Raw genomic sequence first — 46510 nt, 5'->3', positions numbered from 1 at the left:
GCGATTGGGGTGATGTTGTTTAGCGTGTACGGCGTGGGGGTGGTTTGGCGGGCCACTACCGCTAGAGCGCCAGCCGAGCATGGCTCGGCACTACCGCTAGAGCGCCAGCCGAGCATGGCTCGGCACCGCCGCTAGAGCGCCAGCCGAGCATGGCTCGGCACTACAGGTGTCGATTGCTTACTCGCGCCTTTCGGTGACTTAGCGCGGTGTGCGCACCATGCGTTCGAGCAGGTGCTCGACGATGCCGGCCGGGTTGGCGGTTCGACCTACATGAGTAACCGAAGTTTGCACCACCGAGCTGCGCTTGGCTGTCAGGAAGTGAAAGCGTGCGCGCGGCGGCAGCTGTGCAATCGGCCCTGCACCGGGCTCGCCACGACAGATTGCGACAATAGCATCCAGCCACGGCTGCACGCCGGCGAGGTCCAGCAGCGGCGCAAACGCCTGCAGACGCGCGACATCAATTTCGATGGCGGCCTGCAGGTGACCAGCGCTGGGGCAGGAGACGATCACGCCCACGTTGATGAATTCCTCGCGCTCCACCCGCGGTACCACGCGGATGATGGCGTAATCATAGGTATGCAGCGTGGGCACGGATGGCCTCCTGTACGAAGGCTTCGCGCAATTGCAGGCGGCGCTTCAAATAGTTTGCATAGGCCGAACGGTAAGCACTTGCATCGGCAAAACTGGGCTCGGTCTGCAGCCAGCTGTCCGGAATCTGCGAGACGATGCCGTCGATGACTGCGTCGGTCAGCAAGGGAGCCAGCGTCGCGTCGGCTTCGCCAATGCGGCTGGCGAACGGCAGCAATACATGATCCTTGATCAACACGAACGGCTTGCCACAGGCTTCGCCGGCGTTCTCCCAGTCGTGATGGAAGTACAACGCCGCGCCGTGATCAATCAGATAGAGCTTGCGGTGCCACACCATCAGGTTGGGATTGCGCGCGGTGCGATCGACGTTGCTGGTGTAGGCATCAAACCAGACGATGCGCGAGGCCAGTTCGGCATCGGGCTGCATCGCGGCAGGGTCGTAATTGATTGCGCCCGGCAGGTAATCACTGCCCAGATTGGTGCCCTCGCTGGCACGGATCAGGTCCTGTATTTCCGGGTCGGGCTCGGTGCGGGCGAACTCGCGGTCCAGTTCAACCAGGGCGATGTCCGGCATCGGCAGGCCCAGCACCTGCGCAAGCCGGCCAACAACCAGTTCGGCGATCAGGGCTTTGGGGCCTTGGCCGGCACCACGGAACTTGATGACGTACATGCCGTCGTCATCGGCTTCGATCACCGCTGGCAATGAGCCGCCTTCGCGCAACGGTGTGATGTAGCGGGTGGCGTGAACGGTTTTCACGGGAATGTGCTGTCTGGAAGAAGGGCAAGCCTAGCGCAAAGCTGGCGCACCCGGTGGTATGGCTGACGGCAGGCGCTCGCGCGTCCATGCGCTCAGATGCGTGCCACAGCCAAGGGAGCTTCAGCTTTAGCTCAGAGCGTCGCTTGCTGGCTCGCTCGCGTGAGGGCTGCCTATGTCGTCCTGAGATGGGCTGGCAATCACCCGGTTGCGCCCTTCGTGCTTGGCCCGGTACACAGCAAGATCTGCACGCTCCAGCGCGCTCTCCAGATCATCAGCAGCTGCCACCAAGGTGACGCCGAAGCTGGCGGTCATGGTCTGCTTCGCCGGTGAGCAGCGCATCTCGCTGAGACCGATGCGGATACGTTCAGCAATCCGGATGGCGGTGGCTAGATCAGCACAGCGCAACAGCAGCACGAATTCCTCGCCGCCAAAGCGCGCGACCAGATCGCCCGGGCGCGTCATCTGTTGCAGCAGTACACCGACCTGGCGCAGTACGTTGTCACCGGCTGCATGGCCCCAGGTGTCGTTGACCTGTTTGAAATGGTCGACGTCGCAGGCAAGCAGTGCCCAGTGGTTGCTGGGACTGTGTTGCAAGCGCTGGTTGGCGATCTCGAAGAAGGCGCGGCGATTGAGTAGCAGGGTAAGCGGGTCATGGTTGCGCTCGTGGCGCAGTTCGCCCATCAGTTGCTGGGCCAGCCCGCCCAGCAGCAGAAACAGCAGCCACAGATTGAGCAGAAGGTTGAAGGCCAGCATCCACAGCCACAGCCCTGAGCGCGGCAAGCCGCTGCTGGTGAACCAGCCGGCCAGCAACCAGGCCAGCAGGGGCCGCAGAATCGCGTACATCACCAGCAACAGGTAGGTCCGGCGCAGCAGGCGCTCGAACAGCGTGTCCGCTTGCTCGCGGCCAAACAGCGTCGGCAGTGCCAGCGCAAGCAGCAGCCCCATGCCAAGGTTGAGGGAGACGATGCGCGCGCCCAGTACATCACTGAGCTGCGAGAAGCAGAACAGCGCCAACAGCGTGCCGAGGCTGATGGCCAGTGCGGCTCGCGCGGATACCTTACCGCCGGATCTGGCCGCAAAGCCCTGCGCAGTGGCCCAGCTGCCCGCACAGTACAAGGCACCGGTCAGCAGCGACCAGATCGCCAGCTGAGTGTTGTCCATCAGGATCTGCGCGGCCAGCGGGATCGCGGTAAGTATGTAGCCGCCAGCCAACCACAGCAGGTAGCGGTGTTCGCGCAATGAACGCCAGCCGGCCAGCAGCGCCAACCCCAACAGCAGGGAGGTGGCGGGGACCACAAGCGGGAAGTACTGTTCAGCGGTGGCGCTCAAGGGTCAAGCCACGTTCGGCGATTTGGACAGGCGAGGGTGCAAAGTATATGGGTAGGCAGGCGACATACGATGGTCGGAGCAGCAGCTGCGTTGTTTTCCCTCGGCGGTGTGCCGGAGCGGCAGCGCAGGCGCTGCTGAGCCTGCTTGCGGCCTTGGCGCTGGCCTCCTGCAGCACGCTGCCATCGTCCCCGCCGGGGCCATCGGCGGCAGTGGTGCAGGATGAGATCGTGAGGCGCATTCCGGCGACCGTAGGCGATCGCGCTGGCTGGGCAGGCGATATCCGCGAGGCCTTCAACGCGCAGCACATCGAGCCTTCGGTCGAAAACATCTGCGCAACGTTGGCGGTGATCGAACAGGAGTCTGGCTATCGCGCCAATCCCGAGGTGCCCAATCTGCCGCGGATTGCGCGAGGCGAAATAGATCGCCGTGCTGCGGCCATGCATGTGCCGAAACTGCTGGTAGATGCAGGTCTGAAGGTCAAGGGCAGTGATGGCCGCAGCTACGGCGAGCAGTTGGCGCGGGTACGAAGCGAACGTGATTTGAGTGAGTTGTACGAGGAGATCATCGGTCGCGTGCCGATGGGGCAGCGTTTGTTTGCCGGCAAGAATCCCGTGCAGACCGGTGGTGCGATGCAGGTCAGCATTCCATTTGCGCAGGCCAATGCGCAGGACTACCCGTACCCTGTGGTGCGCAGCATCCGCGATGAAGTGTTCACCCGGCGCGGTGGTGTGTACTTCGGCATCGCCCATCTACTCGACTACCAGACGCCGTACACGCAGAAGGTGCATCGTTTCGCCGACTACAACGCGGGCCGCTACGCCAGTCGCAATGCCGCGTTCCAGAGCGCGGTGAGCAGTTTGACCGGCGTGTCGCTGGCGCTGGACGGCGATCTGCTGGTGCCGGATGCGCCCATCGACAAGCCGGGTCAGACCGAGCTGGCAGTGCGCAGGCTTGCGCCGCGACTGGGTATGGATGAGCGTGAGATACGCCGTGCGCTTGCGCAGTCGGATCGCTTGGAGTTCAGTAGCAGCGCGTTGCATTCGCAGGTGTTCGCGCTGGCCGATGCGCGCGCCGGGAAGACCTTGCCGCGCGCATTGATTCCCGGCATCCGCCTGGACAGCCCCAAGATCACCCGCGAACTGACCACCGAGTGGTTCGCCAACCGCGTAGCCGACCGTTACCGCCAATGCCTGCAAAGGTAGTGCCGAGCCATGCTCGGCAGCGGCGTCACCGACAAACCTTTGTGGGAGCGGCGTAAGCCGCGAAGCAGGTGCCAACGGAGTCGCAGGGATAACGGTGATTGGGCAGACCATCAGCTTCGCGGCTTACGCCGGTCCCACAATCCACAACCCCGCAAAGTCGGTTGGCTTGGATCAGGCCTTGACCGGATGCCGCGCCAGCGCGCGGGCGCCGGTGATGATCATGCGGATCATCTGCGACATCTCTTCGATCAACTCAGGGTCGCGCTGCTCGGGCAGATCAATCGCGCTGCCACCCATCGCGAACACCAGCCGGGTAATGGCTTTGGCAGCCAGTGCAGGCTCGTGCAGAGTTGCACCATCGAGTGCGGCCAGCCGCACAAGGTCGGCTTTCAGCTCTTCCTCGAAATACTCCAGCTCGCGGTCCACGGCGTGCTTGAACGCGTCCGAGCCGGCAGTGCCTTCGCGCAACAACACGTGCATGAGGCGGTCGTCGGCGCGCAACTGCTCCATGAAGGTTTCCACCGACAGGCGGATCACCCCACGATTGCTGTCGGCCGCGCGCAACCGCGCCTGGCCGATGATGGTGCGCAGTGAACGACCTGCCAGATCAATCAGTGCAACCGTCAATTCATCCATGTCGCGGAACTGGCGATAGAACGAATTCGGCGCGATGCCAGCCTCGCGCGCAACCTCGCGCAGACTCAGGGTGGATACGCTGCGGTGCGGGCCGATCAGGGATAAAGCGGCAGCCAACAGGTCGTCACGCGAGATGGAAGCCTTGCGCGCCGGGTGCAGGTCGTCTTGTGCGGGCAGGGGCTGTTCGCGTGCTGTCATGGGGCTCGGGCCGGTCAGGTGCGTGAATCATAGCCTGTACTGGGAATATACAACTGTATACACAGTCGTATGCTCGGCCGTATAGTGCGCGACATGAGTGCTGTCTACCGCAATACCTCGCCACCGCCGATCCCCTGGTTGAGTGAAGGCTTCTTTGATTTCTGGTCTTCCCGGGTGCATCCGCTGTGGACGCTGCGGCGGCCACTGGCCCGGCTGGTGGCGCGCCACCAGGCCAGCACCGATGCCGTCACCCTTGAATTGCATACCAATCGCCACTTCCGCGGCGTGCAGGCCGGCCAACACGTCAATCTGGGTGCCGAGCTGGACGGGCGCCTGACCACGCGCAGCTACAGTCCTGCCTTGCTTGAGAATGGCCGCCTTGCGATCACGGTGAAGCGCATTGCCGGTGGCAAGCTGAGCCAGTACCTGTCTGAACAGGCAGCCATCGGCGAGGTGTTTGCGTTGGGGCAGGCCTTCGGCGAGATGTTGTTGCCGGCAACCCCGGCGCCGAAGCTGGTGATGTTGGCTGCAGGCAGCGGCATCACCCCGATGCGCGCCTTGCTGCGCCAGCTGGACGCGCAGGGCATGCCGGGTTCGGTCGATCTGGTTTACTGGGCGCGTCAGCGCGAGCAGCTGTGCTTCGTTGACGAATTCAAAGCCATTGCCGCGCGTCACCCGTCGTTCCGTCTGCACCTGGCGGTGACCGGTGAGGCCGCAGCGCGCGTGGGTAGTTATGACCTCGATGGTCTCGGCGATCTGGGCGCAGCGCATGTGCTGGCATGCGGCCCCGGCGGCTTTGTCGATGCCGCGCGTGCTCGCCTGCAGGCGCAGGTGGCACAGTTCGACAGCGAGGCGTTCAGCGCGCCGCAGCTGGCTGAAGTTGAGCAGGGCAGTGTGCAGATACAGCTGCTCAAAACCGGCCGCACGCTCACCGTGCCGCGTGGCATTGCCTTGTTGCCAGCGCTTGAAGCAGCCGGCATCAAGCCGGCCAGCGGCTGCCGCATGGGTATCTGCAATACCTGTGTCTGCGGGAAAACCTCGGGCATCACTCGCCATACCTTGACCGGCGACTACGCCAGCGAGCCGTCTGTTCCGCTCAAACTGTGCGTCAACAGCGCCAGTACCGATTTGACCCTGGAGCTGTAAGTCATGTCTTCCGTGCACAACCGCGTGCTGTCTCCCGCCGAGCTGCAGACCTTTGGTGATGAACTGGACGGCGTACGCGCAAGGCATCAGGCCCTGCTCGGTGCCAGTGATGCGCGCTACATCCGTCGGATCGTGGCAGCTGTACGTTGGACCGGTGTAGCTGGGCGTGCGCTGTTGTTCCTGGGCGCATTCGTGCACAGCGTGCTGGTGCCGGCATGGATTGCCGGTGTGCTGCTGCTCGCGCTGTCCAAGATTCTGGAAAACATGGAGCTGGCGCACAACGTCATCCATGGCCAGTACGACTGGATGGGCGACCCGCAGCTGCAGGGCAAGACCTACGAATGGGATATCGCTGGCACCTCGGAAAACTGGCGCAAGACGCATAACTTCCGCCACCACACCTATACCAACGTACGCGGGCTGGACGATGACATCGGCTACGGCCTGCTGCGGATCTTCCCGGAGCAGCGCTGGCATCCGTTCTTCCTCGCCCAGCCGTTTGTGGCGGTGGTGTTCGCGCTGCTGTTCGAATGGGGCATCGCCATACAGGATCTGCGCATCGGCCGCGTGCTGGTTGGCAAGATGACCCTCAAGCAGCTGTGGAACCAGGCGCGCCCGGTCGGTCGCAAGGCGATGCTGCAGATCCTGAAGGACTACGTGCTGTTCCCGGCATTGGCTGGCCCGTTCTTCCTGCCGGTGTTGCTGGGTAATGTGGCGGCCAACATCATCCGCAACGTTTGGACATATGTGGTGATTTTCTGCGGTCACTTCACCGCCGATGCCGAAACCTTTCCCAAGGAATGCATCCGCAACGAAGGCCGCGGCCATTGGTATCTGCGCCAGCTGCGTGGCTCATCCAATCTGACCGGTGGCAAGTTGATGAACGTGATGACCGGCAATCTCAGCCATCAGATCGAACACCATTTCTATCCGGATATCCCGGCCAACCGCTATGCGGCGATGGCGGTGGAAGTGAAGGATATCTGCGCGCGCTACGGCCAGCACTACAACACCGGCTCGCTGCCGCGCCAGTTCGGCCAGGTGATGTGGCGGATCCTACGCCATGCCTTCCCGAGCAAGCCGGCGCCGGAACGGCCATTGGTGCGCGAACCACAGGCTGAAGCAAGCTAAGTCAGTTCAGTCTGCTGATGCCTGAAATGCGCGACGCTACCCGTAACGGGTGCGTCGCGCTCTGGTTTTGGCGTGTGCTGCACGCCTCAGTCCGCAGGCCCGCTCTTGGCTGCGAGTCCAGCGCACAGGCTCAGCGATCGGTCTGTTCCGATGTAGCCTCTTCCAGGCCGGGATTCACTCGTTTACCGATGTCCTTCAGCCGAGCCAGCTGGTCAACCATTGTTGGCCCGTCATCCAGACTGGTAACGAAGGTCCAGAGGTAGGTCATCACTGCATAGACATGCCCAGGCGTGACGTCCCTCGTGGTGGCCAATTGCATCATGGTCAGTGCGAACAAGGCCGCAGCGGCGGTCCCAACCACGAGGAAGGCGCTGGCTTCTCGATCAGACAGCCAGATGCGCAAGCGCGAAAGCACCGTGTAGTGGCGAAGAAGGGTCCCGGCATTGACCCGTTCCACCATCCGGATCTCATGCTCCAGCCGGTCATTCAGACGCCCATGCAGCTGTTCGTTGCGTCGGGCGTAGCGGGGAAGTACCGTCATTCCCAGCACCAGCACCGACAGGGCGGCGATGCCGACCCACGGCTCGATCACCAGCAGCATGATCGCCGCACCCACCATCGAGACCAACGCGGTGGTGATGATCGGCACGTGCTTCTCGAAGAAGTCGACGAATTCCCGGGCCAGTACGACCCGTGCGGCGACCGTGGAGGTTGTCTGCATCTGTTGTCTCTGCGCCAGCACTACGCCGACCGCTAGATCCGCGTAGATGCGGGTGAATACGCGGGTGTCCATCGCCCTGCGCGCCGCGCCTATCAGCCAGAACGACAACACCACCCCTGCGTACCAGATCGCCTTGTACACATCGCCTTTGATGATCGAGTCCACGGCGAATCCGGCGAATAGCGGGTAGGCAAGCAGAAGCGCATTTTCCGCGGCAACGAGGGAGAGCGTCAGGCTGATCTGGCCCGGATATGCCTTTGCGAGGGCAATCAGAGTGCTTGCCGCAGTCTGCTGCCCGATCTGGGTGGCGGGTGCTGAGAGCGGCCCTGAAGTTGGAAGGCGTTTCATGTGGAGATGTAGAATTGAGCGGTCGCTCAATTCTACTTGAGCGACCGCTCAAGCGCTTGAGTCGATATGCTTTCCATTCAGTTCTGCCCAATAGGTGTCGTTTGGCCATTCCTTCCCGTCGAGATCAGATCATTGAAGCGGCTTTGCATCTGTTTCGAGCGAATGGCCTGGCCAATGTCTCAACACGCGATATATCCGCCCACGCGGGCATTTCCCGCAGTCACATCTATCACTACTTCGCCGACTGGAATGAGCTCCGCCGCGAAGCATTCGCCCGCTTCGCTAACGAGCAGCTTGAGCAGGTAAAGGTAGCGGTCCAACCCCTGGCACCGGACGAAGCACTCGCTTTCTTTCTGAGCGACTGTTTGCCGGCAACCGACGATGACTCCTGGGTGTTGTGGCTCGATGCCTGGGATGAGGCCATGCATGACGCCAAACTGTCGGCGACCTATCTGGCGGTGAACCAGCAGTGGCAGGACCTTTTGGCCGGAATCGTGCAGCGCGGCGTGGATGCTGGTACCTACCGGTGCGCGTCGCCAACGCGTGCGGCCCGGCAGCTGTTCGCCCTGGCAATGGGCTATGCCAACGACCTGATGCTGCTGCGCTCGGACGATGAGCGCTCAGCGATGGAAAGTGAGCTGGCCGAGGTGGCCCGGTTGCTGCTCGGCACTGCAACGCCACGTGATTGATTGAGGCCCTCGGCTCAGTCCCTCACGGGCTTTGCCGATGATTGGATCAGCCTTGCCGCAGGCTGCGTGCGCAGGCCAAACAGCGGCCGCAGCGGTGCGCAGCGCCGGATCAGTTCATAGGCGCCAAGACAAGTAGCAAACGTGGCCACGATAAGGATGACGGCTTCGACGCCAGGATTCAGCTGCTGCGGCTTGAGGTTGTATGCCAGCACCACAATCACCGTCTGATGCAGGATGTACAGCGGGAATACCGCGAGGGTGAGATAGCGCAGGGCCGGGCTGTCGGCCTCGCGCCAACGGTAGGCAAAGCCCAGCAAGGCGGCGATCGCGCACCATTGGTCCACCGCCCAGACAACCCGAAGGGCGAGCCGCAATTCCAGCGGTGGCGGTTGCGCGTCGTTGTAGCCGGAGAAATACCAGGCGTGGATGAGCACGGCGTAGCTGATTCCAGCGGCAGCCAGTGATAGCCAGCGCAGGCGCTGCAGCGATTCCCAGAAGCGGGTGTTGAACGCGGCAAGGAAGCCGATCAGGAAGATGCTGGCGTACTGGGCATGGTTGTACCAGTCATCGGTCAGCGCGTGGGTCTGCTCGAAGCGGCTTACCAGCAGCAGACGCGCTGCTGCCAGGATGACTACCGGGACAAGCAGGGCGCCCCAGCCGTTCAAGGCTACTTCGGTCCATTGGCGCAAACGCGACAATGCGGATGCTGGCAGCAATCGCCACAACAGCCAGGCCAGGACCGTGTAGCTCCACAGATAGGGCAGGAACCAGAGATGGTTCCAGGTAGGAACCCGCAGGCAACCGTCGCTGTCGCAGAAGCCACGGTAGTCGCTGAGGTATTTTCCGTAGAACGCCCAATAGGACTCGTTGTATCCGCCGGGTAGCTGCTCGACCACCTGGTAATAGGCCTGCGGCGGCACGATCACCGCCATTCCGAACAGCAGCGGCAGCAACAGTTGCCAGGAACGCCGGCGCAGCAAGCCGGCAGGGCGGCGCTGAAACATGAAGGCGGTGGCGACGCCGGAGATCAGGAACAGCAGCGACATCCGCCATGGCGAAGTCAGCAGCATGAAAGGCTCCGGTGCGATGCTCGCTGCCGGGCTTTTGACGTGCCAGTCCCAGCTCACGTAGTACATGCCGACGTGGTAGATCACCAACAGGCCAAAGGCGATCACCCGCAGCCAATCCAGATCGTGGCGCCTATGCATTGCGTGTCCAGCGGATGGAGAAGGCCGTCATTACAGCCTGGGATGCGCATCCCTTAGGGCCGGAAGGGCCGACCTGCGGGCATCAAGGGACGAGTGGTGGCGATCCGGGGATGGCCAGCGACGGCTGCGACCGTCGCGCCGTCTAGAATGCGCGGATGAACCAAGCCGCATCGCCGACCCTGTTGAATCGTTCCATCCCCTGGCGGCAAAGCATGGAGCTGCTGTTCTGGCTGCTGCTGGTGTTGATCAACTGCAGCGGCAATGCGATCACCACCTGGATGGATGCCAACCGCTCCGGTGCGCCTTCCATGGAATGGTGGGAACCCTGGGTCTGGGAGTTCTCCAGTGGATTGGTTTGGCTGCTGTTGCTGGTACCGGCCATCGTCTGGTTCAGCAGGCGCTGGCCGCTGCATCTGGACAACTGGCGCCGACGCCTGCCTTGGTACCTGCTGGCCAGTGTGCCGATCTCGCTGCTGCACGTGCTGGCCATGTTCGGGATCAGGATGCTCACCTATGCCGTGGTGGGGGAGCGCTATCAGGTCGGCTCCTGGCTGGACGAGCTGCTATACGAATACCTCAAGGACGTGCGCACCTACGCCGCCATCCTGTTCTGCATCGACGGTTACCGCTTTCTGCTTCGACGTTTGCAAGGCGAGGCACAGTTGCTGGCCGAGCCAGATGAAGGGCCGCCGCTGGAGCCCATCGATCATCCGGAGCGGCTGCTGGTGCGCAAGCTGGGCCGTGACTTCCTGATCGCAACGGCCGATATCGAATGGGCGCAGGCCGCGGGCAACTACGTCAATCTGCACCTTCGCGGCCACGACTACCCGCTGCGGATCACCATGGCTGCGCTGGAACAGAAGCTGGATGCCGCGTGTTTCGTTCGTGTCCATCGCAGTTGGCTGATCAACCTGGCCCATCTGGTGTCGATCGAACCGCTGGAAGGCGGCGAGGCCCTGCTGCACATGGCCGATGGCAAAGAGGTCGCCTGCAGTAGGCGCTACCTGCCGGCGCTGAAGTCGAAGTTGAGCAGTGACAAGGACGAGCCTGCCTCGGCCTGAGCCCGGAAGGGGGCAGAGTTGGGCCGAAGGGAAAACACGGCACAATGCGAACAACAGGTGCCCGTCGAGCAAACAAGATGCAGAAGTCGGTTCTTGCAGGATCATTGGCAGCATTGGCTTCATTCGCTACGTGGGTTGCACACGGGCAGGAAAAGCAGCCATTGCTGGACGCAACGCAGGCGATGATGGAAGGCAACATCGCACTGGAAGCAAAATTTGGCCGGAGTGACTCGGCGATTGACGGACCGCATTTCGATCGCTCAGCCAACGAATGGCGGATGGTGGTCGAGCGTGGTGCACCCAGCGCGCTGCAGGCCGCACGTGACAAACGGCAAGGATTGGCCGAGGCAGCACTGAATCCACCGCCCGATCTGCAGGGCGTAATGAAAGCGGTCTTACGCCATCAAATGGCCTCTGGCGGTTATCTGGCGAGCAATCGCATGCCGGTATATGTGAGCATCAGTTCGCCCAAGGGTGACAGTGCGATCGACCTGTCACCGGAATCAATCCGCGATCTCGGGGAAATCGGGGTCCAGCTTATGCCCGGTTCGGCATGGCAGCCACCACCTGAGGGCACGCGCGTGGGGACAACGATGAGCATGGGCTTGGGCGCTCCCATCCGACGTGCGGATGGGGATTACGACCTTGGGTTCGGATTCTTTTGTGGTGGAGCATGTGGGTCCCAACATGAGGCTGTGCTGCGGCACGACGCATCAGGTTGGCGAGTGCTTTCCTCGGAGATGGGTGTGATTTTCTGAGGTTTATCAGCTGCCGTAGGCTTCGGGTGTCCGAGGTTGATCGCGACCGCAGGGCTGATCGCATACTGAGGACCTCAAGGACACATCTGGCGATCGTGCCAGCTATCGACGGAGTTACGAGATTTCCATCGGTTGGCTGGTTCTCACCGTTGCATCGATAGAAAATACACATGGATGAAGCGCATGCGCAAGGCTTTGATTTGGTCGATTGCCATGCTTTCGGTGGTGCTCGGTGCATGCGCCCCGGGCGCGCCGCGGGCGGCAGAGGCACCGAAGAACGCCCCTTGGCCGAGCACGGTTGATGAAGCTGTCGTTCGACTTCTTGGCAAGCTGCCCGCTGACGACATCGATTGGATGCGGCGAAACCCAAAGGACAGTGTCACCAATCAGCTCTACATGGGATACGGCACAGGCGTGCGCAACGAGTTTGGCTTGTGGGGCGGCAATGATGCACTCCGCAGGTCCTGCGGAACTGAAGATCCAGAAGGATGTTCGATCGTCATCCTCGAGGCTATGTGGGACCGAGTGCAGGCGCAAACAGATTCTGCTTTGCGGTCCTCCCTGCAATGCCAATTTGCAACGGTGCACAACATCCAGATCGATACGACGGGCTGGTATCTGCTCACTGTCGGCGAGATGCTTGAAGCCATGCAAGCGCAGATCGACCGCCAAGTGGCTGGCGCGACTGCGCCAGGCTGCCCTACAGAGTTGCGCATCGTGCCCGTGGGCGACTTGAACCGCCAATGCTTCGTTCGGGCCGAGTTCGAGAGCGAGGCGTCGCTCGATGCTGCGCTGATGTGGCTCGGCTTCCGAAATGAACTTACCCCGCGCCATGCGCCTCCCAACCTAGAGTTAAAGTTCAACAAAGCATGCGTATGGCCCGAACGCCCGAGCCACTTCGCGCCCACTTCGGAAGAGTCCACTTCCTGACACAGGTAGCGAAAAGCGTGCCAGTGTCGAGGTCTGGCCAATTGAAATGATTTATCCGCCAACCCCGTTGTGGCAGTTGGGGCGTTTGATCTTCCAACCTTTGGATGGAGTGCTGCGATGAGCATGGTTAGCTGGCGGCGTTGTTGGATGATTTGCCTGGTGTTGGGCGTGGCGGTGACGCCAGTTGCCGCGCAGCAGGGCAGGGGGCTGATCCAGCCTCCGGTACTGATTGCCATCTCCAAGGACGAGCAGCCAATCCAGCTGCAACGGGCGATCATCGATGGCGAAGTGCAGGCCGGTGTAGCGCAGACCAGGATCGAGTTGGTACTCCACAACCCCAATCGGCGGGTGATGGAGGGTGAGCTGCAGTTCCCATTGGCTGGAAATCAACAGATCAGTGGCTTCGCCCTGGATATCGACGGGCAGCTGCGCGATGCGGTTCCGGTGCCGAAGGAGCGTGGCCGACAGGTGTTCGAGGCTATCGTCCGGCAGGGTCAGGACCCGGCGTTGCTGGAGCAGACCGCCGGCAACCAGTTCCGTCTCCGGGTATACCCCTTGCCTGCTGGCGGTAGCCGGCGCGTGCAGTTGACCATCCGCGAAGCGATGCCGTTGTCCAGTGAGGGCTGGCAGTGGCGTTTGCCGCTGCAGTTCGCAGCGGCGGCAGGCGAGGTCAGTCTGCGCCTGCGTGCTAGCGGCGCGGACAAGCTAGGGCAGGCACCGTTCCGCTTGATGGCCGGCGCGCTGGATTGGCAGGGCAGCGGTCGGCAGTTGCCGGCGCAGCTGCAATGGCAGCTGCCAGCCAAACCGCAGTCTGTGCTGCAGTCCGCGCACTACGAGGGGCAACACTATCTGCTTGCACAGCTGCCGGTAGCGGCGCCGGTTGCGCGCAGTTTGCCTTCAAAGATCGGCCTGCTGTGGGATGCATCGGGCTCGGCGGGTACACGTAACCGGGCGCGCGAGTTTGCGCTGCTCGATCGTTATTTCGCGGCGATGGGGGAGGGCAGTGTTGTATTGACGGTGCTGCGCGACAAGCCGGAAGCGGAGCGTCGTTTCAGTATCCGCAAGGGTGACTGGAGCGCGTTGCGTCGCGTGTTGGAGCAGACGCCGAACGACGGCGCCAGCGCCTTGGCGTCGTGGACGCCAAAGGCAGAACTCGGTGAGTACCTGCTGATCAGTGATGGCCTGTCCAACTGGGGCGCATCGACGCTACCGGCGTTGGCGGCGGATCAACGTCTGTTTGCAATCAATAGTGCTGCGGCCGGTGCCGATACCGCACGCCTGCGTGGCTGGAGCGAGACGAACGGCGGCAGCCTGGTGCAGATCGAGTCTGACGACGTGAGCGCGGCGGCAAGTCGCTTGCTGGCCACGCCGACTACGGTGGAACTTGCACCGGCTCCCGGTCTACACGATGTGGTGATCGATCGCCGCAGTCTGGAGCAGGGCTGGTTGTGGCTGTATGCACGCGCCGATGTTGCACCGGCCGAGCTGCGGTTGCGGATCAATGGTGGCCCGTGGCAGGCGTTGAGCGTCGCGCCCGGCAACACAGATGGCGCGTTGATGGCCGGGTTGTGGGCGCAGGCACGCTTGCAGCAGCTGGCGGCCGACCCGCGCGGCAACCGCGAGGCGATGCAGTTGCTGTCACAGCAGTTCGGCATGGTCAGCGAGGGCAGCTCCTTGCTGGTGCTGGATACGATAGATGACTACCTGCGCTACGCGATCCGGCCGCCGGCAGCGCTGCGGGCCGAATACGACCGCCGTTTTGCCCGTCAGGTTGTCGACCGTGAGGCCGCGCGCAGGACCCATCTTGATGGAGTGGCCGAGGAATGGCAGCAGCGCCAAGCGTGGTGGGAAAAGCGCTGGCCGAAGGATGCGCCGTTGAAAGTGGCGCAGGCAGCAGAGCTGGCAAGGCAGCGTTCGAACGGCGCACCTGCAACGTTAATGGCGATGGCGCCAGCTCCGCCAGCACCAGCACCTGTAGCGGCGGCAGTTGCAGCCGAGTCTTCTGCGTTGGACCAGGTAGTAGTCACTGGTAATAGACGTGACGCTACAGGCGAGGTGGCAGCAACTGGCGCAGCAGATGAGGCTGCGGCCAACTCCGGCGCTGTGCAGATCAAGCTCGCGGCATGGGAGCCGAATTCACCGTTCGCGCAACGCCTGCGCAAGGCACCTGCCGGTGAGTTGTATGCGTGGTACCTGGATGAGCGCGAAGCCAATGCCAACAGCAGTGCGTTCTTCCTGGATGTGGCCGATATGTTGTTCGCTGCCGGGCAGCGTGAGTTGGCATTGCGGGTGCTGTCCAATCTGGCCGAGATGGAGCTGGATAACCGGCATCTGCTGCGGGTGTTGGGTTATCGGCTGATGCAGGCCGGCGAGCCGAGTCTGGCGGTGCCGGTGTTCGAGCAGGTGCTGGCAATGGCCGATGATGAGCCGCAGAGTTTCCGCGATCTGGGCTTGGCGCTGGAGGCGGCGGGGCGAGCGCAGCAGGCAGTCGATCCGCTGTACCAAGTTGTGCAGCGCCAATGGGATAGGCGCTTCGACGGCGTTGCGCTGATCGCGCTGGATGAGTTGACCAATCTGATCGCACGCGGTGGCACGGTGCTGGATGCAAGGCAGGTTGATCCACGCCTGCGCAAGGGGATGCCGCTGGATCTGCGCGTTGTGTTGGCCTGGGATGCCGACAACAGCGATATGGATCTGTGGGTGACCGATCCCAATGGCGAGCGTGCGTACTACGGCAACCGCTTGACCTATCAAGGCGGGCAGATGTCGCAGGATTTCACTGGTGGCTACGGGCCTGAGCAGTTCTCGTTGCGCGATGCCAAGCCTGGTATCTACAAGGTGGAGGCCAATTACTTTGGCAGTCGTCAGCAGTTGGTGACTGGTGCGGCTACTTTGATGCTGCGCTTGAGTACCCATTGGGGTACGCCAAAGCAGAAGGATCAGGCGGTGACCATGCGCTTGCAGGACGCCACCGACACCGTGCTGGTAGGTGAGTTCGAAGTGCGCTGAGCCGGTTGCTGTAGCAATCTGCTATTCGTATATGGGGGCGGTGTAAGCCGCGAAGCAAACAAGGCATCAGCACGAGAATCTGGCAGCGCTAGCTTCGCGGCTCACGCCGCTCCCACAAAAAAGAAAACCCCGATGTCAGAGAGCTGGCATCGGGGTTTTGCTAACGCTTGCTCGCTTACTTGCGACGTGCCAGCAGGCGGTAGCTGCCGGTGGCGTTCGGATCGAAGCTGTGGGCGAACACGATGTAGCGGCCGGCTTCCAGGTCGATTTCCAGGTTCGGATCCAGACTGGAGTCGCTGTCGTCCTGCTGGGCGACCTCTTCACCATTGCGCATCACGGTGATCATGCCATCCAGGCTCGATGAGCCGGCTGTCATGCTGATCACGTACTTGCCCTTGCGCGGAATCTCCAGGGTGTACATGTCACGGTTGCCGGCACGCAGCTGGCCCTGGACTTCGCGGCCGATCTTGAGCTCGGGGCGGATCGGGCCATCGGGCGCGGCTGCAGTGCCGGTAGCCAGCTGGAATACGCCGCCACGGCTGTTCACCGAGCGCACCGACACGTTGTACTCGCCTGCGTCCAGCACCTGGCTGATGCGCGAATTGACACCGCCGCCGCCATCATCGTCGCTGAGGGAAATGTCGCCGCCCTGCAGGGTGAGCATGGTGTCCAGATCCTTGCCGCTGGCATCGAGCTGCACACGGCGACGCTCCGGCAGGTTCAATACAAAGCTGCGAGTGTCGTCAGCACCGATGAAGCCGCTGACGGTGCCTTCCAGCGGCAGGCTGGTGCCATCATTGAAGACCAGGCCTTCCGGGAAATCAGCCTGTTCCACGCCCAGGTAGAACGCGCCGGAGGCTTCGCCCAGACCGCCAGCGGTCAGCGTGTAGCGGCCTGGCTGCAACGGTGCGACCAGGCGTGAGTTCAGATTGCTGCCGCCGTCATCGTCTTCCAGGTTGAGGCCGTTGCCGCTCAGTTCCAGGCGGGCGTCGAACTCGGTCGATTCCAGGTCGATGGTGTACAGGCCCGGCTTGTCGACCTGCAGAACGAAGGTCTTGTCGCCGTTGCGCAGCCAGTCGGTAACCCGGCGGCCAGCGGTCAGCGGCTTGCCGTCATAGGCGACGATGGGTTCGGCCGAGAGCTGGAACGGGCCGAAGGCGCGTGCATCGGCGCCGCTGACGGCGACCAGGTACTGGCCGGCCTTGTCGGCGCGCATGCTCAGGCTGGCACTGCCTTCGCGACCTGCTTCGGTGCGGGACACAAGTACATCACGGTTGAACACGGCCAGCGCACCATTGAGTGCGCCTTCCAGCTTCAGCGTTACCGCCTGGCCGGCGCCCATCTGCAACGAGAACAGCTGGCTGCGGGTGCCGTCGCTGTAGTTGACCGGGCTGGAAGAGGTGATTTCGCCGGAGACATCGCCATTGATGGCGAGCGGGCGGGCCGGGCCGGCGGCATACGCGGGGGCGTGAACGGCGGCGGCAATGGCAAGGGACAGCAGTCCGGCTGCAAGTCGCTTCACTTGAACTCCTTTAGGTGGGAAGCAGGGGGTAGGTAAAGAACGGCCACGCCACCTGCGGGGGCAGGTGGTGTGGCCGTGGGCCCAACACGCCAGCTGGCGCGATGGGCGGTGTGGCTTATTGGATGACGGCGGCGGCTGCGTCGGCAGCGGCGCTGGCAGCCTCTTCGGCAGCATCCTTGCGGTTGCTGTTGGCTGGGGCTGCGACATCGCCGCCACCGAGGTCGGTGGTTTCCAGCTCGAACACGCCTTGCTGGCTGCCCAGGCTGGTGACCGCAACGATGTAGCGGCCTGCACGCAGGTTCAGGGTCAGCTGGGCGTTGGTGCCGTTGCCGCCATCGTCGTTCTCTTCGTCAACGCCGGGGCCGGTGATGTGCAGCACCGAGTCGAAGCCGTCGGCGATTGCATCGAACTGGATGTGCTTGGGTGCATCCAGATTGAGCACGAAGGTGCGGCGGCCACGCGAATCCATCATCGACTGAGCGGTCTGACCTACGGTCAGCGCAGTGCCGTCACGGGTAACCAGGCCGTTGTCGGTCGGGGTCAGCTTGACGTTGAGCTTGAACGAGCCGGTATTGCCATTCACCGAGGAGGCGGCGACGGTGTACTCGCCCGGCTCCAGGTAGGTGCGGATGCGGGCGTTGAGATTGCCGCCGTTGTCGTCATCTTCCAGCTCGACGTTGCGGCCGTTCAGGCGCAGGTAGGAGTCGAATGCGCTGGACTCCAGGGTGATGGCGTACAGGCCGGCCTTGTCTACCTTGAGCTTGTACTCCTGCTTGTCGCCCATCAGCCAGTCGGTGATCTCGCTTTCGGCGCCCAGCGGCTTGCCGTCGTAGGGAACGACCTTGGCGGACTTGAGCTTGAACGGGCCAAACGCGTCAGCGCTGGCGCTGTTGACTGCAACCAGGTAGGTGCCGTCCTTGGGCGCGCGGAAGGCCAGGTTGACCGAGCTGGAGGAGTCGCCTTCGCTCATGCCCGAGGAGGACGCATTGGCAATCATGTTCTGGCCGTCGAACACCGCCAGCTGACCGCTGAGCGAGCCACCAAGCTCCAGCGAGACGGCTTCGCCGCTCTTCATGGTGACCTTGTAGCCCTGGTGACGGCTGCCGTCGTTGTAGTTCAGGGTGCTGGACGAGGTGATTTCACCAGAGACCGTCTCGCCGACGGTCAGGTTCGAAGCCTTGTCACCGCCGGTGGGGGCAAGGCCGCCCAGCTTCTGGCAGGCAGCAAGTGCCAAGGTCAAGGTAATGGCTGCAAACAGGCGAGCGTGTCTGGTGTTCAAGCTTAGGTCCTTCATGGTCAGAAATGTCTCCTTTTCCCGTCTTTGCGGGTCAGGGGGCGATTCTAACGTTAAGTTGTGTCTATTCAGCGAGAAGGTCTTCACGGCCCAAAGGCCCAATTCAGGAGTCGGCTGGATGCTAGAATTGTCAGCTTGTCTGCCTTACTAGACCGACCATGATCGAACTCAATCCCATCCGCCAGCGAATCACCGATCTGACTGATCGCGTGCTATCGCTCAGGGGGTATCTTTGACTACGACGTCAAGAAAGAACGTCTCGAAGAAGTAACCCGCGAACTCGAAAACCCGGACATCTGGAACAACCCGGAGTACGCCCAGACCTTGGGCCGTGAGCGCTCGATGCTGGACAAGACCGTCACCGGTATTGCCAACGTACTGGACGGCCTGTCCGAAGCCACCGAACTGCTTGAGCTTGCCGAAAGCGAGCAGGACGAAGACACCGCGCTGGCCGTCGTGGCTGACCTGGACAAGTTCCAGGCGCACATCGAGAAGCTCGAGTTCCAGCGCATGTTCTCCGGCGAGATGGACAGCTGCAATGCGTTCGTCGACATCCAGGCCGGTGCCGGTGGTACCGAAGCCCAGGACTGGGCGGAAATCATGCTGCGCATGTACCTGCGCTGGTGTGAATCGCGCGGCTGGAAGACCGAGCTGATGGAAGTGTCCGGCGGCGACGTCGCTGGCATCAAATCGGCCACCTTCCGCGTCGAGGGCGAGTTCGCCTACGGCTGGCTGAAGACCGAGATCGGCGTGCACCGCTTGGTGCGCAAGTCGCCGTTCGACTCGGACAACCGCCGCCACACCAGCTTCACCTCGGTATTCGTGTCGCCGGAAGTCGATGACAACATTGAAATCGACATCAACCCGGCCGACCTGCGCACCGACGTGTACCGTTCCTCCGGTGCCGGTGGTCAGCACGTCAACAAGACCGAGTCGGCGGTGCGTATCACCCACATCCCGACCAATACCGTGGTGGCCTGCCAGATTGGCCGCAGCCAGCACCAGAACCGCGACACCGCGATGAAGATGTTGGCCGCCAAGCTGTATGAGCTGGAAGTGCAGAAGCGCAATACCGAGCGTGACGCGCTGGAAGCGACCAAGTCCGACATCGGCTGGGGCAGCCAGATCCGCAACTACGTGCTCGACCAGAGTCGTATCAAGGACCTGCGCACCGGCGTTGAACGTACCGACACGCAGAAGGTGCTGGACGGTGACCTCGACGAGTTCATCGAGGCCAGCCTCAAGTCCGGCCTGCAGGCCGGCGCCAAGCGCATCGACGCTTGATCTGGAATGGCCCTGCACGGGCCATTCCCTTGTTGTACGGTGCGGTTTCACCAGACGGTGGCCGCGCCTGGTTATCCCCCCAAAATAGAAAATAAAGCCATGACCGAACAGACCCCTGAAACGCAGCAGCTCCCCGTCGACGAGAACAGCCTCATCGCCGAGCGCCGCGCGAAACTCACGGCGCTGCGCGGGCAGGGCATCGCCTACCCGAACGACTTCCGTCGCGAAGACTTCGCCGGCAAGCTGCAGGCTGAATACGACGATGCCGAGACCTGGACCAGTGAAGCGCTGGAAGCCACCGGCCGCACGGTGAAGATGGCTGGCCGTTTGATGGCCAAGCGCATCATGGGCAAGGCCAGCTTCGCGCAGATCCAGGACGAGAGCGGCCGCATCCAACTGTTCCTGCAGGCCACCGCGCTGGGCGACATCTATGCTGCGTTCAAGGGCTGGGACGTGGGCGACATCATCGCTGTTGAAGGCGGCCTGACCCGCACCAAGACCGGCGAACTGTCGATCAAGGCGACCAGCATCCGCCTGCTGACCAAGTCACTGCGCCCGCTGCCGGACAAGTGGCATGGCCTGGCCGACGTCGAGCAGCGCTACCGCCAGCGTTACGTCGACCTGATCGTCACCCCGGAATCGCGCGACGTCTTCATCAAGCGCTCCAAGATCATCCGCGCCATGCGCGCATGGCTGGACAACCGCGACTTCCTCGAAGTCGAAACGCCGATGATGCATTACATCCCCGGCGGCGCCACGGCCAAGCCGTTCACCACCCACCACAACGCGCTGGATATGCAGCTGTACCTGCGCGTGGCACCGGAGTTGTACCTGAAGCGTCTGGTGGTTGGCGGCCTTGAGCGCGTCTACGAGATCAACCGCAACTTCCGCAACGAAGGCGTCAGCACCCGTCACAACCCGGAATTCACCATGATGGAGCTGTACGAGGCCTATGCCACGTACAACGAAGTGATGGACCTGACCGAGGGTGTGATCCGCGATGTCGCGCAGAGCGTGCTCGGCACCACCGTGGTGGAATGGGATGGCGTGCAGATCGACCTGGCCCCGGCGTTCCGTCGCTGGCGCATGGACGAAGCCGTGCGTCACCACAACCCGGAAATCACTGCTGCCGACTGCACCGATCGTGACGCGCTGCTGCGTCATTGCGAACGCCTGAAGATCCGCGTCAAGCCGAGCTACGGCTGGGGCAAGCTGCTGCTGGAAATCTTCGAAGCCACGGTCGAGCACACCTTGATCCAGCCGACCTTCATCACCGATCACCCGGTCGAAGTGTCGCCGCTGGCCCGCGCCAGCGACAACGATGCTGGTTACACCGACCGCTTCGAACTGTTCGTCAACGGCAAGGAGCTGGCCAATGGCTTCTCCGAGTTGAACGACCCGGAAGACCAGGCCGCACGTTTCCAGGCCCAGGTGGAAGCCAAGGACGGTGGCGATGACGAGGCCATGCATTACGACGCCGACTACATCCGTGCGCTGGAATACGGCATGGCACCGACCGGCGGTCTGGGCATTGGTATCGACCGTCTGGTGATGATGCTGACCGGCCGCGCCTCGATCCGCGACGTACTGCTGTTCCCGTACATGCGCCCGGAAGCCTGATCCAGGGCGACCTAGCTGCAGCCGCAAGAACAAAGGCCTTCCCCTGACCGGGAAGGCCTTTTTTTGCAATGTAGTGCCGAGCCATGCTCGGCAGAGGCTTTACCAGCGAAAAGCTGCCCTCACCCCAACCCCTCTCCCGCACGCGGGAGAGGGGCTAAAGCACCGCAAATCGAAGCAATCGGCCCTCGCCGCGCGCGGCTAAAGCGTAGTGCCGAGCCATGCTCGGCAGAGGCTTTACCCGCGAAAAGCTGCCCTCACCCCAACCCCTCTCCCGCACGCGGGAGAGGGGCTAAAGCGCCGCAAATCGAAGCATTCGGCCCGCCGCCGCGCGCGGTTAAAGCGTGGTGCCGAGCCATGCTCGGCAGAGGCCTTCCCGATAGCGCCTCAGCCCAGCACAGCCCGTACGCCCAGATTGATCAGCATCCCGCCAACCAACAACCAACCAAACAACAACAAAGCCAACAGCATCGGCTTGGCACCAGCCTGGCGCAGTGCCGAAGCATGCGTGGTCAAACCCAGCGCAGCCATCGCCATCGCCAGCAACACGGTGTCCAGATCCACCAACACCTTCACCAGCTCAACCGGCAGCAGCTGCAGCGAATTGAAACCGACCATGGCGATGAAGCCAAACGCGAACCAAGGAATGGTGATCTTCGAGCGTTCGCCATTGCCGCTGCTCTGCCCACGGGCCAGCAATGCTGATAGACCAACCAGAAACGGTGCCAGCATCATCACCCGCACCATCTTGGTGATGACGGCAGCATCGGCAGCGGGCTCACTGACCGCACGGCCAGCAGCTACCACCTGCGCAACTTCATGCACGGTAGAACCGGTGAACACGCCGAACGCGGTCTCATCCAACGGCATCCAGCCCGCCGACACGCCCCACTGATACAGCAGCGGGTACAGGAACATCGCCACGGTGCCGAATACCACGACCGTGGCCACGGCGACCGCAACCTGTTCGGCGCGGCCCTTGATCACCGGTTCGGCAGCCATCACCGCGGCGGCGCCACAGATCGAACTACCGGCGCCGATCAGCAGGGCCGAGTTGCGGTCCATGCCCAGCAGCCTGGTGCCCAGCCACCAGGCCAGGCCGAAGGTCGAGCACAGCACCAGTGCATCGATCGCCACGCCAGCAACGCCAACCTGGCCGATATCCTGCAGGGTCAGCCGTAGGCCATAAAGAATGATGCCGGCGCGCAGCAGGGTGGCCTTGGAGAAACCAACGCCTGCGTCGGCTCGGGTCGGCAGGCTGCGATAGACCGTGTTGCCCAGCACGATGCCGATGACGATGGCCAGGGTCAGCGCGCTGATGCCGTGGTTCTGCATCCACGGCAAGGTGCCCAGCCAGATCGACAGGCCGGCGACGGTGGCCGTCAGCAGCAGGCCGGGGAGGCGGGAAAGGTGCATGGAGGTAAGCCCTTGGGTCGAGGTGTTCATAACGTTGGGTTATTAGAAGATAGCCCATGCTGCACCCAAGGTTATTACCTGTAAAACGGATAATATTGGTTGAATCAACCGGTTTTAGAGATAAGTTATGCATCTCTCCCTGCGCCAGTTGCAGATCTTTTCCGGTATCGCCGAGGCCGGCACCACGACTGCGGCCGGTGAGCTGCTGGGCTTGTCGCAATCGGCGGTAAGTGCGGCCCTGGTCGAACTGGAGAGCCTGCTCGGGTTGGCTTTGTTCGACCGGATCGGCCGCCGACTGGTGCTCAATGGCCACGGTCGGGCACTGCTGCCACAGGCGCGCGCCTTGCTGGCGGGGATGACCGATATCGAGCGCCGGTTCCGTGCCGACAGCCAAACCGGCGCGGCCGTGCGTTGGCAGGTAGGGGCCAGCACCACTATCGGCAACTACCTGATGCCGGCGCGCATTGCCGACCTGCAGGCGTCGAATCCGCATGCCCATGTTGAGCTGGTGATCGGCAATACCCGTGAGGTCACCACCGCCGTGCAGCGGCTGGAGGTGGATGTCGGCTTGATTGAGGGGCCCAGCCACGAGCCGGGGCTGGAAGTCGTGCACTGGCAGCAGGACGAGCTGGTGGTGGTGTTCGGTGAGCGCCATCCGCTGGCGGCGCAATTCGACAAAGGCGCCGATCTGGCGACACTGCGGCAGGCGCGCTGGCTGCTGCGCGAACCGGGTTCAGGCACCCGTGAGGCAGCCGAGCAGGCCCTGTTGCCACATCTGCATGGGTTTGCCGAGGTGTTGCAGCTTGGTGGTACCGAGGCGATCAAGCAGGGCGCGGTCGCCGGGCTCGGCCTGGCCTGCCTGTCGCGGCATGCGGTGGCCGACTTGGTGACGTTGGGCAAGCTGCAGGTGTTGGCGACGCCGTTGCCGCCATTGCAGCGTCAGCTATGGGCGGTGCGGCACCCTGGCAAACGGATTCCGGCCAGCCTGCGCCAGCTGCTCGGCCTACCGGCGGACGTGTTTAGCGACGATTGAGCGCGGTCGACCGCCAGAGCCCGTACAATACGCCCATGCCTTTGATTACCTTGCAGAACGTCGACTACAGCGTCGGCGGCCCGTTGTTGCTGGAAAAAGCCGAATTGTCGATCGAGACTGGCGAGCGTATCGCCCTGATCGGCCGCAACGGCGCCGGCAAATCCACTCTCATGAAGCTGATGGCTGGCGAGCTCAAGCCCGATGACGGCGAGGTGCGCGTGCAGCAGGGCGTGCGCGTCACCCGGCTCGAGCAGGAAGTGCCGCATGGCGCTGCCGGCAGCGTGTTCGATGTGGTCGCCGATGGCCTCGGCGAGCTCGGCCATTGGCTGGCCGAGTTCCACCGCCTGAGCCACGCCGACGTCTTCGATGGCGAGGCAATGGGCAATGTGCAGGCCAAGATCGATGCCGCCGATGGTTGGGGTCTGGACCAGCGCGTCGAGGAAACCCTGACCAAGCTCGACCTGGATGGCGATGCCGAATTCGGTCGACTGTCCGGTGGCATGAAGCGCCGCGTGCTGCTGGCGCGTGCGCTGGTCGCCGGCCCCGACGTGTTGCTGCTCGACGAGCCGACCAACCATCTGGACATCGAAGCCATCGATTGGCTGGAAACCTTCCTCAAGGGCTGGAATGGCTGCGTGGTGTTCGTCACCCATGACCGCCGCTTCCTGCGTGCGCTGGCCACCCGCATCGTCGAAATCGATCGCGGCCAGGTAACCAGCTGGCCGGGCGACTGGGAAAACTACGAGCGCCGCCGGGAAGAACGCCTCAATGCGCAGGCGGCCGAGAATGCCCGCTTCGACAAGCTGTTGGCGCAGGAAGAAGTGTGGATCCGCCAGGGCATCAAGGCCCGTCGTACCCGCGACGAGGGCCGCGTGCGCCGGCTCAAGGCGATGCGCAACGAGCGCGTGCAGCGCCGTGAGTTGAGCGGCAACGTCAAGCTGGAAGCCTCCGGTGCGGAGAACTCCGGCAAGAAGGTCATCGACATCAAGAACATCAACTTCGCCTTTGGCGAGCGGGTGATGATCAAGGATTTCGAAACCGTCATCCTGCGTGGCGACCGCATCGGCCTGATCGGCCCCAACGGCAGCGGCAAGACCACCTTGCTGAAACTGTTGCTGGGCGAGCTGCAGCCGGACAGCGGCGAAGTGCGTCAGGGCACCAACCTGCAGATTGCTTACTTCGACCAGTACCGCGCCACCCTGCGCGAAGATTGGAGTGCGATCGAGAACGTGGCCGAAGGCGCGGACTTCATCGACATCAATGGCAAGCGCAAGCACGTGCATGCCTACCTGCAGGACTTCCTGTTCACCCCTGAGCGCGCGCGCGCGCCGATCACCCGCCTATCCGGCGGTGAGCGCAACCGCCTGCTGTTGGCCAAGCTGTTCGCACAGCCGTCCAACCTGCTGGTAATGGATGAACCGACCAACGACCTGGACGTGGAAACCCTGGAGCTGCTGGAAGAGCTGCTCGGCGACTACACCGGTACCTTGTTGTTGGTCAGCCATGACCGTGACTTCCTCGACAACGTGGTGACCTCCACGCTGGTGCTGGAAGGCGAGGGCAAGGTGGGCGATTACATCGGCGGCTACAGCGACTCGCTGCGCCAGCGCCCAGCACCTACGCAGACCGCGATGGCGGTCGCCAAGGCCTCGGCGACGGCGGCACCTGCTGCTGCGCCTGCCGCTCCGGTTGCCGATGCTGCGCCCAAGCGCAAGCTGAGCTTCAAGGATGCGCGCGAGCTGGAGCAGCTGCCGGCCAAGATCGAACAGCTGGAGCTGGACGTGGAAGGCCTGACCGCGGCGATGAACGATCCCTCGTTCTATACCCGTTCCAGCGCCGAAGTCACTGCGCACACAGCGCTGCTGACCAAGGTGCAGGCCGAGCTGGATGCCGCCTACGCTCGTTGGCAGGAGCTGGACGCCTGAGCCGGCTCTGACGGCCTACGCCTTGCTTCACCTGTCGTCCTCACCGGGGACGGCAGGATGGTGTCCGTGGATGCTGCGAGGCGATGATGAAAAGACCGTTTGAGATTGAGCGTATCGACCATGTGGTGTTCCGGGTCCGTGACCTGGAACGCAGCATTGCTTTCTATTCGACGGTGCTGGGCTGCGAGGTGGTGCGACGACGCGACCATCTTGGCCTGGTGCACCTGCGTGCCGGTGCGTCGATGATCGACTTGATCAGTCTGGACGGCACGTTGGGTGCGCGCGGCGGTGCCGGACCGGGGCTGGAAGCGCGCAATGTCGATCATCTGTGCCTGCGCGTCGAGCCTTTCGATGAGGCGGGCCTGGTTGCGTATCTGTCCCTGCACGGTGCAACGCCGTTGGCGGCAGCAGAAGTGAACTTCGGCGCTGAAGGGGATGGCTTGTCGTTGTACTTCAAGGACCCTGATGGCAACACCATCGAGTTGAAGGGGCCGGTTTCGGCTGGCTTGGACTGATGCTCTGCTCCCTTCCTTGCGCAGGGGAGGGCTGGGGAGGGGTGCTTTGAGCTGTTGATCTTTGGGTTTTTCGGCCTACAGCTGCAGCGCTGATGGGTTGCTGGGAACGCCCCTGCCGAGCATGGCTCGGCACTACGTTCCCTCCCTTACGCCGCAGGTGCAGGGAAGGGCTGGGGAGGGGTGCTCTTAGGCACGAGCCAGCGCTTGCGGGCCAACCACGCTCCGCGCATGCTCGTGCCATTCAACAAGAGCAGTAGCCATGCATCGCAGACTCAATACGTTACTGCTGCTCGCAACAGCCTTCGCCTTACCGGCGTACGCTGAAGTCAAAGACGCCACAGCCGGTGGCTTCACCGTCGAGAACAGCGTCCTGATCGCAGCCACGCCTACGCGTGTATGGCAGGCAATGACAGCCGACATCGATCACTGGTGGCCGAAAGACCATAGCTGGTGGGGCAAGGCTGCAAAGCTGTCCATCGATGCTCGCGCCGGTGGTTGCTTCTGCGAAATCGCTGGCGCACAACAGGCGCAGCACCTGCAGGTGGTGTTTGTCGATCCGGAGAAAACCCTGCGCATGACCGGCGGACTTGGGCCGATGCAGGGCATGGGCCTGCATGGCGTCGCCGACTGGACGTTGCAGGCCGAAGGCGCATCCACCCGGCTTACCTGGCGCTACCGCGCTGGCGGTTACAGCCCTGACGACCTCGCTGTTCTGGCGCCGGTGGTGGACAAGGTCCAGGCGCAGCAGTTGGGCAGTCTGGCGCAATGGCTGCAGACCACCCGCTGAAGATCACTCTTCTTCGTCCTCGCCGCCTGCCTCTTCGCCGCCACCGGGCAGTTCCATAAAGGCCCAGAACGCCAGGTTGTTCTCGGCCCAGCTGGCCGAGGCTTCGGACAGCACGTCCAGCAAGGTATCGAAGTCGGCCGGGCTGCCTTGGCGCAGGTCGTTTGCATCGCTGAACAACAACGCATAGCCGTTGGCCGGCAGCCAGGACAGGTCACGCAATCCATCGGACAGCGCATCCCAGTTGCGGCTCCAGCCGGCCGGGAAGTCGAGCTGGGTGCCAAGGCGCATCAGCAAGGTGCGCTTGTCGGCGCAGCCTTCCAGGTCGATGCGGCACACCCGCAAGCCGGCATCGCGGGCTACCGCCGCCAAGCCGCCGAGGTCGCCGTCGCCAACACCGTAGACGCCGGCTTGGCTGACATCTTCCAGACCCATATCGAAACCGCTGTCACTCATGGCGTACTCCTGGCGGGGACTTCAAAGCTGCGGAAGCTCTCGTAATGGTCGTCGGTGTAATACCAGGCATCCGGCGGATCGCCGCCGGTGACGATGCGCTTGGCGCCACGATGGCTCAGCCCGGGTGTATCCACGGTGTATTCGCGGTAGTAACCGCGCGGGCGCTGCGGGAGCTGGCGCTCGCGGTTGCCGAAGGTGCTGCCGTCCTGGCGATGGGGATACGGTCCGCCGCGCTGGATCAGGGCGATGGTCTCGCGTGCCTCGGGCGGCAGGAAGGCCGGAAGCGGGTCCCTGTTGGGTTCCTCCACGCGTGCGGCTTGGCTGGTCCCGGCTGATGCGGGCAAGTCCTGCGAAAGCGATGGCGCGAACTGCGGAGGCGCAGGTTGCTGCAGCACACGCATGCCCCATAACCCGCCGACGAGCAGGACGATGGCGACGACAAGGAGCAGAGGCTTACGCATGGGCAGTAGGAAGAATCCGGAACAGGCGACGATTATCACGCCATGACAGCGTCTTTGTTGAACAGATGGTTCAGTACGCAGGCTTCACGCAGCAGTAACAACGGTCGCGCAGATCGCGCCTGCATTGTCCAGCGCCCGCGTGCGGGACAAAGTTTCCTTTACGACACCCTTGGTAAGTTGTCGCATCGTCCCTACCATTGATAGCGCACCGTCTGGTTTTTCGACCAGACACAGAAACCGGCTATCCAAAGGAGATCCCTCATGGCTTACACCCTGCCCAAGCTGCCTTACGCCTACGACGCCCTGGAACCGCATATCGATGCGGCCACGATGGAGATCCACCACAGCAAGCACCACCAGACCTACATCAACAACGTCAATGCTGCGCTGGAAGGAACCGAATACGCCGACCTGCCGGTTGATGAGCTGGTGAAGAAGACCAAGTCGCTGCCGGAGAACCTGCAGGGCGCGGTGCGCAACAACGGTGGCGGTCACGCCAACCACTCGCTGTTCTGGACCGTGATGTCGCCCAACGGCGGCGGCCAGCCGGTCGGTGACGTCGGCAAGGCCATCGAGTCGCAGCTGGGCGGTTTCGAGAAGTTCAAGGAAGCCTTCACCAAGGCTGCGCTGACCCGTTTCGGCAGCGGCTGGGCGTGGCTGAGCGTGACCCCGGACAAGAAGGTTGTCGTCGAGTCCTCGGCCAACCAGGACAGCCCACTGATGGACGGCAACACCCCGATCCTGGCGCTGGACGTGTGGGAACACGCCTATTACCTGAAGTACCAGAACCGTCGTCCGGAATACATCGGCGCGTTCTTCAATGTGGTCGACTGGAACGAAGTCGAGCGTCGTTACCAGGAAGCGATTGCCTGATAGCGGTGACATGAAGCGGTTGCCCCGGTTGGGGGCTGCCGCTCCAGCAAAGGCCGGGCATTGCCCGGCCTTTGTCGTTGCTGACGTCCCGAACCCGGTGTTGTGGGAGCGGCGTCAGCCGCGAAGCTGGTGCGTCATCAGATTGCAAGGATGCCCGCAACTACGGCAACGCCAGCTTCGCGGGCACAGGGCAAACGCAGGCTGGCAGCCTCTTGTCTGAGCGGCGTCAGCCGCGAAGCACACACATCATCGGAGTGCATGTATGCCCGCAGCTGCAACAACCTCAGCTTCGCGGCTGACGCCGCTCCCACAAACGACCGTGGGCAACTGCCGCCTCAGGGCTGCTCAGCGTCCTCAGTTGCGGGAATACGGGTGACACGCAGCGTTGCCATCATGCCTAGCGGCTCGGGGGCGGGTTGCGCTTCGCTGGCCGGTAGCTGGATCGCCTGCTGGGTGATGTCGGCGAAGCTGCGGACCTGGTACAGCACGTCCAGCCCGTGTTGCGCATCGGCTGCGAGACGGGCATCACCACGGCGATTGGACGGATTCCTGCGTGCCGGCTGATAACCGGGCAGCTGCCGCACCAGTTCCTCGGTGGGCGCGGCAAAGTTGCCGATGATCAGTGACGGCAGGCCTTCGGCGGTGGCATCCATCCAGGAGCGCAGATCCGCGGCCTGGTGGCCGCGCGAGACCGGGCTGTTGTCGCTGGGGCACATACTGGCGGCATAGATGTTCAGCTGTGCCTGCTGCAGCTGCAGACGCTGCATGCCGGCAGCAGTGGGGGCGGCATCGCCGTGCAGCAGGGTGATGCCGTCCTGCTGGGCTTGCAGGCGGGTCAACACCGCATTGCCGCGGCGCATCGGCTGGCTGGGGCGGTCGGCACTGATGAAGTCGCAGCTGTATTTGAGGCGGCTGCCCAGCCAGCAGGCGGGGTTGGGGCTGTTGGCCAACTGGCGCACGTCCTGCACCACGATCACGTCCGGCCGCAGGTCTTCCATCAGTGCGGCGATCCGGTCGCGCTGGCCGGTCCAGATTTCGCCGCTGTCGGGCAGGCGCAGGTTGGCGATCTTGATGACCGGCAGCACCGGCTCGGCCATGACGCCAAATGACAGGACCAGCAGTCCAAAACAACCCCAGCGCAGCATTGCAACGCCTCGAAATGAGGGACTGTCATCTTAATGCTTGCGGCGTAGAAGGGGCGTGCAGGCTCTCGTACTAAGGTTTTGCCGGTGTGGGCGGTAGGTGTTTTGCGGGTCCGAACCGGTCTGACGGGCAGCGTGATGCGTTACGCTTGCAACCTTTGTATTCACGGATCGCCCGCAGATGACGACCAACGACGTGGCAGCAGCCCCGAACCCCAAGGCAAAGATGCCGCGCCAGATCGGCTACATCATCGGCAATGAGGCGTGCGAACGTTTCAGCTTCTACGGGATGCGCAACATCCTGGTGCAGTTCCTGATCACCTCGCTGCTGTTGCAGGAGATCACCGCCGAGGGCCGTGCCGGCGAAGCCAAGGACATCATGCACAGCTTCATGATCGGCGTGTACTTCTTCCCGCTGCTCGGTGGCTGGCTGGCTGATCGCTTCTTCGGCAAGTACCACACCATTCTTTGGTTCAGCCTGATCTACTGCGTCGGCCATCTGTGCTTGGCGTTGTTCGAGGGCAACCGCCAGGGCTTCTTCCTGGGCCTGGGGCTGATCGCACTGGGCGCCGGTGGCATCAAGCCGCTGGTGGCGTCTTTCATGGGCGACCAGTTCGACCAGGGCAACAAGCATCTGGCCAAGATCGTGTTTGACGCGTTCTACTGGATCATCAATTTCGGCTCGCTGTTCGCCTCGCTGCTGATCCCACTGGCGCTGAAGAACCTTGGCCCGCAGTGGGCGTTCGGTATCCCCGGCATCCTGATGTTCGTGGCCACCTTCGTGTTCTGGCTGGGCCGCAAGCGCTATGTGCTGGTGCCGCTGCCGCCGAAGGACCCGCATTCCTTTGCCAACGTGATCCGTACCGCGCTGCTGGCGCAGGCACCGGGCCAAGGCCGCATGGGCTTGGTGGTGGCGGTGCTGGGTGTGGTGCTGGCGCTGGCTTCGTTCGCGCTGGTACCCAGCCTGGGCATCGTGATCTGCCTGTGTCTTGCGCTGGTCTCGGTGCTGGCCGGTATAGGCGGCGGCACCATGCTGCAGCTGGACCGCGCCCGTGGTGTGCACCCGGAGGCTGCTGTCGAAGGCGTGCGCTCTGTGATGAAGGTGCTGGTGATCTTCGCGCTGACTACGCCGTTCTTCTCGCTGTTCGATCAGAAAGCCTCGACCTGGGTGCTGCAGGGCCAGCAGATGAGCATGCCCAGTTGGTTCACCGCCTCGCAGATGCAGGCGCTCAACCCGCTGCTGGTGATGATCCTGATCCCGTTCAACAACCTGGTGCTGTACCCGGCCCTGCGCCGCTTCGGCTTCGAGCCGACCGCGCTGCGGCGGATGACCGCTGGTATCGCCTTCAGCGGCTTGGCCTGGATCGTGGTGGGTGGCATCCAGGTGGTCATGGACGGCGGCGATGCGATGTCGATCTTCTGGCAGGTGCTGCCGTACGCGCTGCTGACCTTCGGTGAAGTGCTGGTCTCGGCGACCGGTCTGGAGTTTGCCTACAGCCAGGCGCCGGCGTCGATGAAGGGCGTGGTGATGAGCTTCTGGAACCTGACCACCACCATCGGTAACCTGTGGGTGCTGCTGTCCAATGCGGCGGTGCGCAACCATGCGGTGACTGATCGTATTGCCAGCACCGGCTTGAGCGAGACGGCGTTCCTGATGTTCTTCTTTGCTGGCTTTGCCTTCATTGCGGCACTGGCATTCGGCATCTACGCACGCCGTTACAAGATGGTCGACAACTACCGGGCGGTTTGAACATGCAAGGACCGATAACCCTGATCCTGATCGCCATCACCGCCCTGGTGTCGTGGATGGCGTTCAACAACCGTAAGCTGGCTGACCGGCTGATCCTGTGGCCCCCGGCCATCGACAAGCACAAGCAGTACGACCGGCTGGTGACCTATGGGTTCATCCACGCCGACTTTGGCCACCTGTTGTTCAACATGGTGACCCTGTACTTCTTCGGCCGCTCGATCGAGGTCATCATGCTCGGTATCACCGGGCAATGGTGGGTCTACCCGCTGTTCTATCTGGCAGCGCTGGTGGTATCGATCCTGCCGACTTACCTGAAGAACCAGAAGAACCCGAACTATCTGAGCCTGGGCGCATCAGGTGCGGTGTCGGCGGTGCTGTTTGCCTACATCCTGATTGCACCGTGGAAGCTGATCCTGATCATGTTCATCCCGGCTCCGGCCATTCTGTACGCCGTGTTCTATGTCGGCTACAGCATCTGGATGGACAAGAAGGGCAAGGACAACGTCAATCACAGCGCCCACCTGGCCGGTGCCGCTTTCGGTGTGATGTTCATGCTGATCATGGAGCCGGAGCTGCTGCAGCACTTCCTGCAGAGTCTGATGAATCCTACCTTCCGCTTCTGACCTGCGGAGAGGGGGGCCGGGGCAGTGTTTGCCCATCAGGCCTGGGGCCGCGCGCATTGTGTCGTCGCGGCCTCGCTTCGTTTACGGCAACTGCGCCTTGGGCGCGCCGCGCGTCAACGTTTGGAACTGGCTCAGGCGGCGTAGCTGTCGAGCAGGCGGGAATAGACTTCGCTGTCGATCTTCTTGAATTCCCAGCCGTTGGTGTCGCCGGCAACAGCCAGCTGGAACAGGCCTTCCAGCAGGGTAGAGTCATGGTCGTTGGACGGGATCTGCATCGTGCGGTCGTTGTCGAACATGGGACACCTCGGCTGCTGTCTGTTGTCTGCAGGTGTACGGAGCAAAACCCGTGCCAGCTTTTGAGACGCAGCCCTTGCTTTGATTGCGGTGGCGCTGCCGGCGTCAATGTCGGAAAGTGACGTAAAGCGGCGCTTCTGTCTGATCGGCCGCGTCATCACGCCGCTTTCATCGAATCCACCGCGTTCCGCAGGAGTAGCCATGAGCTTGAACACGCCGTCAGTCCCAGACATCGAACATGATGCAGCCGCAAGCCGGTTCCAGACCCAGGTCGATGGCCAGCGCGCCGTGCTGGACTACGAGCTGGACGATGGCGTCATGGTCATTACCCATACCGGGGTGCCCGAATCCATTGGCGGCCGCGGCATAGCCGCAGCATTGACCCGCTTCGCGCTGGAGCATGCGCGTGCAGCTCGCTGGAAGGTGGTACCGGCCTGCGCCTATGCCGCGACTTTCATGCAGCGCCATGGCGAATATGCGGACCTGCTGGGATAATTCCCCTTGCATGGCCAAGCCCGACCGGGCGGCCGCACAAAATCCAAGGGATGACAGGGCATGAACAGGTTGGTACGGGGATCGTCTGCTGCAGCGGTATTGCTGTTGGCATTGGCTGGTTGCAAGCAGGATGAGCAAGGTGCGCCCGACGCACCGGCCGCGGAACCGGTGCAGGCACCGGTTGCGGTCGCGCCTGCGGCAGCCGATCTGCACGATGTGATTGAAAACACCCCAAGCTACGTCATTGGCATCAGCTACCCGCCGGCAGCCGCCAAATACCCGGGCCTGGCCAATGCGCTGAGTGACTATGCCGGCCACGCCAAGGCCGACCTGTTGAAGTCGGTGGCCGAACTCGGCAACGACAAGCCGACCGCTCCGTATGAACTGTCACTGGCCTTCGACATGCTGGTGGAGTCGCCAGCGGTGGTTGCCGTTTCCGCCGATGGCAGCAGCTATACCGGTGGCGCCCATGGCCAGCCGCTGGTAGCGCGTTTTGTATGGCTGCCCGAGCAGCAGCAGTTGCTCAAGGCTGAAGACCTTATTACCTCGGCCAAGGGCTGGCAGGCGATCAGTGATTTCACCGAGGACAAGCTGCTGGAGCAGGCTACGGTGCGTGCCCAGGGCGAGGACATGTCGCCGGAAGAGCAGCAGGCCCAGGTCCGCAACCTGTCCAAGATGATCGACGAAGGCACCACCGCCGACGCCACCAACTTCGGCCAGTTCCAGCCGGTGCTGGATGCGGCGGGCAAGATTTCGGCGCTGCGTTTCGTGTTCCCGCCCTACCAGGTGGGGCCGTATTCGGATGGCACGCAGACGGTGGATGTGCCGGCGGCGGTGTTGTTGCCGCATGTGGCGGCGGCTTACCAGGGGTTGTTCGCGCACCCCTGATACACAGGAGGTCAGTGATGGATGCAGGGCTGCAACGACGTGTGGAAGCACTGCTGCACGAGGCTGATATCACCCCGGGTGGTGATAGGCCGCAGGACCTGGACATCCTCGACCCGCGCTTTTATGCGCGGGTGCTGGCCGACGGCTCGCTCGGGCTGGGCGAGAGCTATATGGAAGGATGGTGGCAGGCACATTCGCTGGATGGCCTGCTCACCCACCTGCTCGACGCGCGGCTTGATGAGCGCGTGCATGGCGGTGGCGAGGTCTGGGATGCGCTCAAGGCCAAGCTGTTCAACCTGCAGAGCGGGCAGGGCAGCTACGAGGTAGGCAAGCGCCATTACGACCTCGGCAACGATCTGTACCGGGCCATGCTCGGCAAGCGGCTGGTCTACAGCTGCGGCTACTGGCGCGATGCCAGTAGTCTGGACGACGCGCAGGAAGCCAAGCTCGAGTTGATCTGCCGCAAACTCGGCCTGCAACCGGGCATGCGTGTGCTGGATATCGGTTGTGGCTGGGGCGAGGCACTCAAGTTCGCCGCCGAGCGCTATGGCGTGCAGGGGGTGGGCGTGACCATCTCGCAGGAGCAGGCCGGGTTTGCCAGGGAGCTGTGTGCTGGCCTGCCGATCGAGATACGCCTGCAGGACTACCGCGAGCTGGACGAGCATTTCGATGCGGTGTTCTCGGTAGGTATGTTCGAACACGTCGGGGTCAAGAACTACCGCAGCTACTTCGAGGTCGCCCGGCGCTGTCTGGGCGAAGAGGGCCTGTTCCTGCTGCACAGCATCGGCACCAACGTCAGCCGCGATCGTACCGATCCGTGGATCGCCAAGTACATCTTCCCCAACTCCATGCTGCCCTCGGCCGCGCAGATCACCCATGCGATGGAAGGGCTGTTCGTACTGGAGGACTGGCATAACTTCGGCACCGACTACGACCGCACGCTGCAGGCCTGGCGCGACAACGTCGAGGCTGCCTGGGGGCGGCTGGACGCGCGCTATGACGAGCGTTTCCGGCGCATGTGGCGCTTCTACCTGGCCGCCTCGATGGCGAGCTTCCGCACCCGCCACTCGCAGCTGTGGCAATTGCTGCTGTCTCCACGCGGGGTTCGGGAGGGTTATCTGGCGCCACGCTGAACCTGGAACGCTGTAACCGCAAAACTGTTTTAGAAGTTTATATTACATATGTGTATTATCTGCCTCATTCTTGTGATGAGCCGGATAGCCCATGAGCAGCTTCGACGCGACCGAAACCCGGATTGATGCCACCTGCGCCCGCTGGCCCGGGTTTCCGCGTGAACCGGCGGTGCTGGTGCGCCTGGTCAAGGGTATCTACAAGACGGTCCACGACCGCGCCAATGCAGTGCTGCGTGATTTCGACCTCAGTCATGCCGAATACAACATCCTGATGATGTTGTACGGCACACCGGATCACCCGCTGACCCCGTCGGAACTGGCCGAGGCCGCCACCGAGAAGTCGGCCAACATCACCCGGCTCACCGACCAGCTGTGCAACAAGGGCCTGCTGGAGCGTATTCCGGACACCAATGACCGGCGCAAGTTGGGCCTGCACCTGACCGCTGCCGGCCTTGCCTGCATACAGAACCTGTTGCCGAAGATGGCGGAGCTGTTGGTCATGCAGGTGCAAGGCCTGGATGAGGGTGAGCAGCACCAGCTCGAGCACCTGCTGAAAAAGATGCTGGACGGCATCGAGGCGAGCTGAGTACGTCATGTCAGCAACCCCGACATCAGCAAGCCCGCAGCTTGCGGAGCCCTGGTACGCAGGCATGCGCGGCTTCCTCAAGGGCGAGACCGATACCTGGCTGTTCGTGCTGCGAACGACCGTGGCGTTCTTCCTGACCGGTTGGTTGGCCATGCGCCTGCAGTTGCCGCAACCGGGCACGGCGATGATGACCACGGTCATCGTCATGCATCGGCAAAGCGGCATGGTGCTGGCCAAGGCTTTTTACCGGGTACTTGGCACCTTTGTAGGTGCGGCCGGTGCGCTGTTGATCGTGGCCCTGTTTCCGCAACAGCGTGAACCGTTCCTGCTGCTGATGGCGCTATGGATCGCTGGCTGCACTGCCGGGGCCACCTTGCATCGCAACTTCAAATCCTATGCCTTCGTGCTGGCCGGCTATACCGCAGCCATCATTGCCTTGCCGGTGATCTCCACCCATCCGGGGCAGGTCTTCGATTCGGCGGTGGCGCGCATCAGCGAGGTGCTGTTGGGCCTGCTGGTGACCGCGGTGATCAGCGACACCTTGTTCCCGGTGCGCCTGCGCGACACCTTGCGCATGGCGGTGAACAACCAGTACGAGAACTTCCTGGGTTTCATGCGCGGCGCGCTGCTTGGCGAAGTGCCGCGTGAACGCATGGAGCAGGCGCATCTGCGGGTGGTGCGGGACGCGGTGGCATTGGAAGACCTGCGTAGTTCGGTGATCTTCGAGGACGGCGAAGCGCGTGCACGCAGTGCGCATCTACAGCGATTCAACCAGCGCTTCATGGCGGCATCGACCAGTTTCCAGTCCCTGCACCATCTGATCAATCGTCTGCTACGTCAGCCAGACCCAGCTGCCGGCCAGGCCTTGCAGACGCTGTACCAGCCGCTGGGCGCGGCCCTGCAGTCGAGCGAGCAGTCGCCCGCGCAGCTGGCCGAGCAGATCCACGAGGTGCGCAGAAACCTGGCGACGCGTGCTGCCCAGTTGCGTGGGGGACTGAGCGGTACTTCGCAGGTAGAGGACTTCGACGTTGGTGCGCAGTTGTTGCGGCGCTTCGTAAAGGAGCTTGAGCAGTATGTGCATGCGCGTCGGCAGCTGACCCTGCAGGTCGCGCCGACCGAGGAGGACGCACGTGCCCATTTCATCCGCGGCAATGATTATCTCGGTGCCGCGGTAGCGTTCGCCCGAACGGCCATCACCATGTTGTTGCTGGGCGCATTGTGGGCCGCCAGCGGCTGGGCGATGGCGGTCAATGTGATGCTGTTGGCGACGATCTTTTCTGGCCTGTTCGCCACCATGCCAAACGCCGCGCAGATGACCAGCAAGGTGGCCTGGGGCTATCTGGTTGGTGTGCTGGCGGCCTATGTCTGCGACTACATGGTACTGACCCGGATGGAGGGCTTCACCTTGTTGGTTGTGGGGCTGCTGCCGTTTTTCATGGTCGGCCCCTATATGGCCAGCCGGCCCAAGCTGGCGGTGTTCGGTCTGGGTTACACGATGGGGCTGGTCAACATTCTGGCCATTACCGGCGTGCACGCCTTCGACCCGGTACGCTTCTTCAACGAAGGCACCTCGCAGATGATCGCGATGGGAGCGGCGGTGTTGAGCTTCGCGCTGATGCCACCGCTGGTGGGCACGGCCTGGTTGCGGCGACGGCAAATGGCCGGCCTGCGCGCACAGGTGGGTTTGGCTGCGCAGGCGCCGTTACGCGGCCTGCAGCATCGTTTTGAAAGCACCAATAGTGATCTGTTGCACCAGATCGTCGCTCACACTGCGGCGGGCAGTGAGGAATCGCGCGTGCAGCTGGCCTGGGCATTGGCAATAAACGAAACCGGCCGTGCGCTTATCCATTTGCGCCAGGACGTGGCCCACGAACCGGCATCGACGCAGTTGCGCCAATGTGTGGACGAGGTGGTGTCGGTGCTGTCCGACTTCTTCGCAGTACCCAGCGCGCAGGCGTGGCAACGCGCCGACAACGTGTTGACTGCCGCCATTGAGATTGCCCGCAGCCAAGCCAAGGACGGGGGCGTTGCAGCACGCGTGTTGCTGCACCTGCGCTTGGTACGCCTGGCCATGGTGGATGACAGTTCGGTGATGGCGGCCTATATCACGCCACTTGATTCAAGCCAGGAGACTGCTCGTCATGCCCATTGAAATCGCATTCGCGGGAACTCTGTTTCCCGGCCTGTTGTTGTTATTCGTCGTGGTCTGCATCGTGCTGTGGGCACTGGACACGTTGGCTGGTCGTCGCGGTTGGTATCGCAATGTCTGGCACCCGGCTTTGTTCCGTACCGCGATCTTCATCTGCTTGTTTGGTGGCTTCGGCCTGCTGCTGTTCTGAGAAATCCCATGACCCCCAAAGTCCAATCCATTCTTCGTTTCTCCATCACTGCAGCGGCAGTGGTGATTGCCGCTCTGATTGCAATGGCGATGTGGCGCCACTACATGTACTCGCCGTGGACCCGAGAAGGCCGCCTGCGTGCCGAAGTAGTGCGGGTAGCGCCTGATGTTTCCGGTCCGGTCAGCGCGGTGGCGGTGCGCGACAACCAGTTGGTGAAGCGCGGCGAAGTGCTTTATCGGATCGACCCGGCGCGCTACCAGAACGCCTTGAATCAGGCGCGCGGTAACCTGGCTGCCGCCCAGGCATCGGCGCGCGCAGCGGGTGCAAGCATCCAGGTTGCAGCAGCCGGTGCCGCGCAGCAGAGTGCGAATGCCAGTCGCTACGAGCAGCAGTACGAACGTCGCCAGCGCATCACTGGCAGTTTGATCTCCGAAGAGGCGCGTACCGATGCGCTCAGTGCCGCGCAGGCCGCGCGTGCCGGTGTGGCGCAGGCGCAGGCCAGCCGCCAGCAAGCCAGTGCTTCGCAGCAGCAGGCACTGGCGGCTGTGGAGCAGGCGCAGGCGGCATTGGATACGGCTGAGTTGAATCTGGAGCGCACCCAGGTGCGTGCGCCGGTGGATGGCTATGTGACCAACCTGGAAGTGCGGCAGGGTGATTACGCCACTGCTGGTTCGGCCAAGCTGGCGGTGATCGATACCGATTCGTTCTGGGTCTACGGCTATTTCGAGGAGACCAAGCTGGCGCAGCTGCATGTGGGTGACGGCACCCGCGTCCAGCTGATGAGCGGGCAGGAGCTGCACGGGCATATCGAAAGCATTTCGCACGGCATCACTGATGCGGACAGCCCGACCGGTAGCGATCTGCTTGCGAATGTAAATCCGACCTATAACTGGGTGCGTTTGGCGCAGCGGATTCCGGTACGGATCAAGCTGGATGCGGGCTCGGTTGCGAAAGGTGTTGTGCTGGCCAATGGCATGACCGCTACGGTGACTGTGGAGCGTGGGCGGTAGGGCTGAGTGGTTCCGCCTGGTGACTGGTGCTGGTTGTACGAAGTCCGAAGCAGAGAGTCCGAGGCATGGAGCTAGAAGCGAAAAGCTAGAAGCTAGAAGCCCCCTCATCCGCCCTCCGGGCACCTTCTCCCGCTCGCGGGAGAAGGGACTGCTGGCTTTTGCTTGCGCTGATGGTTCGCCGCGCAATGCTTGAGTGCAAGCAATGTCTCAGAGCCCCGCAATGCTTGACTAGTCCCTTCTCCCGCTCGCGGGAGAAGGTGCCCGAAGGGCGGATGAGGGGGCTCTTGATCTGGCTGCGCCACGCAAAAGAAAACGCCCGGCAAAGCCGGGCGTTTTCATTCCATCAAAACCAGCAAGCGCTTACTTGGCAGCACCGGTGGTCAGGCCGCGCTTCTCCAGCAACGGCTCGATCTGCGGCTCGTGGCCGGCGAAGTTGCGGAACAGTTCCATCGCATCAACGCTGCCGCCCTTGGACAGCAGGGTCTTGCGGAAATGGTCGCCGTTGGCGCGCGACAGACCGCCATTTTCGCGGAACCACTTCTGGGTGTTTGCATCCAGCACTTCGGACCAGATGTAGGCGTAGTAGCCGGCCGAATAGCCGCCCATGATGTGGCTGAAGTACGGGGTCTTGTAACGCGGCGGGACCGGCGCGTAATAGATGCCGTCCTTGACCAGGGCTTCATGCTCGAACTTCATCACGTCCTTCGGTGCCGGGATCTGCCCAACACCGATCTGGTGCCAGTTCTGGTCCAGCATCGCGGCGCCCAGGTATTCGGTGGTGGCAAAGCCTTGGTTGAACTTGGACGCGGCAATCACCTTGTCCAGCAGCGCCTGCGGCATCGCCGAGCCGTTCTGGTAGTGCTTGGCGTAGTTGGCCAGGATGGTCGGCTCGTCGGACCACATCTCGTTCACCTGTGAGGGGAACTCGACGAAGTCACGCGGCACTGCGGTGCCAGCGAAGTACGGGTACTTCACGTCCGAGAACATGCCGTGCAGTGCATGGCCGAACTCGTGGAAGGTGGTGGTCACTTCGTCCCAGGTCAGCAGGGTCGGCTTGCCGGCCGGCGGCTTGGGGATGTTGAGGTGGTTGGCGACCACTGGCTTGTCGCCGGTCAGGCCCGACTGCGACACGTAGGCATTCATCCACGCACCGCCACGCTTGGACTCGCGTGCATACGGATCGAAGATGAAGATCGCCAGCTGGCTGCCGTCGGCGTCGAACACGTCATAGACGGTGACGTCGGCGTGGTAGACCGGCAGGTCGGTGCGCTGCTTGAAGCTCAGGCCGAATTCCTTGCCGGCGGCGAAGAACACGCCGTTCTCCAGCACGTTCTTCAGCTCGAAGTACGGCTTGAGCTGCGATTCGTCGAAGTTGTACTTGGCCTGGCGCACCTTCTCGCTGTAGAAGGCCCAGTCCCACGGCTGCAGTTCGAACGTCGGCTTGCCGGCGGCCTTCTGCTCGCTGTCGATCATCGCCTGCAGGTCAGCGGCTTCGCGCTTGGCGTTGGTGACGGCGGCCGGGGCCAGCTGGCCCAGCATCGCGTTGACCGCTTCCGGGGTCTTGGCGGTCTGGTTGCCCAGCGAATAGGTAGCGAAGTTCGGGAAACCCATCAGTGCGGCCTTCTCGGCGCGCAGGGTCATGATGCGCGACACCAAAGCGGTGTTGTCGTATTCACCGCCCTTGCTGCCACGCGAGACCGAGGCTTCGTAGATCTTCTGGCGCAGCTCACGGTTGGCCAGGTTGGTCAGCGGCGGCTGGCCGGTGGTGTTGAGCAGGGCGATGACGTACTTGCCATCCAGCTTGCGGGCCTTGGCGGCTTCGGCAGCGGCAGCGATCTGCTCGGCCGACAGGCCGTCCAGCTGCTTGACGTCATCAACCACGATGAAAGAGGCGTTGACCTCGGCCAGCACGTTCTGGCTGAACTTGGTGCCCAGGTTGGCCAGCTCGGCGTTCATCGCCTTGAGCTTGGCCTTGTCGGCGTCGCCCAGCTTGGCGCCGGCGCGGACGAAGTTGTCGCGGTACTTCTCGACCAGACGCAGGCTCTCAGCGTCCAGGCCCAGGTTGGCGCGGTTGTTGTACAGGGTCTCGATGCGCGAGAACAGCTTGCCGTTGAGGTTGATGGCGTCGCTGTGCGCGGCGAACTTGGCCGAGTAGTCGCCCTGCAGCTTCTTGCGTGCGTCGTTGGTGTCGGCGCCGATCAGCGAGAAGAACACGGTGGTGGCGCGGTCGAGCACGGCGCCGCTGTTTTCCAGCGCGATCAAGGTGTTTTCAAAGGTGGGCGCGGCCGGGTTGTTGGCGATCGCTTCCACTTCCTGCAGCTGCTGCGCCATGCCGGCGTCGAAGGCCGGCGCGAAGTCGGCGTCCTTGATCTTGTCGAACTGCGGGTAGTGCAGCGGCAGCGGGCTTTCAGCGAAGAACGGATTGGCCTGCTGGGCTGATTGGGTGGTCGCAGCGGTTGCGGCCTGGCTGTAAGCCGGCAGGGCAAGACCCAGGGTCGCGGCAAGGGCGAGGGCGAGACGGGTGTTCAAGGCGGAAACTCCGGTAAAAAAGACTGATCTTTCAGGGTACCTGCAGGCGCGCCCGTACGGGTGTGTCGAATGGCATGGTTGCGCTGAAAGGCCACATCTTGCATGCCGTTGGCGCCGTGATGGCGTACGCTGGCGATCCTGTCAGGAGCCGCGCCATGCCCAATGCCTTCGATTTCGAGCTGACCGCGCTGGACGGCCGTCCGCTGCCGCTGGCAGCGTTTGATGGCAAGGCGTTGCTGATCGTCAATACCGCGTCCAAGTGCGGCTTCACCCCGCAGTACGAAGGGCTGGAGCAGCTGTGGCAGGAGTTGGGCCCACAGGGGCTGGTGGTGCTGGGCTGCCCCTGCGACCAGTTCGGCCATCAGGAGCCGGGTGATGCAGCCGCCATCCAGGATTTCTGCAGCATCAATTACGGCGTCAGCTTCCCGTTGTCGGCCAAGCTCAAGGTCAACGGTGCGGACGCTGATCCGCTGTGGCAGTGGCTGCAGCGGCAGAAGCGCGGCGCGCTGGGCATCGCCGCGATCAAATGGAACTTCAGCAAATTCCTGATTGGCCGCAACGGCCAGGTCATTGCCCGCTACGCGCCAACTGCGCGCCCAGAGGCGCTGGAAGCGGATATCCGGGCGGCGCTGGGCTGAAGCGAGCGCTGCATCATCAAGCCGCAGCAAGCTGCAGGCGACCTACCGTCTTCAGATCGACGTGCTGGCGGGCGACCCAGAGATCATGCGCGTCCTGCATGGCCAGCCAGCTTTCCGGGCTGCGTCCAAGGGCGACAGACAGGCGCAAGGCCATTTCGGGGCTGACCCGGCTGCTGCCGTTCAACACCCGGCTCAACGTCGAGGCGGAAACCCCAAGTGCCTGCGCCAATTCACGGCCACTGACATTGTTCGGCTCCAGATAGATGCCGGAAATGAAGGTGCCGGGATGCGGCGGGTTATGCATGCTCATCAGTGATAGTCCTCGTAGTCCAGCACGTGGCAATTGCCATCCTTGAATTCAAAGGTGACGCGCCAGTTGCCATTGACGGCGATCGACCAGCGTCCCTTCATCTCACCCTTCAGGGCGTGCAGGCGAAATCCGGGGATATCCATGTCCTCGATTGTGTGTGCTGTATCAAGTGCGGCCAGCTGCAGACGTAGTCGATTTGCGTGACTGGCCTGTATGCCTGCGGTGCTTCCGGTTTCATAGAGCTTGCGCAGCCCTTTGTGGCGGAATGACTTGATCATGCCGGAGTGTAGCATGTTGCGCATCGTGCAACACTTGCTGCCAAGGCAAGGGTTACTGCGGGCTCAGCCGGGGGTGCGGCAGCGCCCGGCGCTGGACTGCGCCGGGCGACTTTGGTTAGACCGGATCGGTCTCCGCTTCGTCCAACAGGTCCTTCTGTTGCAGCTGCACCTTGGTCGGGTCGCCATGCTCGGCCATTGCCCGTTGCAGCGCGCGACGGGTGGCGGCGGTGACCAGTGATTGCAGGTCGCGGCCGGAGCTGCCTTCGGTAGCCGCTGCCAGGGTGCCCAGCACCTCGTCCACGGCAAAATCCAAGGGCTTGCCGGCCAGCTGCAGGCGCAGGATTGCGGCGCGTGCGTCCACATCGGGCAGACCGATCTGGATCTTGCGCTCCAACCGCGATAGCAGGGCGCTGTCGATGGCGTCGAGGTGGTTGCTGGCTGCGAGCAGGAATACCTGTCCCTGCTTGGTACTGATGCCGTCCAGTTCCTGCAGCAGCTGGGCGACGATCTCGGCGTTCAACTTGTCCGAGTTGCCGCTGCCACGTGGCGGGGCGATGGTATCGATCTCATCGAGGAAGACGATGCACGGTGCCTGTGCGCGGGCTTTTTCGAACAACTGCTTGACCCGCGCGCCGCCGTCGCCGAGGAACTGGCCCTTGATTTCCGCCGAGGAGGCGGCGATGAAGGACAGCCCGGACTGGCTGGCCAGTACGCGCGCGATCTGGGTCTTGCCGGTGCCGGGCGGGCCATACAGCAGAATGCCGCGTGGTACCGGAATGTTCATCCGCGCCAGTTCTTCGGCATGCAGCAGCTCCTTGCCCAGGCTTTCGAACTCGGCGCGGGTGCTCGCCGGCACGATCACATCGTCCCAGCCCAAGGTCTGCACCGAGGTGGAGCTCTTGCCGCGCAGGCGCGCGATGGCAGCGCTGAAGTCGCTTTGTGCAGGGCGCCCGGCCGGATGGGTTGAGACCACGCTGGTGATCAAGGTGGACAGGTCGCGGCCGGACATGCCGGCGGTTTCACGCACCAGCGCCTCGGTCACCGGCAACGCCAGCTGGGCCTTGCCAAACTCGGCCAGCAGGATGCGCTCGCGCGCCTCGGCATTGGGCGCGGCCAGCTCGATGGAAACAGTGAAGCGCGACAGCACCGCGTCATCGATCAGTTCCTGGCGATTGGTGGCGCCAATCACCAACACGTTGCCGCTGCCCTGGTTGAAGCCATCCCATTCGGCGATGAAGGTCTGCACCAGCTCGTTGCCGAAATTGTCGGTGTCACGGCTGCCGCGGCGAGCGAAGGCGCTTTCGCATTCGTCCACGAACAGAATAGTCGGGCCCTTGTTGCGCGCGTCTTCCCAGATTTTCTTTACCTTGGGGCCTGTGTGGCCGATGTGCTCACCCTTTAGATCGGCGATGGTCACGGCGACGAAGTTGCAGTCCACGTGCTCGGCCAACTTGCGCGCGATCAGGGTCTTGCCCGTACCGGGCGGGCCCCACAGCAGCATGCCCTTGGGCAGCGGCGGGGTGCCGGCGGCAAAACGGTCCACCAGCTTGATCACCTGCTCCAGGGTCTGCTCCGGGATGGCAACGTCCTTCCAGTTGGCTTCCAGCTTGTCCAGCGAGGCCAGCCGGGTCAGCAGCGACTGCTGCAGTTGCAACTCGCGCTCATAGGGCGCGCTCAATGCCTGCAGGTCGAGGATGGGCTGGGCCAGTGGTGCCAGCAGCGGAGCCAGCTCGGCAGCGAGCGGGCTCCAGGTGTTGAAGTGTTCGTCGACATCGGCGCGCACCCGCACAAAGCCGGCGGGATGGCCGTTGATCGGCAGGCGGATGAAGAAGTCCGGGTCTTTGTCGGTGGCGATATCAGTGTTCATACCGACCATCACCGCATTGGAGTTGTCGTGCTTGTCACCGAGCTGCCACTTGTTGCCCAACTTCTCGACCGAAGGCGCAGGCGCGCGGACGACGGGGTAGGGGTGGCTACGACCATCGTCGTGCTTCTTGCCGAAAGCGTGCAGCTGCAGCTGGCGCTTGCCCAGCGCATCGATCGAGGCCAAACCGGCCGCAGCATTGCGCTTGGACACACGGTAGCGGCCCAGCCAGACCAGCGCTGCGTACAGCACCAAGCCCGGCGGAATGAAGACGAACAACAAGAACAGCAGACTGACCGGGAACGGCAGGCTCTGCGATAGCTGGCCACAAAAATTGCGCACTGGCCCGTACAGCGCCAGGCTGCCGAGCAGCAGCAACCATGCGACGGTGCGGATACCGCCGGCACCCAAGGTCGCGCGCAAACTCAGCGCAGGGCCCCAGCTGCCTTTGCGACCCTGTTGCAGGGTAGTGCGGCGCGCCTGCGCCAGACCCTCTTCGAATGCCGGGCGCATCGTCTGCGCTGCCTGGCAAGCGGCGGGGTAGGCAGCGCCCATCGCCTGCTTTGCGGTCTCGGTACGCTGCTGGCATTGCGCCAGCTCGTCGAGCAGCACGCTGCGTTGGTTGTCGATGAAGCTGCTGCGGGAACTACTTGAAACCATGAATCCTTTCCCCTGAACTAAAAACGGCCGGATCAATGCGATCCGGCCGTTACGCTACGCCATCAGAGTCAGGGTTCATAGCAGCCAATAGTCGGTAAAACCCCTACAGGCCTTACTTTTCGACGAAGGCGCGCTCGAACACGTAGTGGCCCGGGGTGCCGATGCGCGTGGAGACCTCAAAGCCACGTGCGTCCAGCACGGTGCGCAGGTCAGCCAACATCTGCGGACTGCCACAGATCATGAAGCGGTCGTTGGCCGGATCCAGCTGCGGCAAGCCGAGTGCTTCCTGCATCTGTCCGCTTTCCATCAGCGAGGTCAGGCGGCCCTGGTTGGGGAAAGGCTCACGGGTGACAGCCGGGTAATACAGCAGCTTGTCGCGGACGATATCGCCGAGGATCTCGTCGTTCGGCAGCTCCTGCTCGAAGTACTCACGGTAGGCGAGGTCCTTCTCGTAGCGCACCCCGTGGCAGACGATCACCTTGTCGAAGCGCTCGTAGGTTTCCGGGTCCTTGACCACGCTCAACCACGGCGCCAGGCCGGTGCCGGTGCCCAACAGATAAAGGTTCTTGCCGGGGTGCAGGTCGCTGATCAGCAACGTGCCGGTGGGCTTCTTGCCGACCAGTACCTTGTCGCCGGGCTTGAGGTGCTGCAGACGCGAGGTCAGCGCACCTTCCTGCACCTTGATGCTGAAGAAGTGCAGTTGCTCTTCCCAGTTGGCGCTGGCGATGGAATAGGCACGCAATACCGGACGGGCACCTTCGTTTTCGTTTTCCAGCCCGATCATCACGAACTGGCCATTCTCGAAGCGGAAGCCGCTGTCGCGGGTGGTGGAGAAGCTGAAGTAGGCGTCCGTCCAATGACGGACTTCAAGCACCGTTTCGGCGCCAAAAGCGGAAGACATGCCGTGATTCGTAGATTGGAGACCTACCCATTCTAGCCGATTTCCCATAAATGGGAATGAATCTCATTTGACCGGGTTGTTGTAGTGGGGGGGGGGGCCGGGACCGGGGGGGCGGCGGGGGGCGCGCCCGGCCCACCGGAGGGGGGTCGGCGAGGGGTGCAGCAGCCCCCGCCGGGGGG

The 46510-nt window shown here is 62.9% G+C and carries 43 protein-coding genes; 25 read left to right on the top strand and 18 right to left on the bottom strand.

Annotated elements, in window-relative coordinates; all coding sequences use genetic code 11:
* Nucleotides 1–198: 198 nt before the first annotated feature.
* The 3 genes from ACVOLR_RS13505 to ACVOLR_RS13495 form a co-directional block, all read right to left on the bottom strand.
* Nucleotides 199–591: a DUF3037 domain-containing protein gene (locus ACVOLR_RS13505; protein ID WP_481536882.1), complete on the bottom strand. Its 393-nt coding sequence runs from the start codon at nt 589–591 to the stop codon at nt 199–201.
* On the bottom strand, nt 569–1345 hold the full coding sequence (locus ACVOLR_RS13500; protein WP_481536881.1) for a HipA family kinase: 777 nt from the start codon (nt 1343–1345) through the stop codon (nt 569–571). Before ACVOLR_RS13500 ends, ACVOLR_RS13505 begins: the two co-directional genes overlap by 23 nt.
* A gap of 126 nt (nt 1346–1471) precedes the next feature.
* Nucleotides 1472–2674, bottom strand: a complete 1203-nt coding sequence (locus tag ACVOLR_RS13495) for a GGDEF domain-containing protein (RefSeq protein ID WP_481536880.1) — start codon at nt 2672–2674, stop codon at nt 1472–1474.
* Nucleotides 2675–2805: 131 nt separating this feature from the next.
* Here ACVOLR_RS13495 and ACVOLR_RS13490 point away from each other — a divergent pair, with 131 nt between their 5' ends.
* Complete coding sequence (locus ACVOLR_RS13490; protein WP_481536884.1) at nt 2806–3876, top strand: DUF1615 domain-containing protein; 1071 nt, start codon at nt 2806–2808, stop codon at nt 3874–3876.
* Nucleotides 3877–4047: 171 nt separating this feature from the next.
* Here ACVOLR_RS13490 and fabR read toward each other — a convergent pair whose 3' ends face one another.
* A complete protein-coding gene (gene fabR / locus ACVOLR_RS13485; RefSeq protein ID WP_481513984.1) occupies nt 4048–4710 on the bottom strand; it encodes an HTH-type transcriptional repressor FabR in 663 nt (220 codons plus the stop codon).
* A gap of 93 nt (nt 4711–4803) precedes the next feature.
* On the opposite strand from fabR, the gene ACVOLR_RS13480 reads away from it, so the two are divergent.
* Together ACVOLR_RS13480 and ACVOLR_RS13475 are read left to right on the top strand one after the other, a co-directional pair.
* Nucleotides 4804–5856, top strand: a complete 1053-nt coding sequence (locus tag ACVOLR_RS13480; RefSeq protein WP_481536879.1) for a ferredoxin reductase — start codon at nt 4804–4806, stop codon at nt 5854–5856.
* A 3-nt stretch (nt 5857–5859) separates the two neighbouring features.
* A complete protein-coding gene (locus ACVOLR_RS13475) occupies nt 5860–6987 on the top strand; it encodes a fatty acid desaturase family protein (protein ID WP_481536878.1) in 1128 nt (375 codons plus the stop codon).
* A gap of 130 nt (nt 6988–7117) precedes the next feature.
* Here ACVOLR_RS13475 and ACVOLR_RS13470 read toward each other — a convergent pair whose 3' ends face one another.
* Nucleotides 7118–8056 carry an ABC transporter six-transmembrane domain-containing protein gene (locus tag ACVOLR_RS13470; RefSeq protein WP_481536877.1) on the bottom strand — a complete coding sequence of 313 codons (939 nt, stop codon included), beginning with the start codon at nt 8054–8056 and terminating at the stop codon, nt 7118–7120.
* A 14-nt stretch (nt 8057–8070) separates the two neighbouring features.
* On the opposite strand from ACVOLR_RS13470, the gene ACVOLR_RS13465 reads away from it, so the two are divergent.
* On the top strand, nt 8071–8745 hold the full coding sequence (locus ACVOLR_RS13465; protein ID WP_481536876.1) for a TetR/AcrR family transcriptional regulator: 675 nt from the start codon (nt 8071–8073) through the stop codon (nt 8743–8745).
* 14 nt (nt 8746–8759) lie between these two features.
* Here ACVOLR_RS13465 and ACVOLR_RS13460 read toward each other — a convergent pair whose 3' ends face one another.
* On the bottom strand, nt 8760–9953 hold the full coding sequence (locus ACVOLR_RS13460; protein WP_481536875.1) for an acyltransferase family protein: 1194 nt from the start codon (nt 9951–9953) through the stop codon (nt 8760–8762).
* A gap of 155 nt (nt 9954–10108) precedes the next feature.
* Here ACVOLR_RS13460 and ACVOLR_RS13455 point away from each other — a divergent pair, with 155 nt between their 5' ends.
* The 4 genes from ACVOLR_RS13455 (at nt 10109) to ACVOLR_RS13440 (ending at nt 15711) form a co-directional block, all read left to right on the top strand.
* The gene (locus ACVOLR_RS13455) at nt 10109–11014 is read left to right on the top strand and encodes a LytTR family DNA-binding domain-containing protein (RefSeq protein WP_481536874.1); all 906 of its coding nucleotides are present in this window, start codon (nt 10109–10111) and stop codon (nt 11012–11014) included.
* A gap of 77 nt (nt 11015–11091) precedes the next feature.
* Complete coding sequence (locus tag ACVOLR_RS13450) at nt 11092–11772, top strand: hypothetical protein (RefSeq protein ID WP_481536873.1); 681 nt, start codon at nt 11092–11094, stop codon at nt 11770–11772.
* Nucleotides 11773–11955: 183 nt separating this feature from the next.
* Nucleotides 11956–12702 (top strand): DUF6794 domain-containing protein, encoded by a 747-nt coding sequence (locus ACVOLR_RS13445; RefSeq protein ID WP_481536872.1) that lies wholly within the window; start codon nt 11956–11958, stop codon nt 12700–12702.
* Nucleotides 12703–12825: 123 nt separating this feature from the next.
* On the top strand, nt 12826–15711 hold the full coding sequence (locus ACVOLR_RS13440) for a VIT domain-containing protein (RefSeq protein ID WP_481536883.1): 2886 nt from the start codon (nt 12826–12828) through the stop codon (nt 15709–15711).
* A gap of 175 nt (nt 15712–15886) precedes the next feature.
* Here the strand turns inward: ACVOLR_RS13440 and ACVOLR_RS13435 are convergent, their stop codons facing one another.
* Entirely contained in the window at nt 15887–17233 is a 1347-nt protein-coding gene (locus ACVOLR_RS13435) for an ABC transporter substrate-binding protein (RefSeq protein ID WP_481536871.1), read from the bottom strand.
* Nucleotides 17234–17348: 115 nt separating this feature from the next.
* On the bottom strand, nt 17349–18512 hold the full coding sequence (locus tag ACVOLR_RS13430; RefSeq protein WP_481536870.1) for a PPC domain-containing protein: 1164 nt from the start codon (nt 18510–18512) through the stop codon (nt 17349–17351).
* 173 nt (nt 18513–18685) lie between these two features.
* On the opposite strand from ACVOLR_RS13430, the gene prfB reads away from it, so the two are divergent.
* Nucleotides 18686–19811, top strand: a protein-coding gene (gene prfB / locus ACVOLR_RS13425) for a peptide chain release factor 2 (RefSeq protein ID WP_481536869.1) whose coding sequence is annotated in 2 segments (ribosomal slippage) — nt 18686–18760 and nt 18762–19811 — 1125 coding nt in all. Because the reading frame shifts where the segments join, the coding sequence is not laid out codon by codon here.
* Nucleotides 19812–19910: 99 nt separating this feature from the next.
* Entirely contained in the window at nt 19911–21431 is a 1521-nt protein-coding gene (gene lysS, locus ACVOLR_RS13420) for a lysine--tRNA ligase (RefSeq protein WP_481536868.1), read from the top strand.
* 384 nt (nt 21432–21815) lie between these two features.
* Here lysS and ACVOLR_RS13415 read toward each other — a convergent pair whose 3' ends face one another.
* The gene (locus ACVOLR_RS13415) at nt 21816–22844 is read right to left on the bottom strand and encodes a YeiH family protein (protein ID WP_481536867.1); all 1029 of its coding nucleotides are present in this window, start codon (nt 22842–22844) and stop codon (nt 21816–21818) included.
* A gap of 127 nt (nt 22845–22971) precedes the next feature.
* On the opposite strand from ACVOLR_RS13415, the gene ACVOLR_RS13410 reads away from it, so the two are divergent.
* The 4 genes from ACVOLR_RS13410 (at nt 22972) to ACVOLR_RS13395 (ending at nt 27104) form a co-directional block, all read left to right on the top strand.
* Entirely contained in the window at nt 22972–23877 is a 906-nt protein-coding gene (locus ACVOLR_RS13410) for a LysR family transcriptional regulator (RefSeq protein WP_481536866.1), read from the top strand.
* A gap of 35 nt (nt 23878–23912) precedes the next feature.
* A complete protein-coding gene (locus ACVOLR_RS13405) occupies nt 23913–25802 on the top strand; it encodes an ATP-binding cassette domain-containing protein (protein WP_481536865.1) in 1890 nt (629 codons plus the stop codon).
* Between the two features lie 86 nt (nt 25803–25888).
* Nucleotides 25889–26317 carry a VOC family protein gene (locus tag ACVOLR_RS13400; protein WP_481536864.1) on the top strand — a complete coding sequence of 143 codons (429 nt, stop codon included), beginning with the start codon at nt 25889–25891 and terminating at the stop codon, nt 26315–26317.
* A 259-nt stretch (nt 26318–26576) separates the two neighbouring features.
* Nucleotides 26577–27104: an SRPBCC family protein gene (locus ACVOLR_RS13395; protein ID WP_481536863.1), complete on the top strand. Its 528-nt coding sequence runs from the start codon at nt 26577–26579 to the stop codon at nt 27102–27104.
* 3 nt (nt 27105–27107) lie between these two features.
* Here ACVOLR_RS13395 and ACVOLR_RS13390 read toward each other — a convergent pair whose 3' ends face one another.
* Both ACVOLR_RS13390 and ACVOLR_RS13385 read right to left on the bottom strand, forming a co-directional pair.
* A complete protein-coding gene (locus ACVOLR_RS13390; protein ID WP_481536862.1) occupies nt 27108–27557 on the bottom strand; it encodes a barstar family protein in 450 nt (149 codons plus the stop codon).
* Nucleotides 27554–28018 carry a guanyl-specific ribonuclease gene (locus ACVOLR_RS13385; protein ID WP_481536861.1) on the bottom strand — a complete coding sequence of 155 codons (465 nt, stop codon included), beginning with the start codon at nt 28016–28018 and terminating at the stop codon, nt 27554–27556. Before ACVOLR_RS13385 ends, ACVOLR_RS13390 begins: the two co-directional genes overlap by 4 nt.
* A gap of 261 nt (nt 28019–28279) precedes the next feature.
* On the opposite strand from ACVOLR_RS13385, the gene ACVOLR_RS13380 reads away from it, so the two are divergent.
* The gene (locus ACVOLR_RS13380) at nt 28280–28891 is read left to right on the top strand and encodes a superoxide dismutase (RefSeq protein WP_481536860.1); all 612 of its coding nucleotides are present in this window, start codon (nt 28280–28282) and stop codon (nt 28889–28891) included.
* Nucleotides 28892–29226: 335 nt separating this feature from the next.
* Here the strand turns inward: ACVOLR_RS13380 and ACVOLR_RS13375 are convergent, their stop codons facing one another.
* Entirely contained in the window at nt 29227–30036 is an 810-nt protein-coding gene (locus tag ACVOLR_RS13375) for an endonuclease/exonuclease/phosphatase family protein (RefSeq protein WP_481536859.1), read from the bottom strand.
* A 178-nt stretch (nt 30037–30214) separates the two neighbouring features.
* Between ACVOLR_RS13375 and ACVOLR_RS13370 the strand changes: the two genes are divergently transcribed.
* Both ACVOLR_RS13370 and ACVOLR_RS13365 read left to right on the top strand, forming a co-directional pair.
* The gene (locus tag ACVOLR_RS13370) at nt 30215–31783 is read left to right on the top strand and encodes a POT-type proton-dependent oligopeptide transporter (RefSeq protein ID WP_481536858.1); all 1569 of its coding nucleotides are present in this window, start codon (nt 30215–30217) and stop codon (nt 31781–31783) included.
* A gap of 2 nt (nt 31784–31785) precedes the next feature.
* Complete coding sequence (locus ACVOLR_RS13365) at nt 31786–32406, top strand: rhomboid family intramembrane serine protease (protein WP_481513960.1); 621 nt, start codon at nt 31786–31788, stop codon at nt 32404–32406.
* A gap of 131 nt (nt 32407–32537) precedes the next feature.
* Here the strand turns inward: ACVOLR_RS13365 and ACVOLR_RS13360 are convergent, their stop codons facing one another.
* A complete protein-coding gene (locus ACVOLR_RS13360) occupies nt 32538–32702 on the bottom strand; it encodes a hypothetical protein (protein WP_481536857.1) in 165 nt (54 codons plus the stop codon).
* A 199-nt stretch (nt 32703–32901) separates the two neighbouring features.
* On the opposite strand from ACVOLR_RS13360, the gene ACVOLR_RS13355 reads away from it, so the two are divergent.
* The 7 genes from ACVOLR_RS13355 to ACVOLR_RS13325 all read left to right on the top strand — a co-directional run bounded on the left by ACVOLR_RS13355 (nt 32902) and on the right by ACVOLR_RS13325 (nt 39151).
* Entirely contained in the window at nt 32902–33195 is a 294-nt protein-coding gene (locus tag ACVOLR_RS13355) for a GNAT family N-acetyltransferase (protein ID WP_481536856.1), read from the top strand.
* A 60-nt stretch (nt 33196–33255) separates the two neighbouring features.
* Nucleotides 33256–34083, top strand: coding sequence for a DUF3298 and DUF4163 domain-containing protein (locus tag ACVOLR_RS13350; protein ID WP_481536855.1), 828 nt, complete (start codon nt 33256–33258; stop codon nt 34081–34083).
* A 14-nt stretch (nt 34084–34097) separates the two neighbouring features.
* Nucleotides 34098–35216 carry a cyclopropane fatty acyl phospholipid synthase gene (gene cfa, locus ACVOLR_RS13345; RefSeq protein ID WP_481536854.1) on the top strand — a complete coding sequence of 373 codons (1119 nt, stop codon included), beginning with the start codon at nt 34098–34100 and terminating at the stop codon, nt 35214–35216.
* 91 nt (nt 35217–35307) lie between these two features.
* The gene (locus ACVOLR_RS13340) at nt 35308–35802 is read left to right on the top strand and encodes a MarR family winged helix-turn-helix transcriptional regulator (RefSeq protein ID WP_481536853.1); all 495 of its coding nucleotides are present in this window, start codon (nt 35308–35310) and stop codon (nt 35800–35802) included.
* Between the two features lie 7 nt (nt 35803–35809).
* Nucleotides 35810–37954 carry an FUSC family protein gene (locus ACVOLR_RS13335; protein ID WP_481536852.1) on the top strand — a complete coding sequence of 715 codons (2145 nt, stop codon included), beginning with the start codon at nt 35810–35812 and terminating at the stop codon, nt 37952–37954.
* The gene (locus tag ACVOLR_RS13330) at nt 37944–38141 is read left to right on the top strand and encodes a DUF1656 domain-containing protein (RefSeq protein ID WP_481536851.1); all 198 of its coding nucleotides are present in this window, start codon (nt 37944–37946) and stop codon (nt 38139–38141) included. The genes ACVOLR_RS13335 and ACVOLR_RS13330 overlap by 11 nt, the downstream gene beginning before the upstream one ends.
* A gap of 8 nt (nt 38142–38149) precedes the next feature.
* A complete protein-coding gene (locus ACVOLR_RS13325; RefSeq protein WP_481536850.1) occupies nt 38150–39151 on the top strand; it encodes an HlyD family secretion protein in 1002 nt (333 codons plus the stop codon).
* 360 nt (nt 39152–39511) lie between these two features.
* Here the strand turns inward: ACVOLR_RS13325 and ACVOLR_RS13320 are convergent, their stop codons facing one another.
* A complete protein-coding gene (locus tag ACVOLR_RS13320) occupies nt 39512–41680 on the bottom strand; it encodes a M3 family metallopeptidase (RefSeq protein WP_481536849.1) in 2169 nt (722 codons plus the stop codon).
* Between the two features lie 155 nt (nt 41681–41835).
* Here ACVOLR_RS13320 and ACVOLR_RS13315 point away from each other — a divergent pair, with 155 nt between their 5' ends.
* Nucleotides 41836–42318 (top strand): glutathione peroxidase, encoded by a 483-nt coding sequence (locus tag ACVOLR_RS13315; protein ID WP_481513951.1) that lies wholly within the window; start codon nt 41836–41838, stop codon nt 42316–42318.
* A gap of 16 nt (nt 42319–42334) precedes the next feature.
* Here ACVOLR_RS13315 and ACVOLR_RS13310 read toward each other — a convergent pair whose 3' ends face one another.
* The 4 genes from ACVOLR_RS13310 to ACVOLR_RS13295 all read right to left on the bottom strand — a co-directional run bounded on the left by ACVOLR_RS13310 (nt 42335) and on the right by ACVOLR_RS13295 (nt 46331).
* A complete protein-coding gene (locus ACVOLR_RS13310) occupies nt 42335–42628 on the bottom strand; it encodes a HigA family addiction module antitoxin (RefSeq protein ID WP_057628317.1) in 294 nt (97 codons plus the stop codon).
* Nucleotides 42628–42906, bottom strand: a complete 279-nt coding sequence (locus tag ACVOLR_RS13305; protein ID WP_481536848.1) for a type II toxin-antitoxin system RelE/ParE family toxin — start codon at nt 42904–42906, stop codon at nt 42628–42630. Before ACVOLR_RS13305 ends, ACVOLR_RS13310 begins: the two co-directional genes overlap by 1 nt.
* A gap of 115 nt (nt 42907–43021) precedes the next feature.
* Nucleotides 43022–45430, bottom strand: a complete 2409-nt coding sequence (locus ACVOLR_RS13300; protein ID WP_481536847.1) for an AAA family ATPase — start codon at nt 45428–45430, stop codon at nt 43022–43024.
* A 112-nt stretch (nt 45431–45542) separates the two neighbouring features.
* The gene (locus ACVOLR_RS13295; protein WP_303746558.1) at nt 45543–46331 is read right to left on the bottom strand and encodes a ferredoxin--NADP reductase; all 789 of its coding nucleotides are present in this window, start codon (nt 46329–46331) and stop codon (nt 45543–45545) included.
* Nucleotides 46332–46510: the final 179 nt, after the last annotated feature.

The organism is Stenotrophomonas sp. STEN030, assembly GCF_056759995.1.
The sequence above is the reverse complement of the archived record's forward strand: the minus strand, read 5'-3'. Positions and strand labels throughout refer to the sequence as shown.

Coding starts and splice junctions, on each gene's coding strand:
- fabR (WP_481513984.1), bottom strand. CDS start 4,710: ATGACAGCACGCGAACAGCCCCTGCCCGCACAAGACGACCTGCACCCG.
- ACVOLR_RS13480 (WP_481536879.1), top strand. CDS start 4,804: ATGAGTGCTGTCTACCGCAATACCTCGCCACCGCCGATCCCCTGGTTG.
- ACVOLR_RS13475 (WP_481536878.1), top strand. CDS start 5,860: ATGTCTTCCGTGCACAACCGCGTGCTGTCTCCCGCCGAGCTGCAGACC.
- ACVOLR_RS13470 (WP_481536877.1), bottom strand. CDS start 8,056: ATGAAACGCCTTCCAACTTCAGGGCCGCTCTCAGCACCCGCCACCCAG.
- ACVOLR_RS13460 (WP_481536875.1), bottom strand. CDS start 9,953: ATGCATAGGCGCCACGATCTGGATTGGCTGCGGGTGATCGCCTTTGGC.
- ACVOLR_RS13455 (WP_481536874.1), top strand. CDS start 10,109: ATGAACCAAGCCGCATCGCCGACCCTGTTGAATCGTTCCATCCCCTGG.
- ACVOLR_RS13450 (WP_481536873.1), top strand. CDS start 11,092: ATGCAGAAGTCGGTTCTTGCAGGATCATTGGCAGCATTGGCTTCATTC.
- ACVOLR_RS13445 (WP_481536872.1), top strand. CDS start 11,956: ATGCGCAAGGCTTTGATTTGGTCGATTGCCATGCTTTCGGTGGTGCTC.
- ACVOLR_RS13440 (WP_481536883.1), top strand. CDS start 12,826: ATGGTTAGCTGGCGGCGTTGTTGGATGATTTGCCTGGTGTTGGGCGTG.
- lysS (WP_481536868.1), top strand. CDS start 19,911: ATGACCGAACAGACCCCTGAAACGCAGCAGCTCCCCGTCGACGAGAAC.
- ACVOLR_RS13415 (WP_481536867.1), bottom strand. CDS start 22,844: ATGCACCTTTCCCGCCTCCCCGGCCTGCTGCTGACGGCCACCGTCGCC.
- ACVOLR_RS13410 (WP_481536866.1), top strand. CDS start 22,972: ATGCATCTCTCCCTGCGCCAGTTGCAGATCTTTTCCGGTATCGCCGAG.
- ACVOLR_RS13405 (WP_481536865.1), top strand. CDS start 23,913: ATGCCTTTGATTACCTTGCAGAACGTCGACTACAGCGTCGGCGGCCCG.
- ACVOLR_RS13400 (WP_481536864.1), top strand. CDS start 25,889: ATGAAAAGACCGTTTGAGATTGAGCGTATCGACCATGTGGTGTTCCGG.
- ACVOLR_RS13395 (WP_481536863.1), top strand. CDS start 26,577: ATGCATCGCAGACTCAATACGTTACTGCTGCTCGCAACAGCCTTCGCC.
- ACVOLR_RS13390 (WP_481536862.1), bottom strand. CDS start 27,557: ATGAGTGACAGCGGTTTCGATATGGGTCTGGAAGATGTCAGCCAAGCC.
- ACVOLR_RS13385 (WP_481536861.1), bottom strand. CDS start 28,018: ATGCGTAAGCCTCTGCTCCTTGTCGTCGCCATCGTCCTGCTCGTCGGC.
- ACVOLR_RS13380 (WP_481536860.1), top strand. CDS start 28,280: ATGGCTTACACCCTGCCCAAGCTGCCTTACGCCTACGACGCCCTGGAA.
- ACVOLR_RS13375 (WP_481536859.1), bottom strand. CDS start 30,036: ATGCTGCGCTGGGGTTGTTTTGGACTGCTGGTCCTGTCATTTGGCGTC.
- ACVOLR_RS13370 (WP_481536858.1), top strand. CDS start 30,215: ATGACGACCAACGACGTGGCAGCAGCCCCGAACCCCAAGGCAAAGATG.
- ACVOLR_RS13365 (WP_481513960.1), top strand. CDS start 31,786: ATGCAAGGACCGATAACCCTGATCCTGATCGCCATCACCGCCCTGGTG.
- ACVOLR_RS13360 (WP_481536857.1), bottom strand. CDS start 32,702: ATGTTCGACAACGACCGCACGATGCAGATCCCGTCCAACGACCATGAC.
- ACVOLR_RS13355 (WP_481536856.1), top strand. CDS start 32,902: ATGAGCTTGAACACGCCGTCAGTCCCAGACATCGAACATGATGCAGCC.
- ACVOLR_RS13350 (WP_481536855.1), top strand. CDS start 33,256: ATGAACAGGTTGGTACGGGGATCGTCTGCTGCAGCGGTATTGCTGTTG.
- ACVOLR_RS13340 (WP_481536853.1), top strand. CDS start 35,308: ATGAGCAGCTTCGACGCGACCGAAACCCGGATTGATGCCACCTGCGCC.
- ACVOLR_RS13335 (WP_481536852.1), top strand. CDS start 35,810: ATGTCAGCAACCCCGACATCAGCAAGCCCGCAGCTTGCGGAGCCCTGG.
- ACVOLR_RS13330 (WP_481536851.1), top strand. CDS start 37,944: ATGCCCATTGAAATCGCATTCGCGGGAACTCTGTTTCCCGGCCTGTTG.
- ACVOLR_RS13325 (WP_481536850.1), top strand. CDS start 38,150: ATGACCCCCAAAGTCCAATCCATTCTTCGTTTCTCCATCACTGCAGCG.
- ACVOLR_RS13315 (WP_481513951.1), top strand. CDS start 41,836: ATGCCCAATGCCTTCGATTTCGAGCTGACCGCGCTGGACGGCCGTCCG.
- ACVOLR_RS13310 (WP_057628317.1), bottom strand. CDS start 42,628: ATGAGCATGCATAACCCGCCGCATCCCGGCACCTTCATTTCCGGCATC.
- ACVOLR_RS13305 (WP_481536848.1), bottom strand. CDS start 42,906: ATGATCAAGTCATTCCGCCACAAAGGGCTGCGCAAGCTCTATGAAACC.
- ACVOLR_RS13300 (WP_481536847.1), bottom strand. CDS start 45,430: ATGGTTTCAAGTAGTTCCCGCAGCAGCTTCATCGACAACCAACGCAGC.
- ACVOLR_RS13295 (WP_303746558.1), bottom strand. CDS start 46,331: ATGTCTTCCGCTTTTGGCGCCGAAACGGTGCTTGAAGTCCGTCATTGG.